The sequence below is a fragment of the Rugamonas violacea genome (assembly GCF_016461825.1).
Classification (GTDB): Bacteria; Pseudomonadota; Gammaproteobacteria; order Burkholderiales; family Burkholderiaceae_D; genus Rugamonas.
This window is the reverse complement of sequence record NZ_JAEMNU010000119.1, coordinates 1-56,962: the sequence shown is the minus strand read 5'-3', so window position 1 is coordinate 56,962 and position 56,962 is coordinate 1. Positions and strand designations below refer to the sequence as shown.

The following is a 56,962-nucleotide window of genomic DNA, read 5'->3' as shown; positions in this document are numbered from 1 at the left end:
ACTCGCGGATGCGGATCGAGCTCGACAGCTTGCTGGCCAGCACCGGCAGGCCCTCGGCCAGCAACTCGTCGACCATCCGTTGCGGCAACAGCGCGCGCGGCTGGAACTGGTTGACGATGATGCCCTCGATCTCGAGCGCCGGATTGTGGTCGGCGCGGATCTCGGCGACGTTGTTGACCAGCGTATACAGGGCCTGCCGCGAAAAATCGTCGCAGTCGAAGGGGATCAGGCAGCGGTCGGCGGCGATCAGCGCCGACTGGGTGAAGAAGTTGTAGGCCGGCGGCGTGTCGACGAAGATCTCGTCGAAGTCCTGCGCCAGCTCGTTGAGCGTGTCGCGCAACTTGTAGATCTTGTGGCGCGATTCCAGCTTCGCTTGCAGGTCGCCGATTTCCGGGTTCGACACCATGATCGACAGATTGTCGAACGGGGTCGGATGGACGAACTGGGCGGCCGGCTTGGGGAACATGCTGAAACTGAGCATCTGCTCGAAATACGCCGCCACGGTCGGCGCCAGCTCGTCGGCCGCCGCCCCCAGCAAATAGCGGCTGGCGTTGCACTGCGGATCGATATCGATCAGCAAGGTGCGCTTGCCCTGATGGGCCGCGATGGCCGCCAGATTGACCGCGATCGTCGACTTGCCGACGCCGCCCTTTTGGTTGAAGATCACCCGTTTCATCCGGCCCGCCCATGGAAAAATGATAACAGGAATAATAGCAGAATGCTGCGCTGCAATAGCGGCAATCTGTCGCCGCCGCCGCGCATGGCGCCGCCGCCGTGCCGTGCCGCCACAACAGCCGACGCCGCCGGGCGTGTCGGCAATTTCCATTAGACAATATGTTCCAATTTAAGTAAGATTGTAACAAATTCAAACCAAGGCCCCAACATGAGCAACTTCAGTTTCGACATCGGCAACCACCGCTATGAATTGGTGCGGCAAGACTTGAACTGGAGCGACGCCGCCGCCAACGCGAAGGCGCTGGGGGGCCACCTGGCCAGCATCGGCAGCGAAGAGGAAAACAACGCCGTGTTCCAGGCCGTCGCCGCCCATCTGAAGGGGGCCGCCGTGCCGGTGGCCAACGACGGCGGCGCCAGCCCCTACCTGTGGCTGGGCGCCAGCGACCAGCTCGACGCAACCGATCCGGCTGGCGGCGGCGACTGGCGCTGGCAGGACGGCAGCGCGCTCGACTACAACAACTGGGGCTATGGCGCATGGGGCCAGGAACCGGACAATTTCACCGACGCCGAGCTGGCGCCGGACGGCCAGCACCGCGCCGCGCTGGCGCTGGCCGACTGGCCCAAGGGCGATGGCACGCTGGGTTCGGCCGCCCAATGGAACGACCTGAGCCGGCATGACAAGCTGTGGTCGCTGGTCGAGTACGACACGCCGACCTTCGTCCTCAACGGCGGCGCCGGCAACGACCTGCTCGACGCCAATCCCAAGGGCCACAACCGGATCGACGGCGGCGCCGGCATCGACACCGTGCGCATCCACGCCAACCAGGAAGACTACGCCATCAGCCTCGACGACAAGGGCCTCCACCTGGTCAGCGTCAACGGCAACCTCGACAGCAATATCGAGCTGAGCAATGTCGAACGCGTCGGCTTCGACGACGGCTCGCTGGCCTTCGACATCCAGGGCACCGGCGGCCAAGCCTATCGCCTGTACCAGGCCGCGTTCGACCGCGCGCCCGACCTTGCCGGCCTGGGCCATTGGATGGGGATCATGGACGCCGGCACCGGCCTGACCGAGGTCGCCCGATCCTTCCTCGGCAGCGCCGAGTTCATCGAACACAACGGCAGCGACCTCGACAACGCCACCTTCGTGACCCTGCTCTACGCCAACGTGTTGCACCGCCTGCCCGAAGCGGCCGGCTTCGACCACTGGATGACGCTGCTGGAGCATGGCACCAGCGCGGCGCAGGTGCTGGTCAGTTTCAGCGAAAGTCAGGAGAACCAGGCCCAGGTCATCGGCAGTATCGGCAACGGCTTCGCCTTTATCCCGCACGCCTGACGCCGCGCGCCGCGCAAATACGCAACACATTGCATTCCGGGAAGAAGTCGTACCGAGGCTTGCGCTAGAATAGGCGACAGATTCGTTCGCGAAAGCCGCCATGCGCCGCACCACTGTTCTTGCGATATCGCTCTGCCTGGCCGCGCTGCCGGCCTGCGGGGCGGCGCTGCAAGCCTGCGCCGACCAGGCCGAGACGCCGCCGTTCAGCTACGCCGCGCGCGTCAACGGCCACAAGGGCGGCGCGGTGGTCGGCGCCAGCGTCGACCTGCTGCGCCTGATCGTGGCGCGCCACGGCTGGCAGCTCGAGGTGCAACTGCTGCCCTGGGCGCGCTGCCTGGCCCTGGTGGCCGACCACCGCGTCGCCGTCGCCCTCAACAGCAGCAAGACCGACGCCCAGGCCAGCGGCCTGCGGGTCAGCAAGACCTACTTCACGCTACACCACGTCTACTTCTACTCGCGCCGCGCGCGGCCGCGGGGCCTGACGCTGGCCCACCTGGGCGATGTGCGCCAATACCACCTGTGCGGCCTGGGCGGCTACCGCTTCGAAGCCTTCGGCATCGACACGGCCAGCGTCGACCGCGGCGCCACCGCCGGCTACGAACAGCTGATCGCCAAGCTGCACCTGGGCCGCTGCGACCTGTTCATCGACAGCCGCGAGAACATGGCCGGCCAATACCTGATCAATCCGACGCTGCGCGCCCTGCTGGTCGACGGCACCCTGGTCGGCCAGCCGCTGCCCGACCTGCCGACCCGCGCGCTGTATTTCGCCGTGGCCAGCCAGGACGCGGCGGCCACCCTGCTGCTGACCCAGCTGAACCAGGGCCTCGACGAGCTGGACAAGACCCACGAGATGGATAAACTGTTGAGCCACTACCTTGAATAAGCGCGCCCGCCGCCCCTCCGCCGCCGCCATGCCGGGAGCCGCCATGCCGAGACCACGCCCGCCGACCGTCGGCCGCCGGCGCCCCGCCGCGACGGCGGCGCCGCTGGCCGCGCTGCTGCTGGCGGCGCTGCTGCTGGCGGCGCGGCCGGCGACGGCGGCCGAGCCGGCCCAGGCGCCGCTGGCCATCAACGGCTTCGGCACGGCCGGCCTGGTCCACTCCAGCCAGAGCGGCGGCGACTTCGTCTTCGACAACCTGCAACCCTGGGGCGCCGGCCGCAGCCATCGCTGGAGCAGCGACGTCGACAGCCGGCTCGGCGTCCAGCTGACCGCCAACCTGACGCCGCAACTGTCGGCCGTGCTGCAGATGGTCACCGAGTACCGCTGGGACAATAGCTACCATCCCTTCGTCAACTGGGCCAATGTCAAATACGCCTTCACGCCGGACTTCAGCGTGCGCGTCGGCCGCATCGCGCTGGCCAGCTTCCTCGCCTCCGACTCGCGCAAAGTCGGCTACAGCAACCTCACGGCGCGCCCGCCAAGCGAGGTCTATCGCCTGCTGGCCCTGCGCGACAGCGACGGCGTCGACGCCGTCTACCGCAGCCACCACGGCACCGTCAGCAACAGCGTCACCCTGTTGTACGGCAAACGCACGGTCACCAACACGCGCGGCATCGAAGTCCACTCGACCGGCGTCAAGGGCATCTTCGACACGCTCGAAAGCGGCCCGCTGACGCTGCACGCGGCCTACCAGCAGCGCGACGTCGACAACCAGAACCCGCCGCGCGGCCGCTTCATGTCGCTCGGCGCCAGCTACGACCCCGGTCCCTGGTTCGCCTCGGCCGAATGGGTCAAGGCCATCAACTACGACGGCAAGGGCTTGAAGGTGCTGCGCGCCGCCGGCTACCTCAACGCCGGCGTGCGCCTCGGCGACTTCGCCCCCTACGCCACCGTGGCCGAACTGCGCCCGCTGAGCGACACCGGCGCGGCGCCGGTGGCCCAGCGCAGCTACGCCGTCGGCGTGCGCTGGGACGTGGCGCGCAATCTCGACCTCAAGCTGCAATGGGACCGCCTGAAACTGGGCGACAATTCCTACGGCACGCTGCAAAACGTCGTGCCGGGCACGCCGCGCGGCGGCCACGTCAACCTGATCAGCGTCGTCACCGACTTCATCTTCTGAGCCCGAGCATGCGCGCCCCGCCACCACCGCCCGCCACCGCCGCCGCTGCCGCCGCCGCCGCCGCGCGGCGCCGCATGCCCGCGCGGCGGCCGGCGCGCGCGCAGGCGGCGCCGGGCAAGGTCTTGGCCAAGGCGCTGGCCGGACTGCTGGCCGGACTGCTGACGGCGGCCGCCTGCCACGCCGAGATCGTGGTGATCGTCTCGGCCAGGAACCCCCTCAAGGCGCTCAGCGGCGAGCAGGCCGCCGACCTCTTCCTCGGCAAGGCGGCCGACTTCCCCAACGGCGCCAAGGCCGTGCCGATCGACCAGAGCGAGGGCTCGCCGGTGCGCGACCAGTTCTACCAGAAGACCAGCGGCAAGGCGCCGGCGCAGATGAAGGCGCACTGGGCGCGCATGCTGTTCACCGGCCGTGGCCAGCCGCCCGTCGAATCGGGCGACAACGCCGCCATCCGCCGCCTGGTGGCCGACAACCCGGAGCTGGTCGGCTACATCGACCGCAGCGCCCTCGACAACAGCGTCAAGCCGGTGCTGGCGCTGCATTAACGGCGGTGTTAGCATGGACGGCGCCGCCCGCCGGGCGGCCACCGCCACCCCAACCGCAGCCGCCCATGCCGATCGTTTTTGAAAACCCCGACCAGCCCGACGTGATCGCCCTGATCGCCGAACTCGACGCCTACCAACTGACGCTGTATCCACCCGAATCCGTGTATGCGCTCGACCTGGCCACGCTCAAGCAGCCGCACGTCCTGTTCGCCGTCGCCCGCGACGCCGCCGGCACCGCCGTCGGCTGCGCCGCCATCGTGCTGGGCGCCGAATACGGCGAGATCAAACGCCTGTACCTGCGCCCCGCCAGCCGTGGCCTGGGCTTGGCCGACGCGTTGCTGACGCAGCTGGAGACGGCGGCGCGGCAGCGCGGCTGCCACCAGTTCGCCCTTGAAACGGGGCCGGCGCAACCGGCCGCGCTGGCGCTGTACGCGCGCCACGGCTACCAGCGCTGCGCTCCGTTCGGCGACTACCTCGACGACCCGCTCAGCGTCTTCATGCGCAAGCTGCCGGCCGCCCGGGCCGAGGCGGCGTGAGCGCGCCGCCGCTGGAGCCGGCGGTTGCCGCGGCCGGCCTGCCGGCCGACAGTCTGCTCGAACTGCGCGAGCTGACCCGCCGCTTCGCCCGCGCCCGCGACTGGGAGCAGTTCCACACGCCGAAAAACCTGGCGATGGCCTTGTCGGTCGAGGTGGCCGAGCTGGCCGAACACTTCCAGTGGCTGGCCACCGGCGTCGACGCCGAACTCGACGAGCGCGCCCGCAGCGGCATCCGCCACGAGCTGGCCGACGTGCTGCTCTATCTGGTGCAACTGGCCGACAAGTGCCAGGTCGACCTGCGCCAGGCGGCGTTGGAAAAAATCGCCCTGAACGGCGAAAAATATCCGGCCGACGCGGTGCGCGGCGACGCCCGCAAGTCCGACCGTTACTAAAGCGGCGCCAGGCCCAGCATGCCGCGGATGCGCGCGCCGACGATCAGCCAGGCCGGCGAAGCGGCCGACACCTCGTCGTAATGACTGGCGCCGGGCAGCACGATGAACTCGACGACGTCGCCGGCGATGCTGGCGCGCTTGGCGAAGTCGCCGCCGGCGCGCGGCGGCGAGATGGCGTCAAACTGGCCGTGGATCAGCGCCGTCGGCACGCCGCTCGGCAGCAGCTCGCCGGGCGAGGTGTCGGCGAACACGTCCGGCCGCGCCGCGCTGGGCAGGCCGGTCAGCTGCACCATGTCGCGCTCGCAGCTGGTCTTGATCAGCGCCGCCTCGCGACGCAGGTCGGCCAGGCCGCCCAGGCTAATCAAACCCGTCGCCGGCAAGGGATCGGCCACATACAGCGGACTCGCCTCCGGCAGGCGCGCGCGCGCCGCCGCCCACTGCGCCAGATGGCCGCCGGCCGAATGGCCGACCAACACCAGCCGCGCCAGATCGAGGCCGTGCTGCGGCGCCACGTCGCGCAGCAGGTCCATGGCCTCGGCCACGTCGCGGTAGGTGCCGGGATAGCCGCCGCCGGCCTCGTCGACGCGGCGGTACTCGACGTTCCACACCGCGATGCCCTGCTTGCTCAACGCCTCGGCCATGTTGTGCATCTGCGCGATGCCGCCGAACTCCACCGTCCAGCAACCGCCATGGATCAACACCACCAGCGGGAACGGGCCGGCGCCGGCCGGCATGAACAACTCGACGAACTGCGACGGCGCGTCGCCATACTCGATGTGGCGGTCGGGCCGGCGGCCGCCCAGCGCCAGATAGTCCTGCAAGCTCATTGGCGCCGTCACCTGTGCGGCGGCGGGAAATTGGTCGGGATGCTGCGGCATGCGCGTCCTTTCGGATTGGGGTGGGCAGCCTCGCATGCTACACGCAAGCGCCGCCCCGCACGCGCGCGGCGCAAAAAAAAGGGAGCCGAAGCTCCCTTTCTAGTTGGTCGATCTAGTCGCGATTATCGCGATTAGTACGACTTCGGTCCCTTGGACTTGAACTTGTCGCTCTTGGCGCCCGGTGCGGGCTTCTTCGGCGGGGTCGCTTTGGCCGACTCCGGCGGCATCTTGTCGGCGTGGCTGATGCGCAGCTGCTGGCCACCCACCCACACTTTGCCCAGGTGCTGGAAGACGTCGTCCGGCATACCGGCCGGCAGTTCCAACATGCTGTAGCTGTCGAAGATCTCGATGCGGCCGATGTGCTTGGCCTCCAGACCCGCCTCGTTGGCGATGGCGCCGACGATGTTGCTAGGCGTGGCGGCCTGGTCGCTGCCCACCTCGATGCGGAAGGCGGTCATCGGCAGCAGGGCCTTGCCCGGTTTTTCCTTTTTCTTCTTCGGTGCGGCGTCGAAGTCGGTCGGCTCAACCTGGGCGGCCTTGGCCAGCGGCGAGGCGGCTGGACGCGGCGCGGCCGGCGCGGCGGCCGGACGTGCGGCGGCCGGCGCGGCGAAGCTGCGCTGCGACGGCATTGCCGCCGCCGGCGCCGCGTTCGGCGTTTCGCCGTCGCGGCTGATGCGCAGCAGTTGGCCGGCGACCTTGATCGCGCCCAGATGCTCCATCACGTCGGTCGGCAGGTCGTTCGGCATGTCGAGCACGCTGTAGTCGTCGTAGATCTCGATGCGGCCGATGTTCTTGGAATCGATGCCGCCCTCGTTGGCGATGGCGCCGACGATATTGCCCGGCTTGACGCCGTGCTGGTAGCCCACCTCGATGCGGAAGGTCTGCATGCCGGGATCGGCGGCGCGCACGATGCGCTCTTTTTTCGGGAAGCGCTCGCTGCGGTCCGGACGGTCGCCGCGATCGCCACGGTCGCCACGGTCGCCACGATCATTGCGGTCGAAGCGGTCGCCGCGCTCGGGACGGTCGAAGCTGGCTTGGCGGGCCGGACGCTCTTCCCACGAGGCGGCGCTGGCGGCCTGCTGCTTTTTGTCGAGCAGCAGCGGCACGTCGCCGCGCGCCATCTTGGCCAGCGCGGCGGCGATCTCGATCGCCGGGATGTTCTGCTCGCGCTCGAAGTCCTCGATCAGCGACTGGAACTGCTCCAGTTCGCCCAACGCCAGCGTTTCGCTGATCTGCGATTTGAATTTGGCGATACGGACGTCGTTGACGGCCTGGATCGACGGCAGTTCGAGCATGCCGATCGGCTGGCGGGTCGAACGTTCGATCGCCTTCAGCAGGTTCTTCTCGCGCGGGGTGATGAACAGGATCGCCTCGCCGCTGCGGCCGGCGCGGCCGGTGCGGCCGATGCGGTGGGTGTAGCTTTCCGGATCATGCGGCACGTCGTAGTTGACCACGTGGCTGATGCGCTCGACGTCGAGGCCGCGCGCGGCCACGTCGGTCGCCACCAGGATGTCGATCTTGCCGTCCTTGAGCTGCTGGATGGTGCGTTCGCGCTGCGCCTGCTGGATGTCGCCGTTGATGGCGGCGGCGGAGAAACCGCGCGCCTGCAGCTTGCTGGCCAGTTCCTCGGTGCCCAACTTGGTGCGCGAGAAGATGATCATGCCGTCGAAGTTCTCGGCCTCGAGGATGCGGGTCAGCGCGTCGAGCTTGTGCATGCCCGACACCAGCCAGTAGCGCTGGCGGATGTTCTCGGCGGTGCCGGTCTTGGCGGCCACCGTGATTTCCTTCGGGTTGTGCAGGTAGGTGTTGGCGATGCGGCGGATGGCCGACGGCATGGTGGCCGAGAACAGCGCGGTTTGGCGCGTGTCGGGGGTCTCCTGCAGGATCCGTTCGACGTCGTCGATAAAGCCCATGCGCAGCATCTCGTCGGCCTCGTCGAGCACCAGCGTTTTCAGCTTGGACAGGTCGAGCGAGCCTTTGTCGAGGTGGTCGATGACGCGGCCGGGGGTGCCGACCACGACGTGCACGCCGCGGCGCAGCGCCGACAATTGCGGACCGTAGCTTTGGCCGCCGTAGATCGGCAGCACGTGGAAGCCGGGGATGTGGGCGGCATAGGTCTGGAAGGCCTCGGCCACCTGGATCGCCAGTTCGCGGGTCGGCGCCAGCACCAGCGCCTGCGGCGTGGTTTGCTTGATGTCGATGCGCGACAGGATCGGCAGCGCGAAGGCGGCGGTCTTGCCGGTGCCGGTTTGCGCTTGGCCGAGCACGTCCTGGTTGTCCAGCAACAGGGGAATCGTCGCCGCCTGGATGGGCGATGGCGACTCGTAGCCGACGTCCTTCAAGGCCCGGATGAGGGGCTCGCTGAGGTTAAGGTCGGCAAAAAGGGAAATGGGGGTTTCAGACATGGCGTCACTCACAAGTATGTTCGAATCGCCTAATTGCGAAAGAAATTTGTGCGTAGTTTACTCCCTCCCGGCCAAACAGGCGCAAAGTTCGCCAGAAAACAGCGTTTTCCCGCCCATTTCGCTATCAAAATGGCAGAATTAACAGTCCGACACCGACTTCCGGGACGCGGACAAAACCCAAGGGCGCAACCCGGGGTCGGACCCGCGGGGTCCGACCCCAGCTCTTTGCCGCTGGGGTTTGCCAGCATATCTCCCCGCCAAAACAAACAGGGCCCCTCGCGGGACCCTGTCTACTCACTTCGACGCCGGCGCGATTACTTGGCTGGCGCGGCTGCCGGTGCGGCTTTGGCTTCGGCGCTGGCGGCTTCGGCGTGGGCCTTGGCCTTGGCTTTCTTGGCCTTTTTGTGCGCCTTCACCTTGGCGACCTTCTCGTCGGCCTTGGCGCCGGCCACGTCTTCCTTGGCACCGGCGACGGCTTTGGCTTCCTTCGCCTCGGCGTTCACCACGGCCTTGGTTTCCTTGGCGTCGGCCTTGGCCACAGCCTTGGTTTCCTTGGCCTGGGCCTTGACCACGGCCGGGCTGCTGGATGCAGGGGCGCTGGCGGCCGGCGCTTGAGCGAAAGCGGCGGTGGCGAACAGGGAGGCGATCAGGGTAGCGATAATTTTGGTCATGATAAAAATCCTTTAAACAGTTTTAGGGGGTGGCCGGGACGATTCCCGGCTGTGCTGCATGTGCTGCATGTGCTGCATGTGCTGCGAAGATGTTGATGCTGATGCGGTGTGGCTGGGGTGGCTGATTACTTGACCGCTGCAGTGGCTTCGGCGCTGGCCGGAGCGACTTCCTTGGCGGCGTCCGTATGCGCCTTGCCGGCCTTGTCTGCCTTGTCCGCCTTGTGGTGGCCCTTGGCCTTGGCGGCGTGGCCGTCGGCCGATGCGCTACCGGCCACTGTCGCTGCGCTGGCGGCGGGCTTGACTTCCTTGGATTCTTTTACTTCGGTTTTTTCTGCTGCTTTGACTTCTTTTACTTCGGTTTTCTTAGCAGCCTTGTGTTCCTTGACGTCGGCCTTGACGGCGACCGGGGCGCTGGCCGCCGCAGCGGTGGCGCTGGCGGCGGGGGCTTGTGCGAATGCTGCGGTAGCGAACAGGCCGGCGATCAGGGAAGCGATGATTTTGCTCATGGTGGTAATCCTTGTCTGTTGTTTAGTGGCCGGGACAATTCCCGTGTCATGAGCAAAAAACGCGGCCCACCGGGACCGCGTTGACGAGGATTACATCCGCTTACCGAGTCTTACATCCGCTTACAACTGGCCTTTAACCGGCTCCTTGGGTTTGACGTCGTCCTTCAACGCGGCCAGCGCCATGTTCTCCACCAGGCCGGGAGCGATCAGCTTGAGCCAGCGGCCCAGCTTGCCCTTGACCGACATCACCACCTCGCGCCGGCGCGCCTGCATGGCGGCGACGATCAGGCCGGCGCAGCGCTCCACCGACATGGCCTGGTCCTCCTTCAGGCTGCTGCTACCCAACGCGCCGCCGGCGGCGTTGAAACCCCGGTGGCGGATCTGCGTCGCCACCACGCCGGGATAGGCGATGGTGACGCTGACGCCGGCCGGCTTGAGTTCGGCGCGCAGGCCCTCGAAGAAACCGGCCATGGCGAACTTGCTGGCGTTGTAGGCGGTGCGGCCGGGCACGCCGATCAGGCCGGCCAGCGAAGAGACGGCGACGATGCTGCCGCGCGACTGCTGCAAATACGGCAGCGCGGCGTGGGTGCACCAGACGCTGCCCCACAGGTTGATGCGCATCAGTTCCTCGTACCAGCCCAGGTCCTGCACCTGCTCGAACAGGGCGTGGGCCGAGCGGCCGGCGTTGTTGACCAGCGCGTCGATGCGGCCGAAGCGCGCCACCGTGGCGGCGACCAGCGCCACGCACTGCGCCTGCACCGACACATCGGTCGGCACCACCAGCGTCTGCGCGCCGGCGGCGGCGCAATCGGCGGCGACCCGCTGCAACAGCTCGTGATTGCGCGCCGCCAGCACCAGCGCCACGCCGCCGCCGTGGCCGCGCGCCAGCTGGCGCGCCATTTCGGCGCCGATGCCGTCCGAACTACCCGTGATGATGATGACGCGCATGCTCTCCCCCGCTTCGAACGATGATCGTTCGATGCTACCCGAATCGACTGCGGCGGTGCGAACAATCGGCGCCCCCCGCGCGCCGCCGAACCCAAGGGCAGAAACTGGGGTCGGACCCGCCGCGCCAAGGCGGGGAGTCCGCCCCCCGCTCCACGCCTTTGGGTGGTTTGATCGCCGCTGGCGGCGTCTCGAATGCAGTAATATAGGCGCGCCACTCCGGTCGCAGCACCGGGGCGGCGTCCCGACCACCACGTCGCGGCCTTGCCGGCCGCCGTTCGCCACCCACTTTTTCGGAGTCCCCATGCGCCCTTCCCTGTTCGCCGTCGCCGTCGGCCTGACCCTGTCCAGCAGCGCCACCCTGGCCCAGCAAGCGCCCGCGCTGAGCGAGACACCGCTGCGCGCCCACCTGTCGCTGCTGGCCGACGACCTGTTCGAGGGGCGCGGCACCGGCCAGCGCGGCGGCGACCTGGCGGTGCGCTATCTGGAGACCCAGGCCGCGGTCATCGGCCTCAAGCCGCTGCTCGCCGGCGGCTACCGCCAGGCGGTGCGCATCGAAGGCAGCAAGCTGCTGAGCGGCAGCGCGGTCACCTTCCAGGCCGGCCGCCAGAGCATCACGCCGCTGCCCGGCAAGGAGATCGTCTTCGGCACCGCCGGCGGCAAGAGCGACGTGCGGCTCGACGCGCCGCTGGTCTTCGTCGGCTACGGCGTGCGCGCCGAGGAGGAGCGCTGGGACGACTACAAGGGCGTCGACCTGAAGGGTAAGATCCTGGTCATGATGGTCAACGACCCGCAGCCCACCGAGGCCGAGCCGAACCGCTTCGCCGGCAAGGCCTACACCTACTACGGCCGCTGGCTGTACAAGTTCGAGGAGGCGGTGCGCCAGGGCGCCGCCGGCGTGCTGCTGATCCACACCACGGCCTCGGCCAGCTATCCGTGGAGCGTGCCGGCCAACGGCTTCAGCCACGAGCGCTTCCACCTGGCCGGCGCCGGCAACCCGCTCGAAGGCTGGCTGCAGGAGGATGCCGCGCGCGCCCTGTTCGCCGCCGCCGGCCACGACCTCGACGCCATGCGCGCGCGCGCCGAAACGCGCGAGTTCAGCCCGGTCGACCTGAACATCGCCGTGCACGCCGAGGTGCGCAGCACCATCCGCCAGGTCGAGCAGTTCAACGTGCTCGGCGTGGTGCCCGGCAGCGACGCCAAACTGAAGCACGAGGCGGTGGTGTATTCGGCGCACTGGGACCACCTGGGCATGGACGAGGGCACCCGGCGCGACGACGCCAGCGACCACACCTGGAACGGCGCCATCGACAACGCCTCCGGCGCGGCGGCGCTGCTGGCCATGGCCGCCGAGGCGGTCAGGCATCCGGCCAAGCGCAGCCAGATCTTCCTCTGGCCGGCGGCCGAGGAGCAGGGCCTGCTGGGCAGCGCCGCCTACGTGGCGCAGCCGGCCTGGCCGCTGCAGAACACCTTGGCCGACCTGAACCTGGACAGCATGAACTTCGTCGGCAAGACGCGCGACATCGGCGTCGCCGGCGCCGAGCGCAGCAGCCTGTACGCCAGCGCCGGCCTGGTGGCCAAGCAGATGGGACTGACCCTGGCGCCGACCATCGCCGACCTGTCGGGCGCCTACTTCCGCGCCGACCACTTCAACTTCGCCAAGGCCGGCGTGCCGGCCTTCAACGTCGGCTCGGCGGTGTTCTCCGGCGACGGCCACTTCAGCTTCGTCAAGGATGCCGACCGGTCGAGCGCGCGCCTGGTCGCCTTCAAGAACGACTACCACCAGGTCAGCGACGAGTACCACGCCGACTGGGACCTGTCGGGCATGCTGCAGCAGGCCCAGTTCACCCTCAACCTGGGCTACGCGCTGGCCAACGGCGCCGGCCGGCCGAGCTGGAAGGCGGGCGACGCCTTCGGCAAGGTCAAGCGCTGAGGCGCCGCGGCCTCAGGCGCCGAGCGCGCGCTTGAGGTCGTCCAGGCCGCCCTGGTAGATCTGCCGCAGCGTCGCGACGATGCGCTCCTCGTCCTCGGCGGCGGCGTAGAAGGTGCTCGACCATTCGACCGCGCAGGCGCTCTCGCCCTCGCCCACCCGCAGGGCGGCGTGGTAATTGGTCACCGGCAGCGGCGCGGCGACGATCGAGTAGCTGTAGCGCCGCTCCGCCTCGGAGAAGGTCTCCAGCCGCTCGACGATGACGGCGCCGTCGGCCGTCTCCAGCCGGCGCACGCGGCCGCCCTCGTGCAGCGTGCTGTTGCTGATCGAGCGGCACCAGTCGGGCATGCTGTTGAAGCCGCCGACCATCTGCCAGACGCGCTCGGCCGAGGCGGCCAGTTGGATTGAAACCGATATCTTCGACATACTCTTCCCCCTCACTTCACTTCACTTCACTTCGCGTCGCTAAGCCGCGCCGCGCCGGCCGGGCCGGGCACCGGGCGCGGCCAGCGCGGCGCCAACCTTAGCACGATTCAGCCGCCGCTGTCGGCGCCCTGCTCCGCGCGGCCGGCGCGCGCCTCGTCGGCCAGCAGCAGCTGCTCGAAGGCGGCGGCGTCGACCGGCCGGCCGAAGTGGTAGCCCTGCATCTGGCGGCAGCCGTGGCGGCGCAAAAAGTCGACCTGGTCCTGCGTCTCGACGCCCTCCGAGATCACCTCCAGCTTCAAATTGGCCGCCAGCGAGATGATGGTGGCGACGATGGCGGCATCGTCCGGGTCGACCGCCAGGTCGCGCACGAAGGTCTGGTCGATCTTCAGCACGTCGACCTCGAAGCGCTTCAGGTGCGCCAGGCTGGAATAGCCGGTGCCGAAATCGTCGATGGCCAGCAGCACGCCGAGACGCTTCAACTGCCGCATCATGCCGATGGCGTGTTCGACGTCCTGCATCAGGAAGCTCTCGGTCAGCTCCAGCTCCAGGCAGCGCGGCGCCAGCCCGGTTTCGGCCAGCAGCTCGGCCACCATCTGCACGAAGCCCGGCGCGGCCAGCTGGCGCGCCGACACGTTGACGGCGATGCGCAGCCCGGGACGGCCGCCGCGCTGCCATTCGAGCAGTTGCAGACAGGCGCTGCGCAGCACCCAGGCGCCGATCGGCAGGATCAGGCCGGTCTCCTCGGCCAGGCCGATGAAGCGGCTCGGCGCCACCATGCCCAGCTCCGGGTGCTGCCAGCGGATCAAGGCCTCCATGCCGAAGATGCGGCCGCCGACCACGTCGATCTGCGGCTGGTAGTGCAGCACGAACTCGCGCCGCTCCAGCGCGCTGCGCAGCGCGCCCTCGATGCGCAGGCGCTCGCCGAGCTGCTCGTTCATGGCGGCGGTGAAGAACTGGTAGTTGTCGCGGCCCAGCTCCTTGGCGCGGTGCATGGCGATGTCGGCCCGCTCGACCAGCTGCTCGGCCTCGGCGCCGTCGCCCGGATACACCGCCACGCCGGCGCTGCAGGTCAGGAACAGCTCCTGGCCGTCGACCACCAGCGGCTCGGCCAGCAGCGCCAGCAGGCGCTGCACCTCGTCGCCGCGCGGACAGCTGGCGCCCTGCTCGGGCAACAGCAACAGCACGAACTCGTCGCCGCCGATGCGCGCCACGGTGTCGACCGGACGCACGCCGGCCAGCAGCCGCTCGGCCACCGCCTGCAGCAGGCGGTCGCCGCCCTTGTGGCCGAGGCGGCCGTTGACGAACTTGAAGTGGTCGAGGTCGAGCGAGACCACCCACAGCGTCTCGTCCTTGCGCGCCGCCAGGTGCAGGCTCTGGCGCAGGCGGTCCTTCATCAGCGCGCGGTTGGGCAGGCCGGACAGGGCGTCGTGGGTGGCCTGGTGGTGCAACTCGCTCTCGTAGGCCTTGACGGCGGTGATGTCGTGCTGGATCGAGACGTAGTGGTGGATGGCGCCGTCGGCCTCGCGCACCGGCGAGATGTAGATGTCGTTCCAGAACATCGCGCCGTCCTTGCGGTAGTTGCGCACCACGGCGTGGCCGTCGCGCTGCTCGCGGATGGCGGCGCGGATCTCGGCGGCGCCCTGCTGCTCCAGGTCGTGGCCGTGCAGCAGGCGCGGACTCTTGCCCAGCACCTCGGCGGCGCGGTAGCCGGTGATGCGCTCGAAGGCCGGGTTGACGTAGACGATGGGGTTGTGCGGCGCCGCCGCCGTGATGACGACGGCGTTGGTGCTCGATTCGATGGCCCGCTCGCGCAGGCGCAGTGCCTGGTTGAGCTGCTTGAGCTGGGCGGTGCGCAGCTCGACGCGGCGCTGGATGTGGCGGTTGCGCCAGACCAGCGCCTGCACCAGCGCGGCGGCCAGCAGGCTGAGCACCAGGCCCAGCGCCAGCGTGGCCAGCGAGGCCAGGTGGTCGGCGGCGGCCCAGCCCGGGCTGGACCAGCTGAGCAGCAACCAGGGCTGGCCGGCCAGGTCGAGCCGCCGCACGGCGCGCGCCGGCGCCGCCGGATACAGCCAGCGCAGCAGCGCCGCTGGCGCCGGCTCGGCCTCGGCCAGCTCCTCGAACACCAGGCCGGCCGGCTCCTCGCGGTCGGCGGCGTAGACGCGCTGGTTGACGCCGGCCGCGCCGAGCAGGCCGGCGGCGGCGTAGATCTTGCGCACCAGGTCGTTGGGGCGGATGACGATGTTGGTCTCGCCCTCGAGCGCGCTGCGCCGCGCCGCCACGTCGGCCAGCACGGCGCCGTAGCGGTACACCGGCATCGAGACGATCACCCCGGTGCGCGGCGCCGGCCCCTGCGCCAGCGCGATCAGCGCGCCGGCCAGCGGCAGGCCGGTGTCGTAGGCGCGCTCGCGCGCGACGTTGCCGGCCTGCGGATAGGCGGTGTCGAGGCCGAAGGCGGCCTCGTTTCCGGCCAGCGGCTCGATGTAGTCGATCACCCAGTAGCTGCTGCGCTGGCCGGCCGGCACGGCGCGGCCGTCGCGCATCTCGGTCATCGCCCGGCCCGGCAGGCGGCCGGCCAGCTCGGCCTCGAAGGCCGGCCGCTGCGCCTGCGGCAGGAAGCGCGTGTAGCTGATGCCGTAGGTGTAGGGGGAACGGTCGAGGATCGGTTGGACGAACAGGCGGAACTGCTGGCGCGTCACCTGCGGCGTGCTGGCGAACAGCTGGTTGACGGCGCGCAGGCCGGCGATGGCGTTGCTGACGCCCTCCCGCAGGGCCTGCAGGCGGGCGTGGGCGCGCTGCTCGAAGGCCAGCGCCAGTTTGTCCTGCTCGAGTTGGCGCACGCCGTAGAACAGGGCGGCGGTGGCGCCCAGGCCGCACAGCAGCGCCAGCGCCACCGGCGCCAACAACACCGCGCGGCTGCGCGCCGGCGGCGCGGCGGCCGGCGCGGCGGCGAGGCCGGGCGGGAAGGCGGGGGGTGGGGTCGGGTCGGCCATGGTCGAAGCGCGGGCAAAGCAAAAGATTAGCACGGAACGGCGCCGCCGCCGGGGCCGCCGGCGCCCGGCCGGCCCGGGCGGCGGCGTTTTCCCCGGCGGCGTGTTGGAAATGCCACACGGCAAGGAAAATGAATGGGCCTATAATTCAGCCAAGCATTTCTAGGTGACTCCATGACAATTTCCTTCTCGCGCCGGGCGGCGCTGACACTGCGCCAGGCGCTGCTGCTGGCCCTGGCCTTGCTGGTCGGGCCGGCGCGCGCCGGCGGGTCGCAGGCGCCGAGCGACATCGTCTTCAACGGCGCCGCTGTCGCCGGCTGCAGCTATACGGCGGCCAGCCAGACCTACAGCTGCGCCGCGCTGAACAACTACGACTATTTCACCATCCCCAGCGGCTACACTGTCAGCCTGGCCAGCTCGATGACCTTCGACTACAACCAGCGCCTGACGATGCGCGGCAATGCGCGGCTGCAGACCAGCGGCAGCCTGGACATCGGCGACATCAATCCCAGCAACCTGAGCATCGCCGGCGGCAGCCTGGCCGCCGGCGCCAACTTCAAGATCGGCTCGCAGGCGCAGACCATCGTCGCCGACATCACGGCCGCCAGCATGACCATCGGCAGCGGCTCGGCCACCAAGATCACCGGCTCGCTGACGGCCAGCGGCGCGGTCAACCTGGCCTCCCACGTGACCATCATCGGGCCGATCTCCGGCGCCGTGGTCGACACCACCTCGCCGGTCGACCTGACCGGCAACATAACCGCCAGCGTCTCGTTCGCGCTGGCCTCGGGCAGCGACCTGGTCGGCAACATCACCGCGCCCACGGTGACCATCAAGGCCTCCTCGACCACGGTGAAGGGCAACATCGCCGCCGCCACCAAGCTTACCGTCGAGTCCGGCAACACGGTCACCGGCGCCGTCAGCGGCGGCGACCTGAAGATCAACGCCGCCAACAGCGTCATCAACGGCAACGTGACGATGACCGGCGACGTCGACATCGGCTCGAGCGGCACCATCAACGGCGACCTGGTGGCGCGCAACGTGGTCACGCAAAGCTCGGACGCCTACATCAGCGGCAACGCCTCGGTCAACGCCATCACGCTGAACTGGCACGGCCGCGTCAACAAGGTGATCAGTTGCACCGGCGCCGGCGCCGCCGGCTGCAGCTGTGTCACCAACAACAGCGGCTATCCGACCAACGGCAGCGCGCCCGGCCCGGTGTGCGGCCCGCCGCCCGTGTCCGGCCCGCACCATATCCAGATCAGCCACAGCGGCACCGGCCTGACCTGCCAGCCGCAGACGGTGACGCTGACCGCCTGCGCCAACGCCGCCTGCACCGCGCCCCACTACAGCAGCAACACCGACGTCGCGCTCAGCCCGGGCGGCGGCACGGTCACCATCAGCGGCGGCATCAACAGCGCCGCCAGCGTCAGGCAGGGCACGGCCGGCACGGCCACGCTGGCCATCACCACCGCCGGCCTGGGCACCACTTGCCTCAACACCAGCGCCAACTCCGGCAGCTGCGCGATGGTGTTCGCCGACACCGGCCTGAGCCTGAGCGTGCCCGACCACCTGGCCGACACGCCGCAGACGCTGAGCGTCAGCGCGCTGCAAAAGGTCGGCAACAACCCGTCCTGCGTGCCGCTGTTCGCCGGTCTGACGCGCAGCATCAACTTCAGCTGCGGCTACACCGATCCGGTCGCCGCCAATGTCGCGCCGGTGCCGCTACTGCTGGGCGGCACGGCGCTGGCCGCCAACAGCGCCTCGGCCTGCAGCGCCGGCGGGCAGAGCTTGTCACTGGCCTTCAACGCCAACGGCCAGGCCAGCACCACGCTGCAATACGCCGAGGCCGGCCAGCTCAGCATCAACGCCCGCTACGCGCCCAACAGCGGCCCCGACGCCGGCATCGTCGTCACCGGCGCCAGCAGCGTCAAGGTGGCGCCGGAGAAGTTCGTCTTCGCGGTGACGCAGAAGGCGGCGCCCAACACCGTCAACCCGGCCGCCGCCAACGCCGCCGGCGCCGCCTTCATCAAGGCCGGCGAGGCCTTCACGGCGACCCTGTCGGCGGTCAACCACAACGGCAAGGTGACCAGCAACTTCGGCAAGGAGACGGCGGCGGAAAGCTACACCCTCAAGCAGATCCTGGTCGCGCCCGATCCCGTCGCCTACCCCAACGCGCAGAACCCCGTCCTGGGCGGCAACTTCGGCGCCATGAGCAACGGCGTCGCCACGCTCGCCTCGGCCAGCTGGAACGCGGTCGGCATCTTCAGCCTGACGGCCAAGCTGGTCAACGCCAACGGCTACCTGGGCGCCGGCGCCGCCAACTTCAGCACCAGCGGCACGGCCAACATCGGCCGCTTCATCCCCGACCACTTCAACGTCGCCATCGCCGCCCCGGTCAACCGCGTGCCGATGTGCGCCCTGGCCAGCGGCTGCGTCCCCCCCGAGGTGCCCAGCGTCTACTCGCACCAGCCGTTCAGCGCCAGCGTGGCGGCCTACGGCGGCGCGGCCAGCGACGATAGCAACAACCTGATGCTCAACTACCAGGGCGCGCTGGCCAAAAAGGTCGATTTCAGCGGCTGGACGACGGCCGGCTCGCTGCTGCCGGCCGACAAGAACCCGCCCACCACGCCGAGCGGCGCCGGCCGCGTCGACGAGAGCATCGCCGCCGGCGTCGAGCCCGTCGTCGCCGGCGCCGGCGTGTTCGGCGGCGGCCTCGCCAGCACCACGCTGAGCTACAAGTTCTCCTCCATCGCGCCGACCGCGACGGCCAATCTGTCGGCGCCGACCACGCTCTACCTGCGCGCCACCGACAGCGACCTGGCCAGCTCGGCGCGCAACGAGGCCGCGCTCAGCCCGGTCCTGCGCGTGCTCAGCGGCCGCCTGCAGATCAGCCCCAACTACGGTTCGGAGACCTCGCCGATGCCGCTGACGCTGCGCGCCCAGTACTGGAACGGCCACGGCTACGTCTACAACAGCCTGGACAACAACCAGACCGGCTACACCCTGAACACGCTCAGTTTCGGCAACTGCCAGCGCGGCCTGCAACTGGCCGGCGCCGCCGCCGGCACCTGCAACAGCGCCGTGCTGGGCCTGCAGGGCGCGGCGCCGCTGCGCTTCACCAGCGGCGACGCCAGGGTGATGCTGCGCGCGCCCGGCAGCGGCTACAACGGCGCCGTCGACATCGGCATCACCGATCCCAACAACCCGATCCGCGACGGCGACGCCAGCCACCTCAACATCCTGCCTTTCCTGCCCAGCGTGTCCGGCCGCGCCGTGTTCGGCGTCTACCGCAGCGGCCCGGTGCTGTATCTGCGCGAGGTGTACTGAGCGCGCGTTTTCGCGGCGGCGTTATTGGGGCGGCGTTATTGGGGCGGCGTTATTGGGGCGACGTTCTTGGGGCGGCGTTATTGAGGCGGCGTTCTTGGGGCGGCGCCATCCAGGCGCCGCGGACGAGGCGGCGGCGCGGCCTCATCTGCGGTAGCATGACAAATACTTCTTTCCACCCGCGAGGACCGACAATGCCGACCAGCAGCCAATGGCTCACCATCAATTCCCCCGACGGCCCCTTCCAGGCCTACCTGGCGCTGCCGCACGGCGGCCTGGGCGGCCCCGGCATCGTGCTGCTGCAGGAGATCTTCGGCGTCAACGAGCACATCCGCTCGGTGGCCGACCAGTACGCCGCCGACGGTTACGTGGTGCTGGCGCCCGACCTGTTCTGGCGCCAGCAGCCGCGCGTCGAACTGGGCTATGACGAGGCCGGCTGGCAACGCGCCGTCGCCCTGATGAACGCCTGCGACGTGGCGCTGGCCCGCGCCGACATCGCGCTGGCCGCCGCCGCGCTGCGCGCCCGTCCCGGCGTCGGCGCCAGGATCGCCACGCTCGGCTTCTGCTTCGGCGGCCGCCTGTCCTTCCTGGCCGCCTGCGACGGCGTGGTCGACGCGGCGGTGGCCTACTACGGCGGCGGCATCCACAACTGCCTGGACCAGGCCGAGCGCCTGGCCGTGCCGCTGCAACTGCACTTCGGCGCCGAGGACAGCCACATCCCGGCCGCCGCCGTGGCCGGCATCGCCGAGCGCTTCGCCGCCGACGAAAACGTCGAGATCCACCTCTACCCGCAGGCCGAGCACGGCTTCAACTGCAGCCACCGCAGCAGCTACCAGCAACGCGGCGCCGCCCAGGCCCACGGCAACAGCCTGCTGTTCCTGGCCGAGCAGTTGTAGCCGCGCGGCGCACGAAGAAGGTGACGCTGTTGCGCCGACTGCTGCTGTGCATGGCCGTGCTGCTGGCCGCCGACGCCGCCGCCCGGCCGCTGCGGCTGGGCGGCTTCGTCGTCGCGCCCATCGTCACCGGCAGCCCGGGGGCGCCGCTGCAGGGCGCGCTGCGCGAGTATCTGGAACAGGAGGTGGGGCGGCGCGCCGGCGTCGAGCTGGCCTGGACCGAGGCCACCTCGCTGCCGCGCGCGCTGGAAAACCTGAAGAACGGCAGCATCGACGTGTTGCTGGTGTCCGGCGGCACGCTGCGAAACCAAGCCGGCATCCGCGTCTTCGACTGGACTTATTTGCGCTCGCGCCCGCACCTGGCGGTGCTGCGCGGCTCGCCGCTGCGCGCGGTGGACTCGCTGCGGCAGTTGGGCGGCATGGAGATCGGCTGGGTCGGCGGCTCGCCGCTGATGGCCGGGCTGCAGCGACTGCCGATCCACTGGCAGTTCGTCGCCTCGGCCGACTGGCAGCAGATGAACCTGCGCAAGCTGCAGGCCGGCCGCATCCAGGCCGCCTTCTTCGAGAACGAATACTCGCCGCGCCATTTCGCCCGCCGGGAGGGGCTCGACATCGTGCTGGTCAAACTGCCGCTGCCGGCCACCACCTTCACCATGGCCTACACGGCGGCGGCCGATCCGGCCGCCATCGCCCGCTTCGAACGGGCCGCCGCCGCCGCCTTCGCCGGCGAACAGTTCAAGACCTTCCTTGAACGCTACATGAAACGCTGAGACCGGCGCCGGCGGCAACGCCAGGGCGCCGTCTAGCCGTGCTCGGCCGGCGGGAAGTTCTTGCCGAACCACTCGTCGAGCATCTGTTTCTCGTAGCGCAGAGGATCGTCGTTGCCGTAGCGGTTGATGCGGTCCTGGTACATCATGTTGCTCAGCTGCTCGTCGCCGCTGCGCAGCACCTGGCCGTTGGCCTCCAGCGTGTAGCGCAGGTGCAGGCGGGGCCAGTCGGCGCCGCCGTTCATCACGCGGATCTCGTCGCCGCCACGGCGTGGATACATGCGGCCGGCCAGGTCGACGTCGAGCACCTCCAGCTTCAGCGTTTGGCCGGCCGGCAACTGCTTGCCCAGCTTGGCGAAATGCTCGGACAGTTGCTTGAGCACGCGCTCGCGGTCGAGCGGCGAAAACGGCACGTCGCTGAACTGCTCCGGCTGGACATAACTGACGTTGACCTCGGCGCGCGCGCCGGCGCCGGCCAGCAAGGCCCACAGCAGCAGCGGCGCGCTCAACAGGGTTCGTTCGATGGTGCGCATGGCATTCTCCTTCTCGGTGACCGGTCAAATAACAACATTAGCGGTCCAATATAGCGCGTTTCGGCCGGCCCGGCCCGAACGGACGCCCTTTGTTACCAATGTCACGAAGATGTCATATGGGCAAACTATCATCTCGCTCGTCGAGGTGCGCCACCACCTCGCATGAAGCCGCCAGCCGACGCCGGGCGGCACATGCCATGGCCCCAACTAACCCAGGATTACCTTCCCATGAGCGAGTCTCTCGATCTGTCCCGCCGCCGTATGATCAAATTCCTGTCGGGCGCGCCTCTGCTGCCGCTGGCAGGCGCCAGCGGCGCGTCCTTCCTGCTGGCCGGCTGCGGCGGCGATTCCGCCCCGGCCGCCGGCGCCGTCGTGCCGCCACCGACGCCAGTCACGCTGAGCTCGGTGACCTTCTCGCCGATGGGTGCGCCCGGCCTGGCCAACGCCGCCCAGATGGCCACCACCACCGTCGGTTCGGCCCTGTCGGCCACCTTCAGCGACGGCTCCAAGCAAGCCTACACACTGAAATACGAAACCTTCTTCGTCACCGGCGCCCAGGTGCCGGACGGCAAAGGCGGCACCATCCTGTCGGGCGGCTACTACGACATCAACAACAAGCCCATCGTCGACATCACCGAGCCGAGCAAGCGCCAGTTCTTCTCCGACTGCCCGGACGGCACCTCGCTGCTCAAGCTGGACGCGCCGACCGTCGCCGGTGTCAAGGGCAACACCGTGTTCGCCGTGGTGCAGTTCGAATACGCCACCCGCAACGTCAAGGGCGACTCGATGTACGGCATGCTGCCGTCGCCGATCGCCGTGCTGACGCTGGACCAGGACAAGGTCACCGGCGCGCTGACCTTGGTCAAGTACCACAACGTCGACACCAGCCCGGCCAACGGCCTGTGGATCACCTGCGGCGCCAGCCGCTCGCCGTGGAACACCCACCTGTCGAGCGAAGAGTACGAGCCGGACGCCACCGTCATCGAGAAGAACAGCCAGTTCGCCGCCTTCTCCAGCAACCTGTACGGCGACGCCACCAAGGCCAACCCTTACCACTACGGCCACATGCCGGAAATCACCGTCAACCCGGACGGCACCGGCAGCGCCAAGAAGCACTACTGCATGGGCCGCATCTCGCACGAACTGGTCCAGGTCATGCCCGACGAGCGCACCGCGCTGATGGGCGACGACGCCACCAACGGCGGCCTGTTCATGTTCGTCGCCGACAAGGCGCGCGACCTGTCCTCGGGCACCCTGTACGTCGCCAAGTGGGCGCAGAAAACCGCCGACAACGGCGGCTCGGCCGACCTCACCTGGATCAAGCTGGGCAGCGCCACCAGCGCCGAAATCAAGGCCCTGGCCGACAAGCTGAAGGCCGCCGACATCCTGTCGGCCAAGACCGCCGATCCGGCCGACGCCAGCTACACCAAGATCCCGTTCGGCGGCAAGGCGAACTGGGTCAAGATCGTGCCGGGCATGGAAAAGGCCGCCGCCTTCCTGGAAACCCACCGCTACGCCGCCCTCAAAGGTGGCAGCCTGGGCTTCACCAAGATGGAAGGCACCACCGTCAACGCCAAGGACAAGATCGCCTACTCGGCCATGTCCTACATCAACGGCGCCATGAAGGACGGTTCCGGCGGCATTTCGATCAAGGGTCCTAGCGCCGGCATCGTCTACGCGCTGAACCTGAAGGCCGGCCAGAAGGACACCAGCGGCGCCGCCATCGATTCCGAATGGGTGCCGGTCGACATGGCCGCCGTGCCGGCCCTGGTCGGCGAAGACCTGGCCACGCCCGACGCGCTGGGCAACCTGGCCAACGCCGACAAGATCGCCAACCCGGACAACATCAAGTTCTCCGAGAAACTGCGCACCTTGTTCATCGGCGAGGACAGCGGCCTGCACGTCAACAACTTCCTGTGGGCCTACAACGTCGACAGCAAGGCGCTGACCCGTCTGCTGTCGGCCCCCGCCGGCGCCGAATCGACCGGCCTGCACGCGGTCGACGACATCAACGGCTTCGCCTACATCATGAGCAACTTCCAGCACGTCGGCGACTGGGAACTGACCAAGGACGCCTCCGGCAAGGTCACCGGCGGCCTGCACTCGAAAGTGGTCGAGACCCTCGACCCGCTGGTGCGCGCCAACTACCGCGACCGCTTCGGCGCCGCCGTCGGCTACCTGACCGGCCTGCCGACGCTGAAGTAAGCCCTTGTTCACCCGGGCGGCCCCGCGCCGCCCGCGCCCACACCCGCACCGAGCCGCCGCTCGCTGCGGGTTTTTTTCGCTGGGCAACCAGGCGCAGGCGTGTCAAGCAGCCCGCCGCGCCCGGTAATGTTGAGATCGTTTGCCCAAGCCGGGACGATACAGCGCTCTGCCCAGCCGACAACCGGTTCAGTTTCAGTTGTCGTCGCTGAAAGCCTGAGCGACATGGCGACTAAAATTCATGCCGGCGCGGGCGGCGATGCTTCGCAAAGTACGACAGGGATTGCCCGGTTGAGGAATGGTGCTGGCTACGCCGTCGCTACACAATTGTCTTTGGAGGCGGTACGAAAAGCTGCGAGAGCCGACGTTCGCTACCAAAGCTGATTTTTTGACGTGGTACAAGGAACGTACCGGCACATGATTTTTTATGACTATTCAGCCTGAGCGAGCACCTCAGAAAGCCGTGGCAAACCAAAAATGCGTCGTGAATTGACAAAAAAACACCCTGAGGCGCCTCGCTTCAGGGTGCGTGCGACATGTTACTGCGCAGCGCCAGCAGGCACTTTTTTCTTGCGACGTGCTGCGACGCTCAGCAGGCCCAAACCGGCCAGCAACATGCCATAGCTTGCTGGTTCAGGCACTTCCAGCATGATCTTGTAGCCCGGCTGGGTGAAAAAGGTTCCCCAGTTGACGGAAACCATATTTCCGGTGATCTTGATGGAATTCTTGAGGTTGGAGTCAAAGGTGGTGTAGGCAAATTTCAGCTCGTCGAAGGCATGCGGGTTGGTGTTGTCGACCAGCGTGAAGCCATTGAAACTGCTCTGATTATAGGTACCGAAAACCTTGGACGTGATCTCAATGTGATAATCGCTGACGTCAACGGTAAAACCTAGGTCGTTGAACTCCACACCACTGCCGACGATCACGGTCCCCATATCGTAGGGGGTGCTAAGGTTCGGGTAGTAATAGGTAGCGGTAATACTGTCGCCGACGAGTTTTGCCTGGGCGTTGCCGCCAAAGCAGGCGGCGGCGGCGATGGCAACGGCGCCGCTCAGGCGGGCGATTTGACGGATGGATTGCATGGTTCCCCCTGAAGAATGGTGTCGAAAATTATATCATTTTTCGCAATATTATTAAGAAATCATATATTTGTCTGGTGTGCGGTGCCAGGCGTCCGCGCCCTCGCGCCACAAGGCGCCATCTGTTGCATCCACACGGCAAAATCTTATAGCGGAGGATAGTAATCTTTCCAAAAACGAAGTATTGTTGCTTCTACTCCGAATGTTGCAAAATAAATTAGCCAAAATGGTAGCGGAGTGTTGTCGCCACGCCCCATTCCGGCTCGGACGGAACGGAAACATTATTGCCTGTTGTTAATATTCATGGGTCGGACTACAATCGAAAACGTGTGCCCAGCATCCGCACGCGGCTTTGTATCACTTGGTACCCTCCCCTATCGATCGGCGCCTTAGCATCGCGTTTTTGAGCCATTTTGCGGAACTTGCCCCTATGTCTTTTTTGTCCTCAGCCTCGCCTAAGTTAGCGCCCTGGAAAGTCCTGCTAGTCGACGACGAACCCGACATCCACGACATCACCAAGCTGACGCTGAGCCGTTTCCGCCTCGACGGCCGCAGCCTGAGCTTCGTCCACGCCTACAGCGGCGCCGAGGCCAAGGAGGTGCTGGCGCGCGAGAGCGACATCGCCCTGGTCTTCCTCGACGTGGTCATGGAGAAGGAGGACAGCGGCCTGGAGGTGGCGCGCTGGATGCGCGAGGAGTTGAACAACCAGTTCACCCGCATCGTGCTGCGCACCGGCCAGCCCGGCCAGGCGCCGGAGGAGCGCGTGATCGTCAACTACGACATCAACGACTACAAGGAAAAGACCGAGCTCGACCGCACCAAGCTGTTCACCACCACCTTCGCCGCGCTGCGCGCCTACCGCGACATCATGAAGGTCGAGGAGGCCAGGCGCGCCCAGCTGAACTATCGCGAAGGCTTGGAACGGGTGATCGCCGCCTCGGCGCACATCTTCCAGCAACGCAATCTGAAGGACTTCGCCGGCGGCCTGCTGCAGCAGGTGGTCGCCCTGCTGCGGCTGGAGAACAGCATGCTGCTGCGCCTGCGCGGCGCCACCGCCATCAGCGGCGAGAACGACTACGAGATCCTGGCGCAGATCGGCGACGACGACGGCGCCATGCTCAGCCCGGACGTGCTGGCCCAGCTCGACGCGGCCAAGAGCAACAAGATCTCGCGCCTGCAGGGCGACACCTACATCGGCTACTTCCCCAACAGCAGCGGCAAGGCTTCGCTGCTGGTGCTCAAGGGCGTCGAGGAGATTTCCGAGATCGACGCCAAGCTGCTCGAAGTGTTCTGCTCCGGCGTGGCGATCGCCTTCGACAACATCCTGCTGACCCAGGAGATCACCGACACCCAGGCCGAGCTGATCCTGCGCCTGGGCGATGTGGTCGAGTCGCGCTCCAACGAGGCCGGCAACCACGTGCGCCGCATGTCCGAGGTGTGCCACCTGCTGGCCACGGCCGCCGGCATGCCCGACGACGAGACCGCCGTGCTGCGCCACGCCGCGCCGATGCACGACATCGGCAAGATCGCCACGCCCGACGCCGTGCTGCTCAAGCCGGGCAAGCTCGACGCCGCCGAATGGGAGATCATGAAACAGCACCCGGCCGTCGGCCTGTCCATCCTCGACGGCTCGCAGCGGCCGATCCTCAAAGCGGCCGCCGTCATCGCCCACCAGCACCACGAAAAATTCGACGGCAGCGGCTATCCGCAGGGCCTGAAGGGCCACGACATCCACCTGTACGCCCGCATCGTCGCCGTCGCCGACGTGTTCGACGCGCTGATGCACAAGCGCTGCTACAAGGAGGCCTGGCCGATCGAGCGCGTCGTCGAACACCTGCGCGAGGTGTCCGGCCACCACCTCGACCCGGTCTACGTCGAGCTGCTGTGCCAGAACATCGACAAGGCGCTGGCCATCAACGAACGCTTCCCCGACTAGTCGGCGCCGTCCGCCGCCGCGTGCGCCGCCGGGCCGCTGCCGAAACAGGCGGCGGCCTGCTCGCAGCAACCGCAACCGGGGGGCCGCAGGCCGGGCCGCCCCAGCGTCCGGCCCAGCTGCTCGAACAGAAACCGCTTCCATTTGATGTCGTCCGTGTTGGCCGCGTACAGCGGCAAGAAGTAGTGGCGCAGCAGCGCCAACACCTCCTCCCGCCCCGCCAGTCCAAGATCCTGCCACAGGTGACGCCGCCCCATGCCGGCGGCGGCGACGGCGCGCGCCAGCCAGCCGGCCTGCCGGCCATCGACGCCCGGCGTGACGCCGGCCAGCAGCAGCGCGACCAGTTCATGGAACACCACCGGCGCGTGCTCGGCCAACGCGGCGTACTTGCTGGCCGGGATGGGCATGTTGTCGCGCCGCCCCGGCAGGCAGTGCTCGACCAAGGCCAGCAGCTCCCGCTGCGGCATGCCCAAGGTGCGGGCGAACAGCGGCAGGCTGCCCTCGCGGGCGTGGCGCAGCACCGCCGCGACGGCGCCGGCCAGCAGCGCCTCGGCCGGCGGCACGAGCGCGGTCGGTGGCCGGAATGGGGCCGCTTCCATGGGAGTCAGGGCGTGGATCATGGCTTTCCTTTCGCAGATGATGGTCGGTCCGCAGACGCGACAGCGCTATAACATCGAGTATATAGCGCTGGCCGCGTTGCTGCTGTTGGCGGGCTCGCAAAGGACATTCTTGTCCGCGCTGGCGGGTGGGCGCAATATCCCGGAATGCCTAGTTACCCTTTACTCAATCATGCCAATTTACAAACAACTCGATGACTGCTATCCTCGCGCGGGCTGGCCATGTTGCCGTCGCGCCGTACCGGCGGCGCGGCGGCCGGACGTGACAGCGCCGCCGCGCCCGGGACGGGTGCGGCGGCGCATTGGGGTGGCGGCGCTGGGGGCGGCGCCAGCGGCGCCTGGCCTCGGCTTACTTCGGCATCGGCTTACTTCAGCATCGGCTTACTTCAGCGTCGGCATGGCGAATTCGGCGCCGCCGGCGACGCTGTTCGGCCAGCGCTGGGTCAGCGCCTTCTGCCGCGTGTAAAAACGCACCGCCTCCGGGCCGTGGGCGTGGTGGTCGCCGAACAGGCTGCGCTTCCAGCCGCCGAAGCTGTGGAAGGCCATCGGCACCGGGATCGGCACGTTGATGCCGACCATGCCCACCTCGATGCGGAAGCCGTACTCGCGCGCCGTGTTGCCGTCGCGCGTGAAGATCGCCGTGCCGTTGCCGTATTCGTGGGCGTTGACCAGATCGATCGCCGCCGCCAGGTCCGCCACGCGCACCACGCACAGCACCGGGCCGAAGATCTCGTCGCGGTACACCGTCATCTCCGGCGTCACATGGTCGAACAGCGAGCCGCCGAGGAAGTAGCCCTGCTCGTAACCTGGCAGCACAAAGCCGCGCCCGTCCACCACCAGCTTGGCGCCGGCGGCCACGCCCTGGCCGATGTAGTCGACGATCTTGTCCTTGTGCTGGCGCGTCACCAGCGGCCCCATTTCGGCGGCCAGGTCGGAACCCTCGGCGATCTTCAGCGCCCGCACGCGCGGCGCCAGCGCCTCGACCAGACGGTCGGCCACGCCGCCCACCGCCACCACCACCGAGATCGCCATGCAACGCTCGCCGGCCGAGCCGTAGGCCGCGCCCATCAGCGCGTCGACGGTCTGTTCCAGGTCGGCGTCCGGCATCACCACCATGTGGTTCTTGGCGCCGCCCAGCGCCTGCACCCGCTTGCCGCGCGCGCTGCCGGTGGCGTAGATGTATTCGGCGATCGGGGTCGAGCCGACGAAGCTGATCGCCTTCACCTTGGGATGCCGCAGCAGGCCGTCGACCGCCTGCTTGTCGCCTTGCAGCACGTTGAACACGCCGTCCGGCAGGCCGGCCTCCTGCAGCAGCTCGGCCAGCAGCAGCGCCGCCGACGGGTCGCGCTCGGACGGCTTGAGGATGAAGGTGTTACCGCAGGCCAGCGCCATCGGGAACATCCACATCGGCACCATCACCGGGAAGTTGAACGGGGTGATGCCGGCGCACACGCCGAGCGGCTGGCGCACGGTCCAGGCGTCGATGCCGTTGGCGACCTGCTCGGTGATCTCGCCCTTGAGCAGTTGCGGAATGCCGCAGGCGAATTCGACCACCTCGATGCCGCGCTGCACCTCGCCCTTGGCGTCGGTGAACACCTTGCCGTGTTCGGCGGTGATCAGGCGGGCCAGACGGTCGGCGTTCTTCTCCAGCAGCTCCTTGTACTTGAACATGATGCGGGCGCGGCGCAGCGGCGAGGTGGCGGCCCAGGCCGGAAAGGCGGCGTGGGCGGCGCCGACGGCCTGCTCCAGCGCGGCCTCGTCGGCCAGCGCGACGCGCGCCGTGACGGCGCCGACGGCCGGGTTGAAGACGTCGCTGGCGCGGCCTTCCGATGGCGTGATGTGGCGGCCGCCGATGAAGTGGCCGATGCTCGGGATAGTCGTAGACATGGTGGTGTGAACCTTAAAAATTCTGTTGAAATAGGATGCCGGAAACGGCGGCAAAAACCACCCGAAGGCGGAGAGCCGGGGTCGGACCCGCCGGGTCCGACCCCAGATTCACGCCTCTGGGTGTCGCCCAATTCAGCGCTCAATCATCCATTCGTGCGCCGGGTCGTTCTTGAAATGCCATTCGCGCGTGCGGCCGGCCATCACGTTCAGGTAGTAGCCCTGGTAACCGTGCGGCATGACCACCGGGTGGTAACCGCGCGGCACCATCACCACGTCGTGGTTTTCCACCGCCATCGACTGGTCGATGTCGCGCGCGTCGGTGTAGACGCGCTGGAAGGCGAAGCCTTGCGGTGGATCGATGCGGTGGTAGTAGGTTTCCTCCAGCGAGCTTTCCAGCGGCAGGTTGTCGACGTCGTGCTTGTGCGGCGGATAGCTTGACGAATGCCCGCTTGGCGTGCGCACCTCGACCACCAGCAAATGCGCCGCCGCTTCGGTGTGCGGCAGGATGTCGCAGACGTAGCGCGTGTTGCTGCCGCTGCCGCGCACCGAGCGCTTCATCGAGGCCGGCTCGATCAAGCGCGCCGGCAGGCTGGCGTCGCCGGCCGGCGCGCTGCACAGCGCCACCTCGGCCGCGCCGCTGGCCAGGATGCTCACCGAGCGGCCGCCGGGGACGTAGACGGCGTAAGGCGCGCTGTCGTCGAACACGCTGGCGCGGCCGCCGATGTTGCGCCAGCAGTCCTCGCCGGCCATCACGCTGACCACGCCGGACAGCACGACGATGCAGTACTCGCGCCCGCCCGTTTGCAGCGACAACGCCTGGCCGTCCGCCAACCGGTGGGCGGCGAAGCCGACATAGTCCCAGCCGGCCGACTGCGGCGTGACGCTGACGATATCGCGGCCGTCATGGGCGGCCTTGACCAGCAGGTTCATGCCGCCACCCCGCCCTGCCCGCCGTTCAGTTCAATCTCGCGCACCAGCTTTTGCAAATGCTCGAAGCCCATCCGCGCATACTGGTAGCTCGGCGCCACGGCCGGGTCCTGCTCGGCCTCCACCACCAGCCAGCCGCGATAGTCGTGCTGGTACAGCAGTTGCAGCACGCCGGCGAAGTCGATGCAGCCGTCGCCCGGCACGCTGAAGGCGCCGTTCATCACCGATTGCAAAAAGGTCCAGTTGGCGTTGCGCGCCATCTTGGTCACCGCCGGCCGCACGTCCTTGCAGTGCACGTGCGAGACGCGGCCGATGTGCTTCTTCAGCACCGCCACCGCGTCGCCGCCGCCGAAGGTCATGTGGCCGCTGTCGAACAGCAGGCCCAGTTCGGGGCCGGTCAGCGCCATCAACTGGTCGACGTCGGCCGGCGACTCGACATAGGCGCCCATGTGGTGGTGGTAGGACAGTCGCACGCCGTGCTGCAGGGTGTAGCCGGCGAAGGCCGTCATCTTGTCGGCATAGGCCTGCCACTGCGCCGCGCTGGTGAAGCGCGGCCGCTTGTACAACGGCTGCGCCTCGCCCTGGATGGCGTCGGCCACCTCGCCGTAGACCATCACCGTGGCGCCATTCTCGGCCAGCAGGCGCAGGTGCGGCCCGACCGCCTCGATCTCCTGCGCCACCGTGCGCTCGGCGTGCGCCAGGCGGCCCGAATACCAACCGGAGATGCACTCCAAGTTGTACTTGCCCAGCACGGCGCGCAGCGCGGCCGGCTCCTTGGGGAACTTGTTGCCCAGCTCGAAGCCGCGATAACCGATCTCGGCGCCCTCGCTCAAGGCCGTCTCCAGCGGCGTTTCGCCGCCCAGCGACGGCAGGTCGTCGTTCATCCACGAGATCGGGTTGATGCCGATCTTGACCTGGAATGGTTTGCTGATGCTGTTCATTGGCTTTTCCTTTGTGCTGACTTGTCCTGTTCATAGGTCTTGCGCGCCTGGCGCACCTGCTCGCGCTGCGACACTTCCGGCACCGCCACCTCCCACCAGCAGCCGCCTTCGCTGGTGGTGCGGGCCGGGTCGGTGTCGATGCAAACCAGATAGCTGCGGTCGGCCGCGCGGGCGCGCGCCAGCGCCGCCTCCAGCTCCGGTATGGTCTTGACGTTCTCGGCCAGCGCGCCGAGCGAGCGGGCGTGCAGCGCGAAGTCGATCTGCGGCATGCCGGGAGCGGCCTGCAAACAGTCGTCGAACATATTGTTGAACGGCGCCCCGCCGACCGCCTGCTGCAGGCGGTTGATGCAGCCGTAGCCCCGGTTATCCAGCAGCACGACGATCAGCTTCTTGCCCAGCATGACCGAGGTGGCCAGCTCCGAATTCATCATCAGGTAACTGCCGTCGCCGACCATGACGATCACCTCGGCGTGCGGCTTGGCCATCTTCACGCCCAGCCCGCCGGCCACCTCGTAGCCCATGGTCGAGTAGCCGTACTCCATGTGGTAGCCGCCCGGCGTGGACGTGCGCCACAGCTTGTGCAGCTCGGCCGGCAAGGTGCCGGCGGCGCAGACGACGATATCGCGCTTGCTCGAATCGGCCGCCGAGCGCTGCACCGCGCCGATCACTTCACCGTCATACGGCAGCGCCACGAAGCGCCGCGCCGTGATCGCGTCCACCGTCTCGCGCCACTCGTTGGACTGGGTCTGGGCGCGCGCCGTCCAGCCCTCGCCCGCGCGCCAGTCGCCCAGCATGGCCGACAGCAGCTCCAGGCCGACGCGGGCATCGCTCAGCACCGGCAGGCCGCGCTGCTTCAGCGCGTCGAAGGCGTTGACGTTCAGGCTGACCAGCTTGGCCGAGGCGAACAGCGTGTTCGAGCCGGTGGTGAAATCCTGCAGACGGGTACCGACCGCCAGCACCAGGTCGGCCTGGCCGGCCATCAGATTGGCGGCCGGCGAGCCGGTCACGCCGATGGCGCCCAATTGCAGCGGATGGTCCCACGCCAGCGCGCCCTTGCCGGCCTGCGTTTCGGCGACGGGAATGCCGTGCTTCTCGGCGAAGGCGCGCAAGGCGGCGCCGGCCTCGCCGTACAGCACGCCGCCGCCGGCCACGATCAGCGGCTGGCGCGCCTGGCCCAGCAGCGCGGCCGCCGCCGCCATGTCCTCCAGGTCCGGCTGCACGGTGCGGAAGCGCACCAGCGGCGGATTGAAGAATTCGACCGGGTAGTCGTAGGCCATGGTTTGCACGTCCTGCGGCAGCGCCAGCGTGACGGGACCGCACTGGGCCGCGTCGGTCAGCACGGCGATGGCGCGCGGCAGCGCCGTCAACAACTGCTCGGGATAGATGATGCGGTCGAAGTAGCGCGACAGCGGCTTGAAGGCGTCGTTGACGGAAACGCTGCCGTCGCCGCCGTCCTCCAACTGCTGCAACACCGGGTCGGGCGCGCGCGAGACGAACACGTCGCCCGGCAGCAGCAGCACCGGCAGGCGGTTGACATGGGCCAGCGCGGCCGCCGTCAGCAGGTTGGTGGCGCCGGGGCCGATGGAGGTGGTCACCGCCATCATGCGGCGCCGCATATGCGCCTTGGCGTAGGCGATGGCGGCGTGCGCCATGCCCTGCTCGTTGTGGGCGCGGTAGGTGGGGAAGCTGGCGCGTTCCTGATACAACGCCTCGCCCAGTCCGGCCACGTTGCCGTGGCCGAAGATGGCGAAGGCGCCGCCGAACAGCGCCTCCCGGCCGCCGTCCGGCGTGGCCACGCGCAACGCCGCCAGGTAGCGCACCAACGCCTGCGCCATGGTCAGGCGGATGGTCTTGCCCTTGGCCGCGTTCATGCCGCACGCTCCATGTTCTGCTGACGGTTCTGCTGATGGTTCGCCTGGCGGCTCGCTTGGCGGATTTCGCGCCAGATGCGGATCAGGCTTTCGAAATTGGCGCGCACTTCGGCGATCAGCGCGGCGTCGTCGATCTGGCCGGCCAACCAGCGCGTGCTCGGCGCCTGGAAGATGGTGCGGCCGACCATGAAACCACGGCAAGTGCTGCTATGACGCGAAGCCTGGAAGCTGGCCGCCAGCTCGTCGATGGTGGCGTTCAGGCCGAGCAGCACGACACCCCGGCAGTACGGGTCGCGTTCCTGCACCAGCGCGTCGATGGCGCGCCACTGGCTTTCGTCCATATGCTCCAGCTTCCACCACTCGGGATAGACACCGATGTTGTACAGCCGTTTCACCGCACGCAGCACCGTGTCCGGCTGGGCCGCCATGGCCTTCGACGGGATCACCTCCAGCAGCAGCTCGTGGCCGCTGATCTGGGCGACGTCGTACAGCGCCTTGACCTGGGCTTCCTGCTCCAGACGGTTCTCCACCTGGTCGTCAGGGTGCAGTTGCACCAGGCATTTGATGACGTGTTCCTTGGGCCAGCTGACCAGGTGCGAACCGATCGAACGGCCCCAGTCGAACACCAGCGGATTCGAGCCGGGCAACTCGACCGGACGGCCGATCCACCAACCACGGCCGGTGGCGGCGTTGAGCGCGTCGGCGCCGTAGCGGTCGTCGATCAGCACGCCGGTGCCGCCGGCCAGTTGCAGCGCCGCCTCGGTCTGCGTCACCGCCCGCACCAGCAGCTGCTTCAGTTGCGGCACGCGCTGCTCGTCGGCGCCGAGCTGCTGCGCCATGTCGAAGAACTGGTTGCGGTGGTCGAAGGCGAACACGCACAGCTCGTCCCATTGCGCGCGCCGCGCGGTGACGCGGTGCAGACGATTCAGTTGGGCGTCCTCGCCGGGCCGTTGCAGCCGCGCGGCGTTGGCCAGGAAGTAGTCCAGCTCGGCCGGCGTCGGCATCGCCGGCGCGCAGCCGTGGCGCGCCACCACCAGCGCCCCGCAGGCGTTGGCGCTGCGGCAGCAGGCGGTGTAATCGGCGCCGCGCAGCCACTGGCTGAGGAAGCCGGCCAGGAAGGCGTCGCCGGCGCCGAGCACGTTCATCACCTCGACCTGCACGCCCCGGTAGTTGAAGGCGGCGTCCAGGCTGGCGGGGATCGCGCCCTCGATGACGGCGCAGCCCAGCGGGCCGCGCTTGACCACCAGCGTGGCCGGGGTGGCGGCGCGCACCGCCGCCAGCGAGGCGATGATGTCGGCGCCGCCGCCGGCGATCATGAACTCCTCCTCGGTGCCGACCACCAAGTCGAACAGCGGCAGGATGCCCTGCAAGTGGCCGGTCACGCCGTCGTTGGAGACGAAGCGGGTGGCGCCGTCGGCGCGCGGCGACAAACCCCACAGCACCGGGCGGTAGTCGATGTCGAGCACGGTGCGCACATTGTTGCGGCGGGCCTGGGCCAGCGCCTGGCTGCTCACCTGGTGCATGGCGGCGCTGGAGAAGTGGGTGCCGGTGATGAGCAGCGCGCGGCTCGACGCGATGTAGGCCTCGTCGACATCGTCGGCGCGGATCGCCATGTCGGCGCAGTTCTCGCGGTAGAAGATCAGCGGGAAGGTGTCGCGGTCCTTCAGGCCCAGCGTGACCATGGCGGTCAGCCGCTCCGGGTCGACCGAAACGTGGCTGGTGTCGCAGCCCTCGTTGCGCAAGGTCTCGGTGAGGAAGCGGCCCATGTGGTCGTCGCCGACCCGCGACAGCATGGCCGAGCGCAGGCCCAGGCGCGCGCTGCCGAAGGCGATGTTGGCCGAGGAGCCGCCCAGGTACTTGGCGAAGCTGGTGACGTCCTCCAGCCGGGCGCCGATCTGCTGGGCGTACAGGTCGACCGCCAAACGGCCCAGGCAGATCAGGTCGAGCGCGCGGTTGGCGGCGAATTGGGTAGTGTTGTTCATGGTTGCGCCTTGTGTTTATATGCCGTACATCAGATGGTCACGCCATCGAGTTCGCTCATCAGCGTCTGCATTTCGGCGCCGCCGGCCATCATGTCGAGCAGCTCGTCCTTGCTGACGGTCTCCTTGGTGTAGGTGCCGAGCGACTTGCCGCGATTGAGCAGGGTGAAGGAGTCGCCGATCGGATAGGCGTGGTGCACATTGTGGGTGATGAAGATCACCGAAATGCCGCGTTCGCGCGCCTTGTGGATCAGCTTGAGCACGTTGAACGACTGCTTGACGCCCAAGGCCGCCGTCGGCTCGTCGAGGATCAGCACGCGGGCGCCGAAGTGGATGGCGCGGGCGATGGCCAGGCACTGCTTCTCGCCGCCCGACATGGTGCCGATGGCCTGGTGCGGGTCGCGCACCATGATGCCCATCTCGGCCAGCTTGTCGCGCGCCGTATTGGCGGCGTAGTCCATGTCCATCACCGGCAGGAAGCCGAGCAGCTTCTTCATCGGCTCGCGGCCCATGAAGAAATTGCGCGCCACCGACAGCAGCGGCACCAGCGCCAAGTCCTGGTAGACAGTGGCCACGCCCATGTCCAGCGCCTCGCGCGGCGAGCCGAAGCTGACCGGCCGGCCGTCGACCAGGTACTGGCCGTCGGTCGGCTGGTGCACGCCGGCCAGGGTCTTGATCAGGGTCGACTTGCCGGCCCCGTTGTCGCCCAGCAGGCAGTGCACCTCGCCCTGCTTGAGGCGCATCGTCACGTTGCGCAGCGCGATCACCGAGCCGAAACGTTTGCTGACATTTTCCAGCGCAAGAATATATTCGCTCATGACCTACCTCGCTTCGGTGACGCGGCTGCGCACATAACGGTTGAACAGCACGGCGATCAGCAGCATCACGCCGAGGAAGACGCGGAACCAGTCCGAGTTGATGTTGGTGTAGGTGATGCCGATCTGGACCACGCCGAAGATCAGCGCGCCGAAACAGGCGCCGACCACCGAGCCGTAGCCGCCGGTCAGCAGCGAGCCGCCGATGACGGCCGCGATGATGGCCTCGAACTCCTTCTGCATGCCGCGGTCGGCGGCGGCCGAGCCGACGTCGCACACTTGCAGCGTGGCGAACAGGCAGGCGCAGAAGGCGGTCAGCACGAACAGCGAGGTCTTCACCAGGCGCACCGGCACGCCGACGTTCTTGGCCGCGTTGGCGTCGCCGCCGACGGCGAAGATCCAGTTGCCGAAGCGGGTGCGCGACAGGACGAAGCCGCCGCCCAAGGCCAGCGCCAGCCACCAGACGATCACCTTGGGGATGCCCTTGACCAGCGGCTCGCCGCCGTCCAACACGGCGATCCAGCCGGTCTGGCCCATCCAGCGGAACAGGTCGACGCCGACGTTGCCCTGGAACAGAAGGCTGGCCATCCAGTCGTGCTGCGCCAGCTCGCCGACGCCGCTGACGATGGTGCGGTTGGCGAACATGATCGACAGCGCCAGGGTCAGGCCGCGCAGGATGAACAGGAAGGCCAAGGTGACGATGAAGGACGGCAGCTTGGTCTTGATGACCAGGTAGCCGTTGAGCCAACCCAGCGCCATCGAGCCGGCGAAGGCGAAGCAGATCGCCAGCCACAGCGGCCAGTGGAAGTACACCGAGGGGATGGCGATCATCATGCCGGAGAAGCCGATCATCGAGCCGATCGACAAATCGAACTCGCCGGCGATCATCAGCAGGCAGGCGCCGATGGCGATCAGGCCGAGGTAGGCGGCGACCTGCGACCAGTTGACGATGCCGTCCAGGTTGAACATGCCGGAGTCGCCGGCGGCCAGGCCGAAGAAGGCGAACACCAGCACGGCGCCGGAAATCGAGGCGAACTCGGGGCGGCCGAACAGGCGGCCGATCCAGCTGACCTGGCCGACGCGCTCGTCGGCGTTGGCGGCCGGGCCGGCGCCGGGCGCGGACGGTGGGGGATTGGGGCTTGCTGCTTTGGGCGCGCCGGCGAACATCGCCGGGCTCGCGCCGGATTTGACTGCACTCATGATGACATCTTCCTTTTTACTGTGCCTGCGCGGGCAAGGCGGGCCGGCCCGGCGGCGCCGGCTTGACCCAAGGGCGTGGAGCTGGGGTCGGACCCGCCGGGTCCGACCCCGGATTTCGCGTCTGGGGTGAAGGCGCGCCGAACAACCGGCCAAGACTCAGAAATTAACGATACTGACCGGCGTACTTCTCGACCTTGGCGATGTTGTCGCGGGTGACGTAGCCGGGACCGGAACCGATGTGGCGCACGCCGTAGGAAGGCGTCAGGCCGTATTCGGCCAGGCGCGCCTGGAACTTCGGATTGGCCATCAACTTGGCCTTCACCTTGGCCAGGTCGGTGGTCTTGTCCTGCTTCATGATGGCCATCACGGCGATCGGGATGTAGCCTTGCAGGTAGGGCTGCTGGTCGATGGCGAACTTGATGCTGCCGTCCTTGATGCCCTTGGAGATGTCCTCCGACAGGTCGAAGGTGGCGAACCACAGCTTGCCCTTCAGGCCCATTTTCTCCACCGCGCGCAGCGCCGGCACGGCCGAGTCGGGACCCAGCGCCAGCACCGCCTGGGTGCCCGGATTGGTGCGCAGGTAGGCGCTGACCTTGCTCTCGATGACGCTCGGGTCGATGCCGTTGGTGTCCAGCGTGGCGGCCTTGTAGTCGACGCCCAGCGCGTCGGCGAAGCCGCGGCAGCGCTCGAACGAGGAGGGGTTGGTGGCGTAGTGGTTGACGCAGACGAAGGACTTGATGCCGGCCGCCTTGGCCTTGGCGCCGGCGCCCATGCCGGCGTCGTATTCGGGCTGGCCGACGTGCATCAGCGCGCCCACCTGCTCGCTCTGCTGCAGCGTGCCGGAGTTGATCGTCACCAGCGGGATCTTCTTCGCCACCACCAGCGCCAGCGGCTTTTGCAGCACGCTGAAGTCGGCGATGCTGGCCACCACGCCGTCGTAGTTGCGCGCCGCCGCCTGTTCGATCAGGCGCGACATGTCGGCCAGGTCGCCGTTCGGCGGATTGCGGTAGTCGACCGTGACGTTGAAGTCCTCGCCGGCCTGCTTGACCGCGTTCTTGATGGTGTTCCACCACGAGTCCGAGTCCGGCGCGTGGCTGACCAGGACGAACTTCTCGCCCGCCGCCTGGCTGCCGGCGGCGGCCAGGCCCATCGCCAGCGCCACCGCGCAGCGCATCGCCGTCACCACTACTGTCCTACGCTTGAAACCTTGCATGATGTTGTCTCCGTTTTAGTTTTTTGGATTGCCTTCAGATCGCTGCTCAGTCAATGCGGCGTCTCTCCACTCGCCACGCATTGAAACCAAGCTTAGAACAACAACAAGGTAAACGCAATTTATTTTTCAATTTATTTTGAAATAGAAAAGTGTTTCTATTTTTCGCCGGCACTCCTATAATTGAACACATCGAAACCAGGAGTGAGCAATGACAGAAGCAGCCGAAACCAAAGTGGCGGCCACCGCCCCGGTGGAACAACTGATGCAGCAGATCGCCGACGAGTACGAGTCGCTGTCGCGCCAGTTGAAGGTCATCGCCAAGTATGTGGAGCTGCACAAGGCCAGCCTGATGCTGGAGAAGATCAGCGACATCGCCGCCGCCTGCGACGTGCAGCCGTCGGCCATCGTGCGCTTCGCCCAACGCTTCGGCTACACCGGCTTCAGCGAGATGCAGGACGTGTTCCGCCTGGCCTACACCGAGCAGGCCAACGCCGCGCCCAACTACCAGCAGCGCATCCGCAAGCTGATCGCCTCGCGCGACGACCAACCCAACGTCGGCGAGCTGACCCGCGAATTCATCGACGCCAGCCGCAGCGGCCTGGGCGAGCTTGCCGAGGGCCTGGACGACGCCCAGTTGGAGGCCGCCGTCGGCCTGTTGCAGAAGGCCGACAACATCTACGTGGTCGGCGTGCGGCGCGCCTTTCCGGTGGCCTCCTACATCGCCTACGCGCTGCAGAACACCAACAAGCGCGTGCACCTGGTGTCCGGCATGGGCGGCATGTACCGCCAGCAGATCCGCAGCGTGCGCGAGCGCGACGTGGTGATCGCCATCAGCTTCGCGCCCTACGGCAAAGAGACGCTGTACTGCGCCCGCGTCGGCCACCACCAGCGCGCCAAGCTGCTGGTCATCACCGACAGCAAACTGTCGCCGCTGGCGCGCATCGCCGACGCCTGTTTGACCGTGACCGAGGGCAGCGCGTTCGCCTTCCGCTCGCTCACCAGCACCCTTTGCCTGTGCCAGGCGCTGTTCATCGCGCTGGCCTACAAACTCGAGTTGGACATAGAAGAAACCCAAGACCCTGGAGGATATGATGATTGAGGCAGCACTGTTCGGCGCCGGTCGCATCGGCAAAATTCACGCAGCAAACCTGGCGCGCCAACCCGGCGTGCGCTTGAAGTACGTGGCCGACGTCCACGCCGAGTCGGCGCAGGCGCTGGCGCGGCAGCACGGCGCGGCGGTGGCCAGCGTCGAGCAGGCGCTGGCCGATCCGGCCGTCAAGGCGGTGCTGATCGCCTCCAGCACCGACACCCATTCCGACCTGATCCTGCGCGCCGCCGCCGCCGGCAAGGCGATCTTCTGCGAGAAGCCGGTCGACCTGACGCTGGAACGCGCCCGCGCCGCCGCCGACGCCGTGGCCAAGGCCGGCGTGCTGTGCATGATCGGCTTCCAGCGCCGCTTCGACCCGACCTTCGCCGCCGTCAAGGCGCGCCTGCAGGCCGGCGAGATCGGCCTGCCCGAGGTGCTCACCGTGACCAGCCGCGACCCGGGCGCGCCGCCGGTGAGCTACATCAAGGTCTCCGGCGGCATCTTCAAGGACATGCTGATCCACGACTTCGACATCTTCCGCTGGATTCTGGACGACGAGGCGGTCAGCGTCTACGCCACCGGCAGCTGCCTGGTCGACCCGGCCATCGGCGAGGCCGGCGACCTCGACTCGGCGGTGGTGACCATCCGCACCCGCAGCGGCCGGCTGTGCCAGATCAACGCCAGCCGCCGCGCCGCCTACGGTTACGACCAGCGCTTCGAGATCCTCGGCAGCGAAGGCATGCTCCAGGCCGGCAACCACAAGCCGACCGAGGTGACCGCGCACACGGCGCACAGCGTCAGCCACGACAAGCCGGAGAACTTCTTCCTCGAACGCTACCGCGCCGCCTACGCCGCCGAAATCGCCCACTTCTTCGACGCCATGATCAACGGCACGCCACCGCGCACCACGGTGCAGGACGGCCTGAAGGCGTTGGAACTGGCCGAGGCCGCGACCACCTCGTGGCGCGAAAAATGCGTCGTCACGCTGTAAGGGGCCGGCCATGACATCCACAACCCTGAACATCGGCGTGGTCGGCCTGGGCCGCCTGGGCCAGCGCCATGCCGAGAACCTGGCGCACCGCGTGCCCAACGCCACGCTGGCGGCGGTGTGCAGCCCGGTCGAGACGGAACTCGAATGGGCCCGCGCCACGCTGGGCGCGCAGCACTGCTACGCCGACTATGCCGCCCTGCTGGCCCATCCCGGCCTGGACGCGGTGTTCCTGGTCACGCCGACGGCGCTGCACGCGCAGCAGATCATCCAGGCGCTGCAAGCCGGCAAGCACGTGTTCTGCGAGAAGCCGCTGTCGCTCGACCTGGAGGATTGTCTGAAGGTGGAGGCCGAGGCGCGCCGCCATCCGCATCTGAAGGTGATGATCGGCTTCGTGCGCCGCTTCGACGCCAGCTACCGCGACGCCGCCGCCAAGATCCGCGAAGGCCTGATCGGCAAGCCCTATTTGATCCGCTCGCAGACCATGGACCAGAACGATCCGGGCGGTTTCTTCGTGCGCTTCGCCGCCACCAGCGGCGGCATCTTCCTCGATTGCAGCGTGCACGACATCGACCTGGTGCGCTGGTTGTTGGGCAACCCGCAACCCAAACGCGTCTACGCCATCGGCACCAACGTGATCCACCAGGGCCTGCGCGAGTTCGACGACGTCGACAACGGCCTGGCCACGCTGGAGTTCACCGACGGCAGCATGGCCAGCTTCATGGCCTCGCGCACCATGGCGCACGGCCACGAGACCTTGACCGAGGTGTTCGGCGCCCACGGCCGCTTGACCATCGGCGCCGGCGCGCGCCTGCACCGGGTCGAGATCGCCGACAACCACGGCATACGCCACGAGTGCACGGCGGACTTCTACAGCCGCTTCGCCGACGCCTTCCTGCTCGAAGCGCAGGAGTTCGTCGACGCCACGCTGGGCCGGGGCGAACTGTCGCTCAGCCTGGGCGACGCCACCGAGGCCACCCGCATCGGCCTGGCGATGACGCAGGCGATGCGCGAGCGGCGTCCGGTCGATTTCGCTTAGATGGGCAGGCCGGCCGCTGCTATTGCGGGCGCGCCGCTGCGCCGGCCCAACCCAACGGCGCAAAGCCGGGGTCAGACCCGCCGGGTCTGACCCCAGTTTTCGTCCCTGGGGTTCGCACGCGCACCTGCGCGCGAACAAACCGCTCAGCCCTTGGGCGAACGCCGGGTGCGCGGGAAGCGCAGCTTGTAGTGCAGCCCCATGCCCGGCGCGCTGACCACCTTGATGCTGCCGGCCAGCGGCCCGGTGGCCAGGTTGTAGAGGATGTGCGCACCCAGGCCGCTGCCGCCCGAGCCGCGCTTGGTGGTGAAGAAGGGGTCGAACAACTGGGCCAGCGTGGCGCCGTCCATGCCGACGCCGTCGTCGCTATAGTCGAACTGCACCTGGTCGCCGTCGAGGTGGCCGCTGATCTTGATCTTGCCGCCCTCGCCCTCCTCGAAGCCGTGGGTCAGCGAGTTCATCACCATGTTGGTGAGGATCTGCGAAACGGCGCCGGGGAAGCTGTCCATCTGGATGTCGGCCTGGCAGTCGATCTCCACCACGATGGGCTTGCCCTTCAACTTGGGCTGCAACGACAGCAGCACCTCGTCGACATAGGTGCGCAGGTTGAAGCTGCGGATGTCGTCCGACGACTGGTCCACCGCCACCTGCTTGAAGCTGCGCACCAGCGCCGCCGCCCGCTGGGTGTTGGTGGTCATGATGCGCAGGGTCTGGTCGACGATGTCGAAGAACTGGTTCAGGCCGTCCTCGTTCAATTCGCCGGCCGCCATGTCCTCCTTGGTCAGCTTGAGCTCCTGCACCAAGTGGCTGGTGGCGGTGACGCAGATGCCCAGCGGTGTGTTGATCTCGTGCGCCACGCCGGCCACCAGGCGGCCCAGCGAGGCCAGCTTCTCCTGCCGCACCAGCTCGGACTGCGCCTCCTGCAGCGCCGTCAGCGCCGAATTGAGCGCCGCGTTCTGCTCCTCCAACTCGGTCTTGGCGCGGCGGATGGCGCGGTCGGCCTGCATGCGGGCGATGGCCACGGCGACGTGGCTGGCCATGAAGGCGAGGATCTCCAGATCGGCCTCGCTGTACAGCACCGCCGGGTCGTAGCTCTGCACGATGATGACGCCGTAGACGCGGTCGCCCAGCAGCATCGGCGCGCCCATCCAGCTGGCCATGCTGACGTCGCCCAGCGGCTCGCGCATGTCGCCGCTGGCCACCAGGGCGTTGAAGCTGGCCGCGTCGAGCAGGCAGGCCTGCTTGCGCGCCAACACGTAGGAACTCATGCCGATGCCGTACTCGAAGCGCTTGACCGGCGCCACGTCGTCCTTCTCGTCGACGAAATAGGGGATGCTGATTTCCTTGGTGTCCGGGTGGTACAGCGCCATCAGGAAGTTCTTCGCCGAGACCAGCCCGCTGATGATCTGGTGCAGCTGCGAATACAGGGTGGCGCGGTCGGAGGCGGTGGCCGACAGGTTGGCCAGCTCGTACAGCGCGCGCTGGATGTTCTCGGCGCGGCGCCGCTCGGCCACCTCGTGGGCCAGCAGCGCGGTGCGTTCCTGCACGGCGCGCTCCAGCCGGTCCATGCTGCGCAGGCCCTGCAGGGCGCTGGAGACGTGGTTGGCGATCAGCGCGAACAGCGCCTGGTCTTCCTCGTTGAAGGTGTGCTGCTTGTCGTAGCTTTGGATGACGATGGCGCCCAGCGCCTGGTGGTTCTGGTCGAGCAGCGGGCAACCCATCCAGTGCTCGGCCACGGTGCCGACGCCGAAGGCGTTGCCGTGGTCTTTTTTGGAGATGTGCTCGGCCGCCGTCATCACCAGGCGCTGGCGGTTGAGGATCACCCAGGCGGTCGGCGAGTCCTCCGGCGAGGCCAGTTGCACCACCTCGTCGGCGGCGGGCGCGTCGTCGATCTCGTCGACGAAGTAGACGAAGCGCACCGTGTTGTCGGCGCTCTGGTCGCTCAGCGCGACATAGAAGTTGGCGGCGTACATGATGCGCCCCAGCGCCGCATGCACGGCCTGCAGGAATTCGGAGATTTCAGTGCAGCTGCTCGACTTCTGCCCGATCTCCAACAGCATGGTCTGGACGGCCTCGAGACGTTTAAGACGACTTTCCATCGGTTCTTCCTATAGTGGGCTGATGCACATAGGAAATACTATCAGGTCGCGCGGGGTCTGCGGCGGCAAGTTGAGGCAAATTGTTGCGTGTACCCGGCTTGGGCTTGGGCGGCAGGAACAGGGATTGACACAGCGAAGCGGCGTGCATACGCTAAAACTGGGTCCAAACATGCGACCACCTTCCGCCCTAAGGACATCATGGCTAATGTCAAACGCTATTACCCAATTTCCTACCTGAAGACCAACGCGTCTGACGTTGCCAGACAGCTTACCGAGGAAACCGACTCGCTGATATTCACCCAAAACGGGGTTCCGGTTTTTGTCTGCGTGAGTATGGAGGAGTATCACCAAACCAAAGAAACAAACGCCCTGCTTCGCATGTTGACTTTCAGTGAACGTGAAATTAAGCGTGGCAATGTGAAGTCTTTGCAACAGGCCAAGGCCATGCTGGACAAATCGTTGTTCGGCGACGAGGAATGAGCTTGGCTGGCACCGTCAACATCCTGGCTTGAGCGACGGCCAACCTCCCCCTCTTCAAGGCCGGCGGTAGCCGTTCTCGATCCAGCTGGTGGCGCTGGCGACGCTCAGCTTGAAGGTCGGCGCCACGCGCACCTGGGCCAGCTGCTCGTTGTAGCCGTCGAAGGCGGTCAGGGTGGCGTAGGGGTCGTCCTCGTCGGGCACGATGTCCAGGTTGACCTTGATCTGGCCGTCGTCGGTGCTGACGAATATGCTCTTGTGCAACTGCGCGTGCAGCTGCTGCTCGTGGCGGCGCAGCACCTCGTTGGCGGTCTTGACCAGGGTGTTGAAGGCGTTGACGTCGAGCGGCTTCGGGTTCTTCTTGTCGCGCCCCATGGTCCAGGGGCCGACCAGCGCCGGCTCCGGCTCGCCGTCCTTGATCATCGCCACGGCCCAGCCCTCGTCCTCCTCGTTTTTGATCACGCGCGCGGTGAAACCGTTGCCTTGCCAGACGCGGGCCTCCTGGATCGGTGCGTCGTCGTCTTGCGCTTCGTTCATGTCTGGGGCGTCGGTACTCATTGCGGGCGGCTCGCGTCAAAAATAGAATGGGGGTGGAATGATAGTCGAAACGGCCGACCTTGGCAGAACATTCCAACGATCCACGCGGGCCAAAAACGCCGCGCCAGCACCGACAGCCCGCTTTGGCGGGCAAATACAGGCGGGCGGGAAGGCGCCGCCGGCCGGCTAGCCGGCCAAGCGGCGGATCGCTGCTTCAGCGGCGCTTGCAGGACAAGGCGGGCCGGGCCGGCGGCACGATGGGCGGACGCATCGGCGTCACGCGCGGATCGATGGCCGGTTCCGGCATTTGATAGCTGAAGGGGTTGATGATAATGGGCGGAATCGTCGGCGGCGCCGACGGCGGCCCCTTCGGTCCCTTGGACAAATGCTGAGCGCTACCTTGGCGCCGCGCCCGCTTGCAAATCGAGGATATCGATTGACCCTCGCTGATTTCTAGCCATGCCATGCTGCCCTCCGTACGGAAGTTAGGTATTCAGTATAGGCAAGGATAGCTTTAAATCAAGGAAGAACTGCCCGCCGGCAGCATTCTCCGACGCAGCGTCGCCGGCCGCCCCGCCGCCCCGGCCGGCGCCGCGCCCGTGCCGTCCATGCCGCCAAATCGACGCCCTGTCACATTCCGCTGGCTGGCGCGCGGCCGTCTCGTTACAGTTCAACCATGCCAAACGGCAGACCAAACACCTTACCTTACCGAGGCTCGCCATGAACATCAAAAAGATCCTGCCAGTCGCCATCATCGCCGTGCTCGCCATCGCCGCCTGGCACTCGATCGCCGGCCAAGAGATGCACGTCAACATCGACGGCGACGAGATCGATGGTCCGCTGGGCTTCCTGCTGGGCACCCTGTTCGCCGGCGGCGGCCTGCTCATCGCCGCGCTGGCCGTCACCTGCGCCGCCGTCTTCGTCGGCTTCCTGTTCGCCGGCCTGGGCATTCTGATGGTGGTCGGCCTGACGTTGATGGCGCTCGTGTTGCTGGCCTGCATCTCGCCCTTCCTGCTGCCGCTGCTGATCCCGCTGGGCCTGTTCTGGTTCTTCTCGGCCCGCTCGCGCAAGCAACGCGGCAAACAGTACGCCGTCTAAACCAACAGGCCACAGCACCGCCCCCGCGCCCCGGGCGCCATGCGCGCCGCGCGGGAGCCGTTTCACCCACCAGTCACACCATTCACGCTAGCCACACCAGTCACGCCGGAAGCGGCCGGGGTCCAAGTCCCGGCCGGTTCGGCCCCCTTCCCCTCCCCCGTACCAAGCCTAGGCCCAGGCCTAGGCCGACAGTTCGACCCGGTTGCGGCCGCCCCGCTTGGCGCTGTACAGCGCCTGGTCGGCGCGGATCAGCGCCGCGTCGAAGCCGGCGTCGGCGCCGCTCAGCGCGCCGATGCCGACGCTCACCGTCACCGTCAGGCGGCGGCCGTCCAACTGCAGCGGGCTGTCGGCGATGCGCTGGCGCAGCCGCTCGGCGAAGGCGCCGGCCGCCGCCAGGTCGGCGCCCGGCAGAAGAACGGCGAACTCCTCGCCGCCAACCCGGCCCAGCGTGTCGATCTTGCGCTGGCCGTCGCGCATCAGCTCGGCCAAGTGGCGCAGCACGGCGTCGCCGGCGGCGTGGCCGAACTCGTCGTTGACGCGCTTGAAATGGTCGATGTCGAGCATCAGCACGGCGGCGCGGGCGTTGCCGTCGCGCTGTAGCCGGGCCTGCTCGTCCTCCAGCCGGGCCATGAATTCGCGCCGATTCGGCAGGCCGGTGAGGAAGTCGGTGGTGGCCAACAGCAGCAGCTCGTCGTTCATGCGCTTGCGCTCGGTGATGTCGAGCGTCGAGACGATGACGAAGTCCAGACTCAGCGTGTGGCCCGGCATCACCAGCAGGGTCAGCTCGTTCTGCCGCGCCACGCCGTCCAGGCGCAGGAAGCTGCCCTCGCAGGCGAACAGCTGGCGGCCCTCGGCCAGCGCGGCCAGCGCGGCGGCGAAACCGTCCATGGCCCCGGCGGCGAAATTCTGCGCCAGGCCCAGCGCGGCGACGTCCTTGCCGCCGGGCGGCGCGCCGACCTGGGCCAGCGCCGCCGCGTTGACGTCGAGGATGCGCACCAGGCCGGCCAGGCGGGCCAGCTCGGCGGGCCGCTCGCGCAGGTGGCGCGCCAGGTCGCGCACGCCGGCCAACGGCGGTTCGGCCAGCGCGCCGCGCACCGCCGACCAGTCCTGCTCCCACAAGGCCACCGGGGCGTTGTCGTACAGGCTGCGGAAGCGCGCCTCGCCGGCGCGCAGCGCGCTGGCGGCGCGGGCCTGTTCGATGGCGATGCCGGCCAGGTGGGCGGCCTGCTCGATCAGGCCGATGTTGGCGATGCTGGGACGCTGCGCCCGGCGGTGGTAGATGGCGAAGCTGCCCAGCACCTCGCCGCCGGCGCTGAGGATGGGGTCGGACCAGCACGAGCCGAGGCCGGCGCGCAGCGCCAGCTCGCGCAGCGCGCCCCACGACGGGTCGGCGGCGATGTCCTCGACGATCACCCGGCCGCCGCCCAGCGCCGCCTGGCAGCAGCCGCGCGGCGCGACGGCGAGGGGCTGGCCGTGCAGCGCGGCGTTGAAGAAGGCCGGCAGGCTGGGCGCGGCGCCCACCAACAGGCGCCGGCCCTCCTCGTCGAGCAGCAGGACGCTGCACAACATCTCCTGGTCGGCCGCCTCGACGCCCAGCACCACCGCCTCCAGAATCGTCTGCAGCGGCGCGCCGGTGGCCAGCAGCTCGAGCACGTGGCGGCGGGTCTGCTCGCGCTGCTCGATCTGGGTGCGCTCGGTGATGTCGCGGAAGGACCACAGGCGGGCGTGGTCGTTGCCCAGATGCAAGCCCCGGGTGAACTGCTCGATGACCCGGCCGTCCTTCAGGCGCAGCAGGTCGCGGTACTCCTCGTGGTCGCGGTGCAGGCGGCCGGCGGCGTCGAGCAGCGGCCCCTGCTGCACCAGCTGGGCGCCCATGTGCGCCAGCAACGCCGCGCCGTCGCTCTGCCAGTCGAGGTGCTCCGGCACGTTCCACAGGGCGCGGAAGCGGCGGTTGGAGTTGAGCACCAGGCCGCCCGGATTGTCGACCAGGATGCCGTCGATGGTCGAGTCGAGGATGCTGCGCAGCACCGTCTGGCTGCGTTGGGCGCTCTCGGCCATCGCCAGCAGGCTGGCCTGGCCGTCCTCGAGCTCCTCGGTCAGCAGGCGCGAGCGGGCCAACGCGGCGCGCGCGTTGGCGCCGCGCCGCGCCAGCAACCAGGTCAGCGCCGCCAGCAGCACGCTGAGCAGCACGCCGCCGGCGGCCAGCAGGCGCGCCTTGGCGGCACCGGCGGCGCCGGCGCCGTCGTCGCCGGCCAGGCCGGCGATGCGCACCGTCCAACGGTGGTTGGCGATGCTGATCTTTTCCTCGGCGCGACGGACCACGGCCGCCGCGCCGGCCGGCCGGCTGTGGTACATCAGCGCCGCCGGCGCGGCCGCCTCGCCGTCGTAGATTTCGACGTCGAGCAGGGCGGCGCGCTCGCCGCCGATGCCGGCCATCACGTCGCCGACGCGGAACGGCGCGAACACCCAGCCGCGGATGGCGGCGCGGCGCTGGCCGACGCTCTGCCGCGGCATCTGGTTGTGGTAGACCGGCAGCAGCACCAGAAAGCCGGCCTGCGCCGGCGCGCCGGCCAGGCCGCCCTCCTGCACCAGGCGCAGCTTGCCGCTCATGGCCGGCAGGCCGGAGTCGCGCGCCTGCTCCAGCGCGGCGCGGCGCACCGGCTCGGACAGGGCGTCGTAGCCGAAGGCCAGCAGGTTGCTGCCGCTGAACGGCTCCAGGTAGACGATGGGCGCATACGCCGGCCGCGTCCCTTCCGGCCGGACGCGGTAGTCGGCGTAGCCCTCGGCGCGCAGGCGGGCCAGGTGCTGGCCGAGGCGGCCGCCGTCGACCAGCTGCATATAACCGATGCCGTGCACGCCGGGGAAGTGCTGGTTGATCTCCTGGCCGGCCAGGTAGCTGCGGAACTCGCCCCGGTCGATCTGCTCGGCGCTGGCGTACAGCCCCTGCACGCCGTACAACACCTGGACGTAGGTCTGCATGCGCTGGGCGATGTTGTTGATCAGCTCGCGCACGCGGAAGTCGAACTCGGCGCGGGAGTCGCGCTCGGCGTCGGCGCGGGCGCCCTGCCACTGGCTCCAGGTGGCGCCCAGGCACAGGGCCAGCGTCAGGCCGGCAAACAGGCCCGGGCTGAGCAGATCCGGCGGCAGCCGCCGGCGCGGCGGCCTGGGTACATGGTCGGTCATGGCGGGCGGGGCCTGCGGTGGGGGACGCGGTGTCGGGACGGCGCATTCGCGTCGCGACCAACCATAGTACGTGAGAGACTGCGCGCATGCAACGCATGGCGTGTATCGCGGGCAACAAGAAGTGCCGGGATTCAGCGGAACAAGTGCGGCCGGGGAGGTCCGCGCCGCCGAAGCGGCGCAATCATGGCGCCTAGCCAACGGGCGGCGCCGTCAGATTCGCCTAAACAACGAATTGCGCGACCATCTCCTTGTTTTCCTCAAGGATTTTCCGGTTTTTCTCGTCGATCAAACGCTGCACCTCGGCGGCAGACATACCCTTGTAAGGCTGCATCAGCGCCTCAGCCAGGCCATCGAATGTCAGGAAGGTCCATTCTCCCCTGGTCAACTCGGTCGTCACCACGAGCACGCCGTTGAGATATCGCCTCGTCGTCTTTTCCGTCGTCATATCCAGTCCTCCGAGAAAAACTGCGACGCAAGGCTGGCCGCCCTCATCAATTCGCTTAGCTGGGGCAAAAGCAATGAAACACCCGAAGCCTGCATGGACTGAGTATGGATTTGATCCGCCAGGATTTCAAGCGAAATCATCCCAAGCACTGGTCCCGACATACCGTGCGGCAAGCTCAATGGAACGGCCAACGAAGCGATGACGTTCGGTCGACCAATGCACGGCGAGGTGTGGTCAATAGCCGGCGCGACCGACAATAATACGTCGAAGTGTTAAGCCAGGGCGCGAAATCCATTCATCGCACCGCCAAATTCACTTTATGCAAAACTCAGACCAAATCATTTAGAGTAATAATAATTATAACAATATTTTTTATTTATTAATGTAGAATGAAGGCATCGAATTTTATTGCTGATGAATTAATGTTGCCGCAGAGTTGTTCCCCTCCTCAACCGCCTCTATTCAGGCCAGAAGTAACTCCAGCCAACTGAAAAACATTGGTCGGCTTCGCGCCGCGAATGATCAAAGCCATATCAAGTAATCCCTCTCCATTGACGTTCCGACATCGAGCTGCAGTTGAGAACACGTTGCCTCAATGCACAAATATAAACCACTATTGTCAAGGATAGAACAAGCAACACGTCGTTCTCCGATGCGCCGCGAAGTCCTACTGGCCGAAAAAATTCGGACGGCAGCGGGAAGGCTCTTACTTGATGCAAATTTACCATCACAGAATGGAAGACACAGTGAATCAATGCTTTCTCGAGCGAGGCCGGTTCGACTGGTAGAATTCGTCCCCAATGCACTCTCGCGTAGAGTCGGAATTTTGCCTTTTTGCACACAAAGAATCCACGAATGCTGCCCTCACTCATCCATGCGCCCATCTCACTAGTGAATCGTGTCAATGCCGGGGACTGCGTCTTAGCCGACGCCGTCTTTGAACTTTCGAGGTCCGCTGGGTCCAGTCGTGGCGCGATATTCACTAGAAGCAACGTGGTCGACTTCATGCTCGACCTGGTCGGCTACACGTCGGACGAAAATCTCTTTGAACTCTCATTGTTGGAGCCGTCGTTCGGAAACGGTGAGTTCCTCATCCCGGCCATCGAACGATTATTGATCGCGCGGACGAGAGCCTTGACGGCCGGGGAAGTCGTCGGCTGTATCAAGCCCTGCATTCATGGCGTGGAGCTGCATGAGGACACCTTCCAGAGCACTCGACGCGCTGTGATCGCGCTGCTCGAACAGTTTGAGTTTTCAAGCATCGACGCCATTGAGATCACCGACGCGTGGCTCGTGCATGGCGACTTCCTGCTCGCCGAGCTGGATGGGGGATTCAATTTTGTCATTGGCAATCCGCCATACGTGCGACAAGAATTAATCCCTGGTCCACTGCTCGAAGAGTATCGCAAGAGGTTCGCGACACTATATGACCGCGCAGACCTCTATGTCCCTTTCATGGAGCGCTCGCTCAACTTGCTCGGCGAAATGGGGCAGCTCTGCTTCATTTGCTCGGACCGATGGATGAAAAACAAGTATGGCGGCCCTCTTCGCAGCCTTATTTCGCAGCGCTTCCATCTCCGCGCGTATGTCGACATGGTGGATGCCGATGCGTTCCATTCGGAAGTCAGCGCCTACCCCGCGATCACTGTCATTTCCACCGGCGAGCCCGGCCCGGTTCGAGTCGCGGAGCGCCCTTCGCTCGACAAGACTACGCTCAGGGAACTTTCGACCGCGCTTCGAAGCCAAGCGCCCCCGCAAATGATCAAAGAACTACATGGCGTCGTATCGGGTTCCGAGCCCTGGATTCTCTCCGCCACAAGCAATACAGAGTTGATTCGGCGCTTGGAACAAGCATTCCCATCGTTGGAGGAGACCGGCTGCAAGGTCGGCATCGGAGTCGCGACAGGCGCCGACAACGTATTCATTGGGAAGTTTGACGATTTGGATGTCGAGCCCGACCGCAAACTTCCGCTGGCGATGGGCAAGGATCTCGGCAGCGGCCACATGGTTTGGCGCGGCTATGGCGTTATCAATCCATTCACGGACGAAGGCCCGCTGGTCGACCTCGACAAATATCCTAGACTCAAACGCTATCTTGAAGGAAATCGGGCTCAGATTACGAAGCGCCATGTCGCTCAAAAATCGCCAAAGAATTGGTATCGAACGATCGACAGAATCACTCCGTCGCTCGCGCGTCGTCCCAAGCTATTGATTCCCGACATTCGAGGCGATGCCCAAGTCGTCTTTGAGGAGGGATGGCTCTATCCTCATCACAATCTCTATTTTGTCGTCTCGGACGAATGGAATTTGCGAGCTCTGCAAGCGGTGCTTCTTTCGAATTTGACGCGGCTTTTTGTCTCCACCTACTCCATCAAGATGAGGGGCGGCTACCTACGTTTCCAAGCTCAATATCTGCGTCGAATCAGGCTGCCAAAGTGGGAAACCGTGAGTCTCGAAATGCGCGCTCGCCTAGTTGCCGCCGCAGAGACCTTAGACTTCGAGGCCTGCAACAGCGCGGTGGCCGACCTCTACTCTCTCACCACATCCGAGCGAAATGCTCTAATACAGAAAATATAAAATGCCTCTTGACCTCGCGAACTACGAACAAAAAGCATCCGACGCAATCAAGGCATTCTGGGGGAACCGCGAGAAGGCCAAACAAAAGCAAATTGAAGCGGGCGTCATAGACCGAGGCGAACGCGCGGGAGTAACCGATGGGCAGAACCTCAATGGATTCGTAGCGCTTTTACTTGATATCGTGCGCGCGAACGGATTGAGCCATGCGGATATCCATATGACTTCGACTTTGGTCACTTTGCCAGGCTATTTTCGTCCGACGAAAAAATGGGACCTCTTAGTTATCCATGAGAAGCGTCTTGTCGCCGCCATCGAATTGAAGAGTCATGTCGGACCCTCTTTCAGCAACAACTTCAATAACCGGACCGAAGAGGCAATCGGAACGGCGCAAGATTTCAAGACGGCCTACCGCGAAAATGCGTTTGGCCCACATCCGCAGCCATTCACAGGATGGCTGATCGTGGTCGAGGATGACCGGCGCTCTCGATCGCCGATTCGAGATACGTCGAAGCATTTCCCCGTATTCCCGGAGTTCAAACAATCGTCCTACTTGAAGCGCTATGATGTTCTCTGCCGGCGGTTAGTTCAAGAGCAGCTCTATACGGCGGCCGCCGTGATTGCTACGCCACGTGACGCAATCGATAGCGGCGCATATGTCGAAATGTCCGAGCTGACCGGACTGAGGCCCTTCGTAACCGCATTCGCTGGCCACATCGCGATGGCGGCGGCGCTATAGTGGACATCGACTTCCCAGCTACGCCAACATCACCGCCGCTTGAAATAGGCCAAGCGACGATGTCAGGGGGCAGCAGTGGCCACGTGCAGCTCAGGCGTTCGTGCGCGCTAGTTTAGCCAAAGGTCGAAAACCAACGGCAACCAGCTCCACTGTGTATCGCTCGGTGACGCCAAGTCTTGCACAACCGACATTAAACAAACTACAAAATTACCTCCATAAACTGTTTGAAACGGTGATAATGTCGCACCACTACACAACATTTCGGGAGTCTTCATGGAGTATTTGCCGCAGATTTTGAGTTTCTTGGGTGGCCTTTTTGCGGGCTGGACGCTGAAAGTCATTGTCGACAAATCGAAAAATAGTTCCACCGTGAGCGGCAACATCGCGGGCGGCGACATCGCCGGTCGCGACATCAAAAAGAAATAAGCTCGAATGTCGAGTTTGATGTCCACAGTCCGGGACAATGTCATTGGCGGCGATGCTGCCGGCAGGGATGTCGTCAAGACATACCACGCGGCACGCGAACCGACCGCCATGGCCAAACTCGTCGAGCAGTATCTCGCGGAGACGCTCGCCGATCAGACGCTAAGCGCCTGGACTGAAAAGCTCGAACACTTCTTTTCCAATCAAACCAACTCCGACGTGCGGGGATTGGAAGCAAAACTGACTGCCTCCGGGCGCGAGGACCTGCTCAAAGGTGCTCTGCTAAAAAAGCAGTCGGCCTACAAAGCGATCTTGCGCCAACAGGGCTCGAAATCGGCCCAGACCATCTATACGTTCTTGATGGCAGAGATCGTCGTCAATTTCGAGCAAACCGTCCTTCCGCTGGTTCAGGACGGCGCCTCGCGAGCGACGATCGACACTGCGATGTTGGAAAAGGTCATCGCGCCGGCGCTCAACATGCTCGAATCGAATCCGCTGAATTTGGACAAAATGGACATCCAAGGCTTGGTCTACTTCTTGGCGGGCAATTGCTATATCAGGTGGGACGCATGCTGATCTACGATCCCGCGCTGGACCCTTACCATACGGCCGTCAGGATCTTGGCCATATCGATTGCCGCAACCGCGCGTGGCGCGGAGCTAACGGTCGACGCAACTCGGATTGCGGACTACTTTCTAGCCTATCCCTACAAAATGGCAAATTTCAAATTTCCGGCGGAGTTCAAGCCCCTTCGCGCCGCCGTGAAAGAGACCGAGAACCCATATAGGCACGCAAATGGCAATCGCGCGGCGTTCGAACGCATGCGCCCGATCTTTTTTGCCGCGCTTAGCGGGCTTGTCGCGTTCGGTCTCATCCAAGATGGGGCGCTTCAAAAAGGAATCCTTGCGCTCACGAGTCATCCGATTCCCGACGAGCTGGCGTCGGCCGCCCAGCGATTTCACGCTCGACAAACAACCATCGGCAAATTCCTGCTCTCGGAATTTCTCGCGATTCCGGCCACGGGCGAGAACGGGCTCAAACATCGCTCCAACCTCATAGAGCATCGATATGACATTGCATAAGCCGACTATCTTCGTCAATCGCCTGGTGGTCATGAAGGGCGGCCGGTCGGTCATGGACATTTCGTTTCATGCCGGACTCAACATCATCACCGGCGAAAATAGTTCGGGCAAGACCACAGCCATTCGATTCATTGCCTATGCGCTCGGGTCCGAAGGCATCAGCTTCAACCAAGTAGCCCAACTTTGCGATGATATCTACCTGGAAGTGACAGCCAACGATGCAGTGGTGACATTGCGACGCGGCGTGAGCACCCAGCTCATGCGGCCACTTTCAATTTTTTGGGGGACGATGCAGAGCGCGCTGGCTGCAGGAGCATCCCTCTGGCAGCAATTCCCTTTCAAGCGTAGCGAGATGAAGGAGAGTTTTTCGCAGGTCTTGTTCCGGATGCTCGACATGCCTGAACTCCGGGGAGAGGGCGGATCGAACATCACGATGCACCAACTGATGCGCCTGATCTATTCCGACCAAGAGACGCCGTCCTCGGATCTCTTTCGCTTCGACCGCTTCGACCGCGGCATCACTCGCGCGGCGGTCGGCGACTATTTGCTGGGGATCGACTCGACCGAACTGTATGACCTCAAATTGCTCGAATCCACAGCGGACAAGGATGCTTCTGCAATTCGCGTCAGCATCAGGACGATCTATTCCACGTTCGGAAATTCGGGCACGAACATTTCACTCGAGTTCCTGGACAATCAAATCCAGACGCTGGGGAGCGAAATCTTATTCCTCCAATCCCGGCTGGAAAGTATAGACAGCGGCGCGGCGTCCAAAACCTCGTCCTCCAAGGAAGACAATGAGCTGCGTGCGAAACTGAGCGAAGCGCACATGACGCTTTCGAAGCTGAAAGAGAAAAAGGTCGATCTCGAGACTGAGATCGCGGATTCGGAACTGTTTCTCCGCGAGCTTGAAGAGCGTATGTTCAGCCTAGAAGAGTCTGCGGCTGCGGAGTCACATCTCGGGACCGCTGTTTTTTCGTTCTGCCCAAGTTGCTTCACAAAACTTCAACCGCCTGAGGCGAATCAGTCATCTTGCGCGCTCTGCAAATCTGACGTGGCCGAAGATTCCGCGCGCTCGCAATTGGCGCGGATGAAAAACGAACTGGCGCTGCAATTGAGGGAATCCGGGATTATTCGTATCCAGCAGTTGGAAGAGCTCGACAAAATCGTCCTGGAAATTCCTTCCGCGCAAAGCCGGTTGAAATCACTCGAAGCTGAGTTCAAACGCAATCAAGCCCATTGGCGCTCGCCCGACCATATCCTAATGCAATCGATTTCCAAGGAGATCGGCGGCAAGGAGCAAGAGATCAAGAACGCGTTGGAACTCAAAAAACTCGCCGACTTGCTGGGGCGACTCACCGACAAGCTTGGCGAGATCGAAGCCAAGCAAGAATGGATCAAGGGGCGGATCGAAGCAGTCACCCGTGAGCAAGAAGGCCGACGAAACTCAGCCTACCTCTCGGTCGCGAACAATTTGAAGGCGATTCTCAAAGACGACCTATCTCGCCAAGCGGAATTCGAACGCGCTGATTCGATCAATATCGACTTCGGCGCGAACCAGTTGTCGATCGATGGACAACGTGAATTTTCAGCGAGCTCGATGGTGTTCCTACGCCACGGCTTCCACCTCGCGCTCTTGTTGTCGTCGCTGGAACTACCCTACTTCCGCTATCCACGCTTGCTGATCCTCGACGGCGTCGAAGATGGCGGAATGGAAGTGGAACGCAGCTACAACTTCCAGAAAATTATCGCGCGTCATTCAAGCCAGTCGAAAGTCGTTCATCAGATCATCATGACAACAATGAGCGTGTGTCCCGAGCTGGACACAAGCGAATACATCGTCGGCCGGAAGTTTACTCACGAAGAAAAATCGATCGACATTCAAGCGGGCCCCACACTTCCTGGCCTCCTTCCATCCTGAGACCCTGTGCGGGCTCGGGCTCATGGGTTGAATCCAAATCGATGCGAAGGAGCGAGGACATGGGCAAAGCAATCAGCGTCACAGTGAATGGACAGGTTTTCCAGAAGAAGGGCGACCTGACGTTATACATGCGGTCGCTCGTTGGCAAGTATCGAATCGGCGACTTCCTGACAGTCGAAGATCTTGAATTCTGTCTATCGTTGTTTGAAAGCCATCCATCTTACCCACACAAGCTTTCTCCCGGCGTGGAGCGGATCCAAGTGCTCGTTCAGGAAAAGGGCACCGTAGGTTTTCAAATCCATAAGTGCGATGGCAAAGACGACGACATCAGTTGGACTGAATGTGTCAGAAATCGCAAATAACATTCTTTGGATGGCATTGGATTTGTCTGCTGTTGGTTTTCACTGCGCGGGCACTTCCTGTTGGCACCGACCGAAAACTGACCCAGCTGTAGGTGTTGTGCCGACTGAAAACTGACCCAGGTGTTCTACTACTCCTGCCTAATTAATAGGCGGGAGAAATAATAGGTGATCACCATGGAAATGTTAGGCAAGGTTCGGCGGATGCATCTGCGCGACAAGCTGTCGCTGCATGAAATCTCAAAGCGCACCGGGTTATCCCGCAATACGCTGCGCAAATGGCTCAGGAAGTCCGATGCCGAGGTGGTTGCGCCACCGCGCTACCAGCGAGACGATAGCCCCCACAAGTCGGTAGTTGTCAACAAAGTTGTCGCGTCACTTCATGCAGCCAGCTTCACTAATTCAGGTTCAGCCCGTTCCGGATTGAGCCAAACCTCGTCC

At 66.1% G+C, this 56,962-nt stretch carries 48 protein-coding genes and 1 pseudogene (1 of these 49 cut by a window edge); 25 read left to right on the top strand and 24 right to left on the bottom strand.

Translation table 11 applies throughout. From position 1 onward, the window contains the following. Positions 1–676 carry the 5' portion of a ParA family protein gene (locus H7U20_RS21375; RefSeq protein WP_199761164.1) on the bottom strand. It extends 95 nt beyond the left edge of the window, so 676 of the gene's 771 nt are visible here — the first part of the coding sequence; the start codon lies at positions 674–676; its stop codon lies beyond the left edge, outside the window. 207 nt (positions 677–883) lie between these two features. Here H7U20_RS21375 and H7U20_RS21370 point away from each other — a divergent pair, with 207 nt between their 5' ends. From H7U20_RS21370 to H7U20_RS21345, 6 genes are all read left to right on the top strand, one after another. After that, positions 884–2,011, top strand: coding sequence for a DUF4214 domain-containing protein (locus H7U20_RS21370; protein WP_199761163.1), 1,128 nt, complete (start codon positions 884–886; stop codon positions 2,009–2,011). A gap of 100 nt (positions 2,012–2,111) precedes the next feature. Then, positions 2,112–2,894 (top strand): substrate-binding periplasmic protein, encoded by a 783-nt coding sequence (locus H7U20_RS21365; protein WP_199761162.1) that lies wholly within the window; start codon positions 2,112–2,114, stop codon positions 2,892–2,894. Positions 2,895–2,937: 43 nt separating this feature from the next. Further along, positions 2,938–4,071 (top strand): porin, encoded by a 1,134-nt coding sequence (locus H7U20_RS21360; protein WP_199761161.1) that lies wholly within the window; start codon positions 2,938–2,940, stop codon positions 4,069–4,071. A gap of 8 nt (positions 4,072–4,079) precedes the next feature. Further along, positions 4,080–4,613 carry a type 2 periplasmic-binding domain-containing protein gene (locus tag H7U20_RS21355; RefSeq protein WP_233410972.1) on the top strand — a complete coding sequence of 178 codons (534 nt, stop codon included), beginning with the start codon at positions 4,080–4,082 and terminating at the stop codon, positions 4,611–4,613. A gap of 65 nt (positions 4,614–4,678) precedes the next feature. Beyond that, positions 4,679–5,149: a GNAT family N-acetyltransferase gene (locus tag H7U20_RS21350; RefSeq protein ID WP_199761160.1), complete on the top strand. Its 471-nt coding sequence runs from the start codon at positions 4,679–4,681 to the stop codon at positions 5,147–5,149. Beyond that, positions 5,146–5,541: a nucleotide pyrophosphohydrolase gene (locus tag H7U20_RS21345; protein ID WP_370593214.1), complete on the top strand. Its 396-nt coding sequence runs from the start codon at positions 5,146–5,148 to the stop codon at positions 5,539–5,541. The genes H7U20_RS21350 and H7U20_RS21345 overlap by 4 nt, the downstream gene beginning before the upstream one ends. On the opposite strand, the gene H7U20_RS21340 is transcribed toward H7U20_RS21345, so the two are convergent. The 5 genes from H7U20_RS21340 to H7U20_RS21320 all read right to left on the bottom strand — a co-directional run bounded on the left by H7U20_RS21340 (position 5,538) and on the right by H7U20_RS21320 (position 10,949). After that, a complete protein-coding gene (locus H7U20_RS21340) occupies positions 5,538–6,419 on the bottom strand; it encodes an alpha/beta hydrolase (RefSeq protein WP_233410971.1) in 882 nt (293 codons plus the stop codon). The genes H7U20_RS21345 and H7U20_RS21340 overlap by 4 nt on opposite strands. A gap of 131 nt (positions 6,420–6,550) precedes the next feature. Beyond that, positions 6,551–8,824, bottom strand: coding sequence for a DEAD/DEAH box helicase (locus H7U20_RS21335; protein ID WP_199761159.1), 2,274 nt, complete (start codon positions 8,822–8,824; stop codon positions 6,551–6,553). A 314-nt stretch (positions 8,825–9,138) separates the two neighbouring features. Further along, positions 9,139–9,495, bottom strand: a complete 357-nt coding sequence (locus tag H7U20_RS21330) for a hypothetical protein (protein ID WP_199761158.1) — start codon at positions 9,493–9,495, stop codon at positions 9,139–9,141. 125 nt (positions 9,496–9,620) lie between these two features. After that, on the bottom strand, positions 9,621–10,001 hold the full coding sequence (locus tag H7U20_RS21325) for a hypothetical protein (protein WP_199761157.1): 381 nt from the start codon (positions 9,999–10,001) through the stop codon (positions 9,621–9,623). Positions 10,002–10,121: 120 nt separating this feature from the next. Beyond that, positions 10,122–10,949, bottom strand: coding sequence for an SDR family oxidoreductase (locus H7U20_RS21320; protein ID WP_199761156.1), 828 nt, complete (start codon positions 10,947–10,949; stop codon positions 10,122–10,124). Between the two features lie 301 nt (positions 10,950–11,250). On the opposite strand from H7U20_RS21320, the gene H7U20_RS21315 reads away from it, so the two are divergent. Next, positions 11,251–12,879 (top strand): M28 family peptidase, encoded by a 1,629-nt coding sequence (locus H7U20_RS21315; protein ID WP_199761155.1) that lies wholly within the window; start codon positions 11,251–11,253, stop codon positions 12,877–12,879. A gap of 12 nt (positions 12,880–12,891) precedes the next feature. Here the strand turns inward: H7U20_RS21315 and H7U20_RS21310 are convergent, their stop codons facing one another. Both H7U20_RS21310 and H7U20_RS21305 read right to left on the bottom strand, forming a co-directional pair. Then, the gene (locus H7U20_RS21310) at positions 12,892–13,302 is read right to left on the bottom strand and encodes an SRPBCC family protein (RefSeq protein WP_199761154.1); all 411 of its coding nucleotides are present in this window, start codon (positions 13,300–13,302) and stop codon (positions 12,892–12,894) included. Positions 13,303–13,409: 107 nt separating this feature from the next. Next, a complete protein-coding gene (locus H7U20_RS21305; RefSeq protein ID WP_199761153.1) occupies positions 13,410–16,292 on the bottom strand; it encodes a bifunctional diguanylate cyclase/phosphodiesterase in 2,883 nt (960 codons plus the stop codon). A 171-nt stretch (positions 16,293–16,463) separates the two neighbouring features. Between H7U20_RS21305 and H7U20_RS21300 the strand changes: the two genes are divergently transcribed. The 3 genes from H7U20_RS21300 to H7U20_RS21290 all read left to right on the top strand — a co-directional run bounded on the left by H7U20_RS21300 (position 16,464) and on the right by H7U20_RS21290 (position 21,279). Beyond that, complete coding sequence (locus H7U20_RS21300) at positions 16,464–19,619, top strand: DUF6701 domain-containing protein (protein WP_199761152.1); 3,156 nt, start codon at positions 16,464–16,466, stop codon at positions 19,617–19,619. Positions 19,620–19,810: 191 nt separating this feature from the next. Next, a complete protein-coding gene (locus tag H7U20_RS21295) occupies positions 19,811–20,512 on the top strand; it encodes a dienelactone hydrolase family protein (protein WP_199761151.1) in 702 nt (233 codons plus the stop codon). A gap of 29 nt (positions 20,513–20,541) precedes the next feature. Beyond that, positions 20,542–21,279, top strand: a complete 738-nt coding sequence (locus H7U20_RS21290) for a substrate-binding periplasmic protein (protein ID WP_199761150.1) — start codon at positions 20,542–20,544, stop codon at positions 21,277–21,279. Positions 21,280–21,311: 32 nt separating this feature from the next. On the opposite strand, the gene H7U20_RS21285 is transcribed toward H7U20_RS21290, so the two are convergent. Next, positions 21,312–21,809, bottom strand: coding sequence for a DUF3016 domain-containing protein (locus tag H7U20_RS21285; RefSeq protein WP_199761149.1), 498 nt, complete (start codon positions 21,807–21,809; stop codon positions 21,312–21,314). A gap of 228 nt (positions 21,810–22,037) precedes the next feature. Between H7U20_RS21285 and H7U20_RS21280 the strand changes: the two genes are divergently transcribed. Beyond that, on the top strand, positions 22,038–24,014 hold the full coding sequence (locus tag H7U20_RS21280; protein WP_199761148.1) for a PhoX family protein: 1,977 nt from the start codon (positions 22,038–22,040) through the stop codon (positions 24,012–24,014). A 536-nt stretch (positions 24,015–24,550) separates the two neighbouring features. On the opposite strand, the gene H7U20_RS21275 is transcribed toward H7U20_RS21280, so the two are convergent. Continuing rightward, on the bottom strand, positions 24,551–25,093 hold the full coding sequence (locus tag H7U20_RS21275) for a PEP-CTERM sorting domain-containing protein (protein ID WP_199761147.1): 543 nt from the start codon (positions 25,091–25,093) through the stop codon (positions 24,551–24,553). A 427-nt stretch (positions 25,094–25,520) separates the two neighbouring features. On the opposite strand from H7U20_RS21275, the gene H7U20_RS21270 reads away from it, so the two are divergent. Further along, complete coding sequence (locus H7U20_RS21270) at positions 25,521–27,026, top strand: response regulator (RefSeq protein ID WP_199761146.1); 1,506 nt, start codon at positions 25,521–25,523, stop codon at positions 27,024–27,026. On the opposite strand, the gene H7U20_RS21265 is transcribed toward H7U20_RS21270, so the two are convergent. The 9 genes from H7U20_RS21265 to H7U20_RS21225 all read right to left on the bottom strand — a co-directional run bounded on the left by H7U20_RS21265 (position 27,023) and on the right by H7U20_RS21225 (position 38,473). Further along, on the bottom strand, positions 27,023–27,643 hold the full coding sequence (locus H7U20_RS21265; RefSeq protein WP_199761145.1) for a nitrogen fixation protein NifQ: 621 nt from the start codon (positions 27,641–27,643) through the stop codon (positions 27,023–27,025). The two genes, H7U20_RS21270 and H7U20_RS21265, sit on opposite strands and share 4 nt — an antisense overlap. A 378-nt stretch (positions 27,644–28,021) precedes the next feature. After that, positions 28,022–29,527, bottom strand: a complete 1,506-nt coding sequence (locus H7U20_RS21260) for a CoA-acylating methylmalonate-semialdehyde dehydrogenase (RefSeq protein WP_199761144.1) — start codon at positions 29,525–29,527, stop codon at positions 28,022–28,024. A 132-nt stretch (positions 29,528–29,659) separates the two neighbouring features. Continuing rightward, the gene (gene iolB / locus H7U20_RS21255; protein ID WP_199761143.1) at positions 29,660–30,457 is read right to left on the bottom strand and encodes a 5-deoxy-glucuronate isomerase; all 798 of its coding nucleotides are present in this window, start codon (positions 30,455–30,457) and stop codon (positions 29,660–29,662) included. Next, entirely contained in the window at positions 30,454–31,395 is a 942-nt protein-coding gene (gene iolE, locus H7U20_RS21250; RefSeq protein WP_199761142.1) for a myo-inosose-2 dehydratase, read from the bottom strand. The genes iolB and iolE overlap by 4 nt, the downstream gene beginning before the upstream one ends. After that, positions 31,392–33,266 (bottom strand): 3D-(3,5/4)-trihydroxycyclohexane-1,2-dione acylhydrolase (decyclizing), encoded by a 1,875-nt coding sequence (gene iolD / locus H7U20_RS21245; RefSeq protein ID WP_199761141.1) that lies wholly within the window; start codon positions 33,264–33,266, stop codon positions 31,392–31,394. The genes iolE and iolD overlap by 4 nt, the downstream gene beginning before the upstream one ends. Then, positions 33,263–35,248 carry a bifunctional 5-dehydro-2-deoxygluconokinase/5-dehydro-2-deoxyphosphogluconate aldolase gene (locus H7U20_RS21240; protein WP_199761140.1) on the bottom strand — a complete coding sequence of 662 codons (1,986 nt, stop codon included), beginning with the start codon at positions 35,246–35,248 and terminating at the stop codon, positions 33,263–33,265. Before H7U20_RS21240 ends, iolD begins: the two co-directional genes overlap by 4 nt. A gap of 29 nt (positions 35,249–35,277) precedes the next feature. After that, a complete protein-coding gene (locus H7U20_RS21235) occupies positions 35,278–36,063 on the bottom strand; it encodes an ATP-binding cassette domain-containing protein (RefSeq protein WP_199761139.1) in 786 nt (261 codons plus the stop codon). Between the two features lie 3 nt (positions 36,064–36,066). Next, entirely contained in the window at positions 36,067–37,227 is a 1,161-nt protein-coding gene (locus H7U20_RS21230) for an ABC transporter permease (protein WP_199761243.1), read from the bottom strand. Positions 37,228–37,423: 196 nt separating this feature from the next. Next, positions 37,424–38,473 carry a sugar ABC transporter substrate-binding protein gene (locus tag H7U20_RS21225; protein WP_199761138.1) on the bottom strand — a complete coding sequence of 350 codons (1,050 nt, stop codon included), beginning with the start codon at positions 38,471–38,473 and terminating at the stop codon, positions 37,424–37,426. Between the two features lie 208 nt (positions 38,474–38,681). On the opposite strand from H7U20_RS21225, the gene H7U20_RS21220 reads away from it, so the two are divergent. From H7U20_RS21220 to H7U20_RS21210, 3 genes are read left to right on the top strand one after another with little or no spacing between them, the layout of a single operon-like run. Then, the gene (locus H7U20_RS21220) at positions 38,682–39,572 is read left to right on the top strand and encodes a MurR/RpiR family transcriptional regulator (protein WP_233410970.1); all 891 of its coding nucleotides are present in this window, start codon (positions 38,682–38,684) and stop codon (positions 39,570–39,572) included. Beyond that, positions 39,565–40,551, top strand: coding sequence for an inositol 2-dehydrogenase (iolG, locus tag H7U20_RS21215; RefSeq protein ID WP_199761137.1), 987 nt, complete (start codon positions 39,565–39,567; stop codon positions 40,549–40,551). The genes H7U20_RS21220 and iolG overlap by 8 nt, the downstream gene beginning before the upstream one ends. Before the next feature lie 10 nt (positions 40,552–40,561). Further along, positions 40,562–41,587: a Gfo/Idh/MocA family oxidoreductase gene (locus H7U20_RS21210; protein WP_199761136.1), complete on the top strand. Its 1,026-nt coding sequence runs from the start codon at positions 40,562–40,564 to the stop codon at positions 41,585–41,587. Between the two features lie 143 nt (positions 41,588–41,730). Here the strand turns inward: H7U20_RS21210 and H7U20_RS21205 are convergent, their stop codons facing one another. Beyond that, positions 41,731–43,683: a GAF domain-containing sensor histidine kinase gene (locus H7U20_RS21205; protein ID WP_199761135.1), complete on the bottom strand. Its 1,953-nt coding sequence runs from the start codon at positions 43,681–43,683 to the stop codon at positions 41,731–41,733. Between the two features lie 198 nt (positions 43,684–43,881). On the opposite strand from H7U20_RS21205, the gene H7U20_RS21200 reads away from it, so the two are divergent. After that, positions 43,882–44,163, top strand: a complete 282-nt coding sequence (locus H7U20_RS21200) for a type II toxin-antitoxin system Phd/YefM family antitoxin (protein ID WP_199761134.1) — start codon at positions 43,882–43,884, stop codon at positions 44,161–44,163. A gap of 54 nt (positions 44,164–44,217) precedes the next feature. On the opposite strand, the gene H7U20_RS21195 is transcribed toward H7U20_RS21200, so the two are convergent. Next, positions 44,218–44,718 (bottom strand): hypothetical protein, encoded by a 501-nt coding sequence (locus H7U20_RS21195; RefSeq protein ID WP_199761133.1) that lies wholly within the window; start codon positions 44,716–44,718, stop codon positions 44,218–44,220. A gap of 193 nt (positions 44,719–44,911) precedes the next feature. After that, positions 44,912–45,163 (bottom strand): hypothetical protein, encoded by a 252-nt coding sequence (locus H7U20_RS21190; protein ID WP_199761132.1) that lies wholly within the window; start codon positions 45,161–45,163, stop codon positions 44,912–44,914. A gap of 254 nt (positions 45,164–45,417) precedes the next feature. Here H7U20_RS21190 and H7U20_RS21185 point away from each other — a divergent pair, with 254 nt between their 5' ends. Further along, a complete protein-coding gene (locus tag H7U20_RS21185) occupies positions 45,418–45,795 on the top strand; it encodes a hypothetical protein (RefSeq protein ID WP_199761131.1) in 378 nt (125 codons plus the stop codon). A gap of 180 nt (positions 45,796–45,975) precedes the next feature. Here H7U20_RS21185 and H7U20_RS21180 read toward each other — a convergent pair whose 3' ends face one another. Together H7U20_RS21180 and H7U20_RS21175 are read right to left on the bottom strand one after the other, a co-directional pair. Continuing rightward, the gene (locus tag H7U20_RS21180) at positions 45,976–48,978 is read right to left on the bottom strand and encodes a CHASE domain-containing protein (protein ID WP_199761130.1); all 3,003 of its coding nucleotides are present in this window, start codon (positions 48,976–48,978) and stop codon (positions 45,976–45,978) included. A gap of 220 nt (positions 48,979–49,198) precedes the next feature. Next, positions 49,199–49,423: a hypothetical protein gene (locus tag H7U20_RS21175; RefSeq protein ID WP_199761129.1), complete on the bottom strand. Its 225-nt coding sequence runs from the start codon at positions 49,421–49,423 to the stop codon at positions 49,199–49,201. Between the two features lie 993 nt (positions 49,424–50,416). On the opposite strand from H7U20_RS21175, the gene H7U20_RS21170 reads away from it, so the two are divergent. The 8 genes and pseudogenes from H7U20_RS21170 to H7U20_RS21135 form a co-directional block, all read left to right on the top strand. Continuing rightward, on the top strand, positions 50,417–52,000 hold the full coding sequence (locus H7U20_RS21170; RefSeq protein ID WP_370593212.1) for an Eco57I restriction-modification methylase domain-containing protein: 1,584 nt from the start codon (positions 50,417–50,419) through the stop codon (positions 51,998–52,000). Position 52,001: 1 nt separating this feature from the next. After that, the gene (locus H7U20_RS21165; RefSeq protein ID WP_199761127.1) at positions 52,002–52,736 is read left to right on the top strand and encodes a PaeR7I family type II restriction endonuclease; all 735 of its coding nucleotides are present in this window, start codon (positions 52,002–52,004) and stop codon (positions 52,734–52,736) included. Between the two features lie 273 nt (positions 52,737–53,009). Next, entirely contained in the window at positions 53,010–53,162 is a 153-nt protein-coding gene (locus tag H7U20_RS21160) for a hypothetical protein (protein WP_199761126.1), read from the top strand. Positions 53,163–53,168: 6 nt separating this feature from the next. Then, a complete protein-coding gene (locus H7U20_RS21155) occupies positions 53,169–53,735 on the top strand; it encodes an ABC-three component system protein (protein WP_199761125.1) in 567 nt (188 codons plus the stop codon). Next, complete coding sequence (locus tag H7U20_RS21150) at positions 53,729–54,241, top strand: ABC-three component system middle component 5 (RefSeq protein ID WP_199761124.1); 513 nt, start codon at positions 53,729–53,731, stop codon at positions 54,239–54,241. The genes H7U20_RS21155 and H7U20_RS21150 overlap by 7 nt, the downstream gene beginning before the upstream one ends. Beyond that, entirely contained in the window at positions 54,228–56,162 is a 1,935-nt protein-coding gene (locus tag H7U20_RS21145) for an ATP-binding protein (RefSeq protein WP_199761123.1), read from the top strand. The genes H7U20_RS21150 and H7U20_RS21145 overlap by 14 nt, the downstream gene beginning before the upstream one ends. A 59-nt stretch (positions 56,163–56,221) precedes the next feature. Beyond that, a complete protein-coding gene (locus H7U20_RS21140; protein ID WP_199761122.1) occupies positions 56,222–56,524 on the top strand; it encodes a DUF3223 domain-containing protein in 303 nt (100 codons plus the stop codon). A 174-nt stretch (positions 56,525–56,698) separates the two neighbouring features. Further along, a pseudogene (locus H7U20_RS21135) lies at positions 56,699–56,962 on the top strand (IS21 family transposase); the annotation flags it as partial.

What these genes read in the sequence shown, in the direction of transcription:
- H7U20_RS21370 (WP_199761163.1), top strand. Translation starts at nt 884, where the DNA reads ATGAGCAACTTCAGTTTCGACATCGGCAACCACCGCTATGAATTGGTG.
- H7U20_RS21365 (WP_199761162.1), top strand. Translation starts at nt 2,112, where the DNA reads ATGCGCCGCACCACTGTTCTTGCGATATCGCTCTGCCTGGCCGCGCTG.
- H7U20_RS21360 (WP_199761161.1), top strand. Translation starts at nt 2,938, where the DNA reads ATGCCGAGACCACGCCCGCCGACCGTCGGCCGCCGGCGCCCCGCCGCG.
- H7U20_RS21355 (WP_233410972.1), top strand. Translation starts at nt 4,080, where the DNA reads ATGCGCGCCCCGCCACCACCGCCCGCCACCGCCGCCGCTGCCGCCGCC.
- H7U20_RS21350 (WP_199761160.1), top strand. Translation starts at nt 4,679, where the DNA reads ATGCCGATCGTTTTTGAAAACCCCGACCAGCCCGACGTGATCGCCCTG.
- H7U20_RS21340 (WP_233410971.1), bottom strand. Translation starts at nt 6,419, where the DNA reads ATGCCGCAGCATCCCGACCAATTTCCCGCCGCCGCACAGGTGACGGCG.
- H7U20_RS21335 (WP_199761159.1), bottom strand. Translation starts at nt 8,824, where the DNA reads ATGTCTGAAACCCCCATTTCCCTTTTTGCCGACCTTAACCTCAGCGAG.
- H7U20_RS21330 (WP_199761158.1), bottom strand. Translation starts at nt 9,495, where the DNA reads ATGACCAAAATTATCGCTACCCTGATCGCCTCCCTGTTCGCCACCGCC.
- H7U20_RS21325 (WP_199761157.1), bottom strand. Translation starts at nt 10,001, where the DNA reads ATGAGCAAAATCATCGCTTCCCTGATCGCCGGCCTGTTCGCTACCGCA.
- H7U20_RS21320 (WP_199761156.1), bottom strand. Translation starts at nt 10,949, where the DNA reads ATGCGCGTCATCATCATCACGGGTAGTTCGGACGGCATCGGCGCCGAA.
- H7U20_RS21315 (WP_199761155.1), top strand. Translation starts at nt 11,251, where the DNA reads ATGCGCCCTTCCCTGTTCGCCGTCGCCGTCGGCCTGACCCTGTCCAGC.
- H7U20_RS21310 (WP_199761154.1), bottom strand. Translation starts at nt 13,302, where the DNA reads ATGTCGAAGATATCGGTTTCAATCCAACTGGCCGCCTCGGCCGAGCGC.
- H7U20_RS21305 (WP_199761153.1), bottom strand. Translation starts at nt 16,292, where the DNA reads ATGGCCGACCCGACCCCACCCCCCGCCTTCCCGCCCGGCCTCGCCGCC.
- H7U20_RS21300 (WP_199761152.1), top strand. Translation starts at nt 16,464, where the DNA reads ATGACAATTTCCTTCTCGCGCCGGGCGGCGCTGACACTGCGCCAGGCG.
- H7U20_RS21295 (WP_199761151.1), top strand. Translation starts at nt 19,811, where the DNA reads ATGCCGACCAGCAGCCAATGGCTCACCATCAATTCCCCCGACGGCCCC.
- H7U20_RS21285 (WP_199761149.1), bottom strand. Translation starts at nt 21,809, where the DNA reads ATGCGCACCATCGAACGAACCCTGTTGAGCGCGCCGCTGCTGCTGTGG.
- H7U20_RS21280 (WP_199761148.1), top strand. Translation starts at nt 22,038, where the DNA reads ATGAGCGAGTCTCTCGATCTGTCCCGCCGCCGTATGATCAAATTCCTG.
- H7U20_RS21275 (WP_199761147.1), bottom strand. Translation starts at nt 25,093, where the DNA reads ATGCAATCCATCCGTCAAATCGCCCGCCTGAGCGGCGCCGTTGCCATC.
- H7U20_RS21270 (WP_199761146.1), top strand. Translation starts at nt 25,521, where the DNA reads ATGTCTTTTTTGTCCTCAGCCTCGCCTAAGTTAGCGCCCTGGAAAGTC.
- H7U20_RS21265 (WP_199761145.1), bottom strand. Translation starts at nt 27,643, where the DNA reads ATGATCCACGCCCTGACTCCCATGGAAGCGGCCCCATTCCGGCCACCG.
- H7U20_RS21260 (WP_199761144.1), bottom strand. Translation starts at nt 29,527, where the DNA reads ATGTCTACGACTATCCCGAGCATCGGCCACTTCATCGGCGGCCGCCAC.
- iolB (WP_199761143.1), bottom strand. Translation starts at nt 30,457, where the DNA reads ATGAACCTGCTGGTCAAGGCCGCCCATGACGGCCGCGATATCGTCAGC.
- iolE (WP_199761142.1), bottom strand. Translation starts at nt 31,395, where the DNA reads ATGAACAGCATCAGCAAACCATTCCAGGTCAAGATCGGCATCAACCCG.
- iolD (WP_199761141.1), bottom strand. Translation starts at nt 33,266, where the DNA reads ATGAACGCGGCCAAGGGCAAGACCATCCGCCTGACCATGGCGCAGGCG.
- H7U20_RS21240 (WP_199761140.1), bottom strand. Translation starts at nt 35,248, where the DNA reads ATGAACAACACTACCCAATTCGCCGCCAACCGCGCGCTCGACCTGATC.
- H7U20_RS21235 (WP_199761139.1), bottom strand. Translation starts at nt 36,063, where the DNA reads ATGAGCGAATATATTCTTGCGCTGGAAAATGTCAGCAAACGTTTCGGC.
- H7U20_RS21230 (WP_199761243.1), bottom strand. Translation starts at nt 37,227, where the DNA reads ATGTTCGCCGGCGCGCCCAAAGCAGCAAGCCCCAATCCCCCACCGTCC.
- H7U20_RS21225 (WP_199761138.1), bottom strand. Translation starts at nt 38,473, where the DNA reads ATGCAAGGTTTCAAGCGTAGGACAGTAGTGGTGACGGCGATGCGCTGC.
- H7U20_RS21220 (WP_233410970.1), top strand. Translation starts at nt 38,682, where the DNA reads ATGACAGAAGCAGCCGAAACCAAAGTGGCGGCCACCGCCCCGGTGGAA.
- iolG (WP_199761137.1), top strand. Translation starts at nt 39,565, where the DNA reads ATGATTGAGGCAGCACTGTTCGGCGCCGGTCGCATCGGCAAAATTCAC.
- H7U20_RS21210 (WP_199761136.1), top strand. Translation starts at nt 40,562, where the DNA reads ATGACATCCACAACCCTGAACATCGGCGTGGTCGGCCTGGGCCGCCTG.
- H7U20_RS21205 (WP_199761135.1), bottom strand. Translation starts at nt 43,683, where the DNA reads ATGGAAAGTCGTCTTAAACGTCTCGAGGCCGTCCAGACCATGCTGTTG.
- H7U20_RS21200 (WP_199761134.1), top strand. Translation starts at nt 43,882, where the DNA reads ATGGCTAATGTCAAACGCTATTACCCAATTTCCTACCTGAAGACCAAC.
- H7U20_RS21195 (WP_199761133.1), bottom strand. Translation starts at nt 44,718, where the DNA reads ATGAGTACCGACGCCCCAGACATGAACGAAGCGCAAGACGACGACGCA.
- H7U20_RS21190 (WP_199761132.1), bottom strand. Translation starts at nt 45,163, where the DNA reads ATGGCATGGCTAGAAATCAGCGAGGGTCAATCGATATCCTCGATTTGC.
- H7U20_RS21185 (WP_199761131.1), top strand. Translation starts at nt 45,418, where the DNA reads ATGAACATCAAAAAGATCCTGCCAGTCGCCATCATCGCCGTGCTCGCC.
- H7U20_RS21180 (WP_199761130.1), bottom strand. Translation starts at nt 48,978, where the DNA reads ATGACCGACCATGTACCCAGGCCGCCGCGCCGGCGGCTGCCGCCGGAT.
- H7U20_RS21175 (WP_199761129.1), bottom strand. Translation starts at nt 49,423, where the DNA reads ATGACGACGGAAAAGACGACGAGGCGATATCTCAACGGCGTGCTCGTG.
- H7U20_RS21165 (WP_199761127.1), top strand. Translation starts at nt 52,002, where the DNA reads ATGCCTCTTGACCTCGCGAACTACGAACAAAAAGCATCCGACGCAATC.
- H7U20_RS21160 (WP_199761126.1), top strand. Translation starts at nt 53,010, where the DNA reads ATGGAGTATTTGCCGCAGATTTTGAGTTTCTTGGGTGGCCTTTTTGCG.
- H7U20_RS21155 (WP_199761125.1), top strand. Translation starts at nt 53,169, where the DNA reads ATGTCGAGTTTGATGTCCACAGTCCGGGACAATGTCATTGGCGGCGAT.
- H7U20_RS21150 (WP_199761124.1), top strand. Translation starts at nt 53,729, where the DNA reads ATGCTGATCTACGATCCCGCGCTGGACCCTTACCATACGGCCGTCAGG.
- H7U20_RS21145 (WP_199761123.1), top strand. Translation starts at nt 54,228, where the DNA reads ATGACATTGCATAAGCCGACTATCTTCGTCAATCGCCTGGTGGTCATG.
- H7U20_RS21140 (WP_199761122.1), top strand. Translation starts at nt 56,222, where the DNA reads ATGGGCAAAGCAATCAGCGTCACAGTGAATGGACAGGTTTTCCAGAAG.